At 62.7% G+C, this 56,673-nt stretch carries 53 protein-coding genes and 1 pseudogene (1 of these 54 only partly in view); 23 read left to right on the forward strand and 31 right to left on the reverse strand.

The genetic code is table 11. The features are described from left to right. The 3 genes from PMI07_RS25235 to PMI07_RS25245 all read right to left on the reverse strand — a co-directional run. On the reverse strand, window positions 1-516 hold a 516-nt coding region (locus PMI07_RS25235; RefSeq protein WP_024164138.1), incomplete at its 3' end, for a metallophosphoesterase. 95 nt (window positions 517-611) lie between these two features. Continuing rightward, window positions 612-1,247, reverse strand: coding sequence for a TetR family transcriptional regulator (locus tag PMI07_RS25240; protein ID WP_007771384.1), 636 nt, complete (start codon window positions 1,245-1,247; stop codon window positions 612-614). 67 nt (window positions 1,248-1,314) lie between these two features. After that, window positions 1,315-1,632, reverse strand: coding sequence for a hypothetical protein (locus tag PMI07_RS25245; RefSeq protein WP_007771386.1), 318 nt, complete (start codon window positions 1,630-1,632; stop codon window positions 1,315-1,317). A gap of 232 nt (window positions 1,633-1,864) precedes the next feature. On the opposite strand from PMI07_RS25245, the gene PMI07_RS25250 reads away from it, so the two are divergent. Continuing rightward, window positions 1,865-2,434, forward strand: a complete 570-nt coding sequence (locus PMI07_RS25250; RefSeq protein WP_051484260.1) for a DUF922 domain-containing protein — start codon at window positions 1,865-1,867, stop codon at window positions 2,432-2,434. A gap of 68 nt (window positions 2,435-2,502) precedes the next feature. Here the strand turns inward: PMI07_RS25250 and PMI07_RS25255 are convergent, their stop codons facing one another. Continuing rightward, a complete protein-coding gene (locus PMI07_RS25255; RefSeq protein WP_024164139.1) occupies window positions 2,503-3,408 on the reverse strand; it encodes a DMT family transporter in 906 nt (301 codons plus the stop codon). Between the two features lie 87 nt (window positions 3,409-3,495). On the opposite strand from PMI07_RS25255, the gene PMI07_RS25260 reads away from it, so the two are divergent. Further along, entirely contained in the window at window positions 3,496-4,425 is a 930-nt protein-coding gene (locus PMI07_RS25260) for a LysR family transcriptional regulator (protein WP_007752202.1), read from the forward strand. 69 nt (window positions 4,426-4,494) lie between these two features. On the opposite strand, the gene PMI07_RS25265 is transcribed toward PMI07_RS25260, so the two are convergent. The 5 genes from PMI07_RS25265 to PMI07_RS25285 form a co-directional block, all read right to left on the reverse strand. Further along, window positions 4,495-5,379, reverse strand: coding sequence for a polysaccharide deacetylase (locus PMI07_RS25265; protein ID WP_007752204.1), 885 nt, complete (start codon window positions 5,377-5,379; stop codon window positions 4,495-4,497). A gap of 18 nt (window positions 5,380-5,397) precedes the next feature. Beyond that, entirely contained in the window at window positions 5,398-7,113 is a 1,716-nt protein-coding gene (locus tag PMI07_RS25270; protein WP_007752207.1) for an ABC transporter ATP-binding protein, read from the reverse strand. Next, on the reverse strand, window positions 7,110-7,985 hold the full coding sequence (locus PMI07_RS25275; RefSeq protein ID WP_007752209.1) for an ABC transporter permease: 876 nt from the start codon (window positions 7,983-7,985) through the stop codon (window positions 7,110-7,112). Before PMI07_RS25275 ends, PMI07_RS25270 begins: the two co-directional genes overlap by 4 nt. Then, window positions 7,985-8,956, reverse strand: coding sequence for an ABC transporter permease (locus tag PMI07_RS25280; RefSeq protein WP_024164140.1), 972 nt, complete (start codon window positions 8,954-8,956; stop codon window positions 7,985-7,987). Before PMI07_RS25280 ends, PMI07_RS25275 begins: the two co-directional genes overlap by 1 nt. Window positions 8,957-9,031: 75 nt before the next feature. Then, window positions 9,032-9,733, reverse strand: coding sequence for a creatininase family protein (locus PMI07_RS25285; protein WP_007771279.1), 702 nt, complete (start codon window positions 9,731-9,733; stop codon window positions 9,032-9,034). A 205-nt stretch (window positions 9,734-9,938) separates the two neighbouring features. Here PMI07_RS25285 and PMI07_RS25290 point away from each other — a divergent pair, with 205 nt between their 5' ends. The 3 genes from PMI07_RS25290 (at window position 9,939) to PMI07_RS25300 (ending at window position 13,126) form a co-directional block, all read left to right on the forward strand. Beyond that, the gene (locus PMI07_RS25290; protein WP_007771280.1) at window positions 9,939-10,499 is read left to right on the forward strand and encodes a MarR family transcriptional regulator; all 561 of its coding nucleotides are present in this window, start codon (window positions 9,939-9,941) and stop codon (window positions 10,497-10,499) included. Continuing rightward, window positions 10,496-12,088, forward strand: a complete 1,593-nt coding sequence (locus tag PMI07_RS25295; RefSeq protein ID WP_007771281.1) for an ABC transporter substrate-binding protein — start codon at window positions 10,496-10,498, stop codon at window positions 12,086-12,088. Before PMI07_RS25290 ends, PMI07_RS25295 begins: the two co-directional genes overlap by 4 nt. A gap of 87 nt (window positions 12,089-12,175) precedes the next feature. Next, a complete protein-coding gene (locus PMI07_RS25300; RefSeq protein ID WP_007771282.1) occupies window positions 12,176-13,126 on the forward strand; it encodes an isoaspartyl peptidase/L-asparaginase in 951 nt (316 codons plus the stop codon). A gap of 73 nt (window positions 13,127-13,199) precedes the next feature. Here PMI07_RS25300 and hppD read toward each other — a convergent pair whose 3' ends face one another. Further along, on the reverse strand, window positions 13,200-14,315 hold the full coding sequence (gene hppD, locus PMI07_RS25305) for a 4-hydroxyphenylpyruvate dioxygenase (protein WP_007771283.1): 1,116 nt from the start codon (window positions 14,313-14,315) through the stop codon (window positions 13,200-13,202). 124 nt (window positions 14,316-14,439) lie between these two features. Here hppD and PMI07_RS25310 point away from each other — a divergent pair, with 124 nt between their 5' ends. The 4 genes and pseudogenes from PMI07_RS25310 (at window position 14,440) to maiA (ending at window position 16,834) form a co-directional block, all read left to right on the forward strand. After that, entirely contained in the window at window positions 14,440-14,919 is a 480-nt protein-coding gene (locus PMI07_RS25310; RefSeq protein ID WP_007771284.1) for an Lrp/AsnC family transcriptional regulator, read from the forward strand. Window positions 14,920-14,952: 33 nt separating this feature from the next. After that, window positions 14,953-15,078, forward strand: a pseudogene (locus PMI07_RS35105) (homogentisate 1,2-dioxygenase domain-containing protein); the annotation flags it as partial. Window positions 15,079-15,167: 89 nt separating this feature from the next. After that, window positions 15,168-16,184, forward strand: a complete 1,017-nt coding sequence (locus tag PMI07_RS25320; protein ID WP_007771285.1) for a fumarylacetoacetate hydrolase family protein — start codon at window positions 15,168-15,170, stop codon at window positions 16,182-16,184. Further along, window positions 16,181-16,834: a maleylacetoacetate isomerase gene (gene maiA / locus PMI07_RS25325; RefSeq protein ID WP_037088352.1), complete on the forward strand. Its 654-nt coding sequence runs from the start codon at window positions 16,181-16,183 to the stop codon at window positions 16,832-16,834. Before PMI07_RS25320 ends, maiA begins: the two co-directional genes overlap by 4 nt. Here maiA and PMI07_RS25330 read toward each other — a convergent pair. Further along, window positions 16,831-17,469, reverse strand: coding sequence for a TetR family transcriptional regulator (locus tag PMI07_RS25330; RefSeq protein ID WP_037088354.1), 639 nt, complete (start codon window positions 17,467-17,469; stop codon window positions 16,831-16,833). The genes maiA and PMI07_RS25330 overlap by 4 nt on opposite strands. 297 nt (window positions 17,470-17,766) lie before the next feature. Here PMI07_RS25330 and PMI07_RS25335 point away from each other — a divergent pair, with 297 nt between their 5' ends. The 4 genes from PMI07_RS25335 to PMI07_RS25350 all read left to right on the forward strand — a co-directional run bounded on the left by PMI07_RS25335 (window position 17,767) and on the right by PMI07_RS25350 (window position 21,631). Further along, window positions 17,767-18,330: a TRAP transporter small permease gene (locus PMI07_RS25335; protein ID WP_007771288.1), complete on the forward strand. Its 564-nt coding sequence runs from the start codon at window positions 17,767-17,769 to the stop codon at window positions 18,328-18,330. Window positions 18,331-18,340: 10 nt separating this feature from the next. Continuing rightward, window positions 18,341-19,621, forward strand: a complete 1,281-nt coding sequence (locus PMI07_RS25340) for a TRAP transporter large permease subunit (RefSeq protein WP_007771290.1) — start codon at window positions 18,341-18,343, stop codon at window positions 19,619-19,621. Between the two features lie 73 nt (window positions 19,622-19,694). After that, window positions 19,695-20,708 carry a TRAP transporter substrate-binding protein gene (locus tag PMI07_RS25345; protein WP_007771293.1) on the forward strand — a complete coding sequence of 338 codons (1,014 nt, stop codon included), beginning with the start codon at window positions 19,695-19,697 and terminating at the stop codon, window positions 20,706-20,708. A gap of 62 nt (window positions 20,709-20,770) precedes the next feature. Further along, a complete protein-coding gene (locus tag PMI07_RS25350) occupies window positions 20,771-21,631 on the forward strand; it encodes a shikimate dehydrogenase (protein ID WP_007771294.1) in 861 nt (286 codons plus the stop codon). Window positions 21,632-21,640: 9 nt separating this feature from the next. Here PMI07_RS25350 and PMI07_RS25355 read toward each other — a convergent pair whose 3' ends face one another. The 8 genes from PMI07_RS25355 to PMI07_RS25390 are packed head-to-tail and all read right to left on the reverse strand — an operon-like array spanning window position 21,641 to window position 30,620. Further along, window positions 21,641-22,513 carry an N-formylglutamate amidohydrolase gene (locus PMI07_RS25355; protein WP_007771296.1) on the reverse strand — a complete coding sequence of 291 codons (873 nt, stop codon included), beginning with the start codon at window positions 22,511-22,513 and terminating at the stop codon, window positions 21,641-21,643. 11 nt (window positions 22,514-22,524) lie between these two features. Beyond that, window positions 22,525-24,072, reverse strand: coding sequence for a gamma-glutamyltransferase (locus PMI07_RS25360; RefSeq protein WP_037088356.1), 1,548 nt, complete (start codon window positions 24,070-24,072; stop codon window positions 22,525-22,527). After that, window positions 24,072-24,749, reverse strand: coding sequence for an RraA family protein (locus PMI07_RS25365; protein WP_024164142.1), 678 nt, complete (start codon window positions 24,747-24,749; stop codon window positions 24,072-24,074). The genes PMI07_RS25360 and PMI07_RS25365 overlap by 1 nt, the downstream gene beginning before the upstream one ends. Then, window positions 24,746-26,398 carry an ABC transporter ATP-binding protein gene (locus tag PMI07_RS25370; protein WP_007773918.1) on the reverse strand — a complete coding sequence of 551 codons (1,653 nt, stop codon included), beginning with the start codon at window positions 26,396-26,398 and terminating at the stop codon, window positions 24,746-24,748. Before PMI07_RS25370 ends, PMI07_RS25365 begins: the two co-directional genes overlap by 4 nt. Beyond that, window positions 26,395-27,231, reverse strand: coding sequence for a creatininase family protein (locus tag PMI07_RS25375; RefSeq protein WP_245277234.1), 837 nt, complete (start codon window positions 27,229-27,231; stop codon window positions 26,395-26,397). The genes PMI07_RS25370 and PMI07_RS25375 overlap by 4 nt, the downstream gene beginning before the upstream one ends. Next, window positions 27,231-28,808, reverse strand: a complete 1,578-nt coding sequence (locus tag PMI07_RS25380) for an ABC transporter substrate-binding protein (protein WP_007773914.1) — start codon at window positions 28,806-28,808, stop codon at window positions 27,231-27,233. Before PMI07_RS25380 ends, PMI07_RS25375 begins: the two co-directional genes overlap by 1 nt. Window positions 28,809-28,849: 41 nt before the next feature. Next, the gene (locus PMI07_RS25385) at window positions 28,850-29,689 is read right to left on the reverse strand and encodes an ABC transporter permease (RefSeq protein ID WP_007773912.1); all 840 of its coding nucleotides are present in this window, start codon (window positions 29,687-29,689) and stop codon (window positions 28,850-28,852) included. Window positions 29,690-29,699: 10 nt separating this feature from the next. Further along, a complete protein-coding gene (locus tag PMI07_RS25390) occupies window positions 29,700-30,620 on the reverse strand; it encodes an ABC transporter permease (RefSeq protein ID WP_007773910.1) in 921 nt (306 codons plus the stop codon). A 124-nt stretch (window positions 30,621-30,744) separates the two neighbouring features. Here PMI07_RS25390 and PMI07_RS25395 point away from each other — a divergent pair, with 124 nt between their 5' ends. The 3 genes from PMI07_RS25395 to PMI07_RS25405 all read left to right on the forward strand — a co-directional run bounded on the left by PMI07_RS25395 (window position 30,745) and on the right by PMI07_RS25405 (window position 33,556). After that, on the forward strand, window positions 30,745-31,683 hold the full coding sequence (locus PMI07_RS25395; protein ID WP_007773908.1) for a LysR substrate-binding domain-containing protein: 939 nt from the start codon (window positions 30,745-30,747) through the stop codon (window positions 31,681-31,683). A 125-nt stretch (window positions 31,684-31,808) separates the two neighbouring features. Next, entirely contained in the window at window positions 31,809-32,237 is a 429-nt protein-coding gene (locus PMI07_RS25400) for a heme-binding protein (RefSeq protein ID WP_024164143.1), read from the forward strand. Between the two features lie 170 nt (window positions 32,238-32,407). After that, the gene (locus tag PMI07_RS25405; protein ID WP_007766579.1) at window positions 32,408-33,556 is read left to right on the forward strand and encodes a M20 family metallopeptidase; all 1,149 of its coding nucleotides are present in this window, start codon (window positions 32,408-32,410) and stop codon (window positions 33,554-33,556) included. A gap of 5 nt (window positions 33,557-33,561) precedes the next feature. On the opposite strand, the gene PMI07_RS25410 is transcribed toward PMI07_RS25405, so the two are convergent. The 5 genes from PMI07_RS25410 to ytfQ form a co-directional block, all read right to left on the reverse strand. Continuing rightward, window positions 33,562-34,305, reverse strand: a complete 744-nt coding sequence (locus PMI07_RS25410; protein ID WP_024164144.1) for a FadR/GntR family transcriptional regulator — start codon at window positions 34,303-34,305, stop codon at window positions 33,562-33,564. Window position 34,306: 1 nt separating this feature from the next. After that, the gene (yjfF, locus tag PMI07_RS25415) at window positions 34,307-35,293 is read right to left on the reverse strand and encodes a galactofuranose ABC transporter, permease protein YjfF (protein ID WP_024164145.1); all 987 of its coding nucleotides are present in this window, start codon (window positions 35,291-35,293) and stop codon (window positions 34,307-34,309) included. Continuing rightward, the gene (locus tag PMI07_RS25420; RefSeq protein ID WP_024164146.1) at window positions 35,290-36,339 is read right to left on the reverse strand and encodes an ABC transporter permease; all 1,050 of its coding nucleotides are present in this window, start codon (window positions 36,337-36,339) and stop codon (window positions 35,290-35,292) included. Before PMI07_RS25420 ends, yjfF begins: the two co-directional genes overlap by 4 nt. Continuing rightward, a complete protein-coding gene (locus tag PMI07_RS25425) occupies window positions 36,336-37,862 on the reverse strand; it encodes a sugar ABC transporter ATP-binding protein (protein ID WP_024164147.1) in 1,527 nt (508 codons plus the stop codon). The genes PMI07_RS25420 and PMI07_RS25425 overlap by 4 nt, the downstream gene beginning before the upstream one ends. A 109-nt stretch (window positions 37,863-37,971) precedes the next feature. After that, entirely contained in the window at window positions 37,972-38,931 is a 960-nt protein-coding gene (ytfQ, locus tag PMI07_RS25430) for a galactofuranose ABC transporter, galactofuranose-binding protein YtfQ (RefSeq protein WP_007774987.1), read from the reverse strand. Window positions 38,932-39,261: 330 nt separating this feature from the next. Here ytfQ and araD1 point away from each other — a divergent pair, with 330 nt between their 5' ends. The 6 genes from araD1 to mmsB all read left to right on the forward strand — a co-directional run bounded on the left by araD1 (window position 39,262) and on the right by mmsB (window position 47,003). After that, window positions 39,262-40,254 carry an AraD1 family protein gene (gene araD1, locus PMI07_RS35110; protein ID WP_007774991.1) on the forward strand — a complete coding sequence of 331 codons (993 nt, stop codon included), beginning with the start codon at window positions 39,262-39,264 and terminating at the stop codon, window positions 40,252-40,254. A 9-nt stretch (window positions 40,255-40,263) separates the two neighbouring features. After that, window positions 40,264-41,190, forward strand: coding sequence for a Gfo/Idh/MocA family oxidoreductase (locus PMI07_RS35115; protein WP_007774993.1), 927 nt, complete (start codon window positions 40,264-40,266; stop codon window positions 41,188-41,190). Window positions 41,191-41,192: 2 nt separating this feature from the next. Further along, on the forward strand, window positions 41,193-43,037 hold the full coding sequence (locus tag PMI07_RS25445) for an IlvD/Edd family dehydratase (protein WP_007774996.1): 1,845 nt from the start codon (window positions 41,193-41,195) through the stop codon (window positions 43,035-43,037). 121 nt (window positions 43,038-43,158) lie between these two features. Beyond that, a complete protein-coding gene (chvE, locus tag PMI07_RS25450) occupies window positions 43,159-44,190 on the forward strand; it encodes a multiple monosaccharide ABC transporter substrate-binding protein (protein ID WP_245277235.1) in 1,032 nt (343 codons plus the stop codon). A 63-nt stretch (window positions 44,191-44,253) separates the two neighbouring features. Beyond that, window positions 44,254-45,816: a multiple monosaccharide ABC transporter ATP-binding protein gene (gene mmsA, locus PMI07_RS25455; protein ID WP_007765243.1), complete on the forward strand. Its 1,563-nt coding sequence runs from the start codon at window positions 44,254-44,256 to the stop codon at window positions 45,814-45,816. Beyond that, the gene (gene mmsB, locus PMI07_RS25460; RefSeq protein WP_007765241.1) at window positions 45,813-47,003 is read left to right on the forward strand and encodes a multiple monosaccharide ABC transporter permease; all 1,191 of its coding nucleotides are present in this window, start codon (window positions 45,813-45,815) and stop codon (window positions 47,001-47,003) included. The genes mmsA and mmsB overlap by 4 nt, the downstream gene beginning before the upstream one ends. A gap of 138 nt (window positions 47,004-47,141) precedes the next feature. Here the strand turns inward: mmsB and PMI07_RS25465 are convergent, their stop codons facing one another. Then, on the reverse strand, window positions 47,142-49,040 hold the full coding sequence (locus PMI07_RS25465; protein ID WP_007765239.1) for an ABC transporter ATP-binding protein: 1,899 nt from the start codon (window positions 49,038-49,040) through the stop codon (window positions 47,142-47,144). Between the two features lie 10 nt (window positions 49,041-49,050). Then, window positions 49,051-50,904 (reverse strand): ABC transporter ATP-binding protein, encoded by a 1,854-nt coding sequence (locus PMI07_RS25470; RefSeq protein WP_007765238.1) that lies wholly within the window; start codon window positions 50,902-50,904, stop codon window positions 49,051-49,053. Between the two features lie 347 nt (window positions 50,905-51,251). Between PMI07_RS25470 and PMI07_RS25480 the strand changes: the two genes are divergently transcribed. Beyond that, on the forward strand, window positions 51,252-52,808 hold the full coding sequence (locus PMI07_RS25480; protein ID WP_007765236.1) for a VOC family protein: 1,557 nt from the start codon (window positions 51,252-51,254) through the stop codon (window positions 52,806-52,808). Here the strand turns inward: PMI07_RS25480 and PMI07_RS25485 are convergent, their stop codons facing one another. The 5 genes in view from PMI07_RS25485 to PMI07_RS25505 are tightly spaced (at most 10 nt apart) and all read right to left on the reverse strand, a layout consistent with a single transcriptional unit that may run on beyond the window. Then, the gene (locus PMI07_RS25485) at window positions 52,809-53,900 is read right to left on the reverse strand and encodes an aminotransferase class V-fold PLP-dependent enzyme (protein WP_007765234.1); all 1,092 of its coding nucleotides are present in this window, start codon (window positions 53,898-53,900) and stop codon (window positions 52,809-52,811) included. Further along, entirely contained in the window at window positions 53,890-54,687 is a 798-nt protein-coding gene (locus PMI07_RS25490) for an ATP-binding cassette domain-containing protein (RefSeq protein ID WP_007765229.1), read from the reverse strand. The genes PMI07_RS25485 and PMI07_RS25490 overlap by 11 nt, the downstream gene beginning before the upstream one ends. Beyond that, on the reverse strand, window positions 54,684-55,466 hold the full coding sequence (locus PMI07_RS25495; RefSeq protein ID WP_007765228.1) for an ABC transporter ATP-binding protein: 783 nt from the start codon (window positions 55,464-55,466) through the stop codon (window positions 54,684-54,686). The genes PMI07_RS25490 and PMI07_RS25495 overlap by 4 nt, the downstream gene beginning before the upstream one ends. Beyond that, entirely contained in the window at window positions 55,463-56,293 is an 831-nt protein-coding gene (locus tag PMI07_RS25500) for an ABC transporter permease (RefSeq protein ID WP_007765226.1), read from the reverse strand. The genes PMI07_RS25495 and PMI07_RS25500 overlap by 4 nt, the downstream gene beginning before the upstream one ends. A 10-nt stretch (window positions 56,294-56,303) precedes the next feature. Next, on the reverse strand, window positions 56,304-56,673 hold the 3' end of the coding sequence (locus tag PMI07_RS25505) for an ABC transporter permease (protein WP_037088365.1). 620 nt of this gene lie beyond the right edge of the window; the window shows 370 of its 990 coding nt (coding positions 621-990); its start codon lies beyond the right edge, outside the window; its stop codon occupies window positions 56,304-56,306.

Genomic DNA, 56,673 nt, shown 5'->3' on the forward strand with positions numbered 1-56,673 from the left:
CCGCCAGTGGGCGGCATCGGCTTCCTCGCCGAGTGCCGGCGGGTGGTGGACGACGATCAGCTTCGGCAGGTCGGGATGGCTGTCGAGCGTCGAGGCGAGCCAGTCGAACTGTTCGGGATCGATCGTGCCGCCGATCAGGCCCGGCGTCGTCGAGTCGATGGTGATGATGTGGATGCCGTCGATGATCGTGTCGTGGTCGTAGGGTGCATCCGGATCGTGCGCCTCGATGCCCATGCCCTCGTAGAAACCGGGGCGGGTGTCGTGATTGCCGAGTGCGTAGATGACCGGCACGTCGATCCTGGCGTCGATGATCTCCTTCAGCCGGCGGAAACTTTCTGCATCGCCGCGATTGGTGAGGTCGCCGCTGGCGATGACGAATTGCGGCTTCGGCGTGACGGTCGCGACGAGATCGAGCACCTGGTGCAGCGTCTCGGTCGTGTCGCTGTGCAGATGGCTGTCGTCGGCGGTGCCGATGTGCAGGTCGGTCAGATGGATGAATGTGGTTTCGCGTCGCACCGGATGCCTCCATAGATGACGGTTTCGTCAGGAGGACCGTTAGAAGGGGTTTGTTTCGGGGTGGTGACGGTTTTCGAATGCCGTTCGAAATCGGTTCAGCGACGGAACATCGGCGCGATCACCTCGACCATGCGGGCGATGACGATGTCCGGATCGTCGAGGTCGATGCCGTAATTGGTCAGCACTTCCGTACGTGACCGCGAGCGGGTGACCTGGGAGCGGATGCCGAGTGCGCAATTGAGCCGCCAGCCGATATCGATCTCGTCGAGCCAGGGCGCTATCCGCTTCAGATGCGGGACGAAAGCCCGATGATGTTCGACGTTATCGATGATGCGGCGGTAATGAGGCGCGCGTTCCCGATGGGTTTTTGCCATCGAGGTGAAATGCGACAGGACTGGATAGCTGGAGGTCGGGTCGAGGCTCCAGCGGATCGACGGGCCAACCAGGGCTGCGATGACTTCATCGAGATCGGGCGGATCGGGCGCCCGGCGGTCGACGGCCTTGCGCAGCAGGCTCAGCCGCTCGGCGTTAAGGCGCCGGTAGACGCGCTCCGCGACCGCTGCGACCAGTTCTTCCTGGGAGCCGAAATGGTAGCTGATGGCCGACGGCGTGGCATGCGCCTCGATGGCGATCCGCCGCGCGGTCAGATCCTCCAGAGCATCTGCTTCGCAAAGCAGATGCTCGCAGGCATCCATGAGCCTCATGGCTGTGAGATTGGTTCGGCCGTGCATGAACTCACCCTCGATGAGGCAGCCTAGACCGCTTCTGTGTAGGGTGGATGACAGTGCGGGAAAACGCCTAGGCCAAATCCGGGCGAGCCGTTTCCGTGTCGAGCGGGCGGGCGAAAGGCGCGGGCCAGGTGTCCCTTTTGTCGTCGCTGTCCTGGCCATCGCGAAACTCGTCCATGCGATGCTTGATGGCCAGCGCATAGATCGTATCGAGGATGTTCCGGTCACGCAGGTGGGGATCGGTGAGGCCAAGCAGCGCTGCCCGGACGATCTTCTTGCTCGACGTCTTCGGGCAGCGTTTGTTGACGAATTTGAACAAGGCGTCGTCCGTGAGGCCATCCATCGCGCCGTCGACCAGAGCCTCGTAAACCTTTCGCTTTTCTCCCACTACACTGCCCCGCACTCAATCAAGATGATTATGTCACATAACTGTCATCATCCATTTTGAAGGAAATATGGCAAGAGGCCTGGAACAAAACTTGTGAGGGATAGCGTTCACCGGACACGCTTGATGAATTGAAACGGCGTTGCGGCATCTCTAGTTTCGCCGCAGCAACGGGTTCGGGAGGAAAATAGTGAAGATAGGTGCAGGAATTCTCGGGGCGGCGCTCTTCTCTGGGATGGTGCCGCTGGAGGCGTCGGCGCAGAGCCAGTGGCAGCCGGTCGAGCAGATCCAGACCTATTCTATCACGGGTGATTCCGGCGTCGATCTCTACGCTTCCATCGGCGAGCGTGGCCCGAAGATCGGCAAGGAGGTGCGTGCCATCGCCCATACCAATTTCAAGCTGACCTGGACCCGTGACTACCGGCCGCAGCCGGACGGCGCCTGTACGCTGGTTTCGGCGCGGCCGAAGCTGATCATCACCTATACGCTGCCCAAGCCCGCATCGCCGCTTTCCCCCGAGCTCAAGAGAAAATGGGATGTCTTCTTTACCGGCGTCCACAAGCACGAATTGGTCCACGGCGTCATCATCACCGACATGGTGAAGGAGATCGAGCGGGTGAGCGTGGGGCTCAGCGTCGCCGACGATCCGAAATGCGCAAAGATCAGGACCGAACTGACCGCCAAGCTCGGCGAGATTTCGAAGGCGCAGCAGAAACGCAGCAGCGACTACGATCGGATGGAGATGGGCGAGGGCGGCAATGTCCACCAGCTCATCCTGCAATTCGTGAATGGCGCCGGCAGATAGCCGCCGCACAGATTGATTCATCCGTTGGCTGGAAGCTATTGCTTTTCCTGATGAACTCTACGGCTGCACTATCTCTTGCGCATCACGTTGACGACGAGCACGCCGACGATCGCCATGACGCCGCCGATCGCGCCGATCAGGGTCGGCACTTCGCCGAGCCAGAGGAAGCCGATCAAGGTCGCGGTCGGGGGTACGCCGTAGAGGAAATTGGCGGCCCGGGCGGCAGACAGCCGTTTCAAGGCGATCGCCCAGGTGACGTAACCGATCGCGGTCGGGAAGAGCACCAGATAGGCGATGCCCCAGTTGACGTTCGCCGGAGCGGCGGCAAGCGCCTGGAGGGTGGACGGGACCGCCGGCAGCAGCGGAATGGAGCCGATCAGCATCAGCCAGGCGGTGACGGCCAGGGCGGGCATGCGGCCGAGGATCGGCTTCTGCAGCACGCTTGCGATCGCCGAGCACAGAGCGGCGCCGAGGATGAGGATCGCGTTCGGATCGAGATCGAAGCCATCCTCGCCGGAGGCAGCGATCAGCGCCACGCCGGCAAAGGAGATCGCCGTTCCGACCCAGCCCCAGCGGCCGAACCGCTCACTGAGCGCGAACGTGGCGATGAGGGCGGTGAAGACCGGCATTGTGTTGATGATGAAGCTCGCCGGCCCCGCCGCCACCGTTCGCTCACCCATGTTGAGGAGAACGGCGTAGGCTGCGATGAAGAGCACGGCCGCGACGACGAGGCGAAGGACATCGCCCCTGGCCGGAAGGGCTGGCCGGGCAGCGGCAAGATAGAAGACCGCGATCAAGGCGGCCGGAACATAACGTGCCGTGGCGAGCTCGATCGGCGTCAGCGGCCCGAGCGCGATGCGGATCACGGCGAAGGACGAGGCCCAGAAAACGATGGTCACGAGGATCGCCAGGAAGGCGATCACGTCAAATCCGTGTCTCTCGACTGTTCCAGAATTCATGGTGACCGTGCTCATCTCTTTCTCCCTCGAAGCGTGGAAGCCAGGATTTAGCTCCACGCATCCGTGCTTGAAAAGCACCGCGATCGATGATCATATGTGCCTATGGTTCACAGCTCGCAGACCTTGCCGCCACTCGACACGCTAGAAACCTTTGCCCGCGCCGCCCGTCTCGGATCGTTTTCCGCTGCGGCGGAAGAGGGCGGCGTCACCCATGGTGCCGTCTCCCGGCAGATATCCAGGCTGGAGCGCTGGATGGGGGTGCGGCTCTTCGCCCGCGAGGCCCGCGGCGTGACGCTGACGCCGGAAGGCATGCGGTTTTTCTCCCGCGCCGAGGAGGCCCTGGCACTGCTCGGCGATACGGACGAGCGGTGGGTGCCACGCCGCAACAAGACGGTCGTCCGGCTTTCGGTGACGCCATCGGTCGCCTCGCTCTGGCTGTTTTCGCGGCTGTCGAAGCTCGAGGCCGCCGACATCCATCTGGAACTGATCCTCGAACATCGGCTGGCGGATTTCAGCGAGGGCATCGATCTGGCGATCCGCTGCGGCAAGGGGCCTTGGGCTGGCGTTCGCAGCCTGCCGCTCTGGCAGGAGAAACTGGTGCCGATTGCTGCGCCTGCCATCGCCGAACGCCTGGCTGGGCGGTCGGATGCTAAATCTCTGCTGGAGCTCCCTATTCTGCACGATTCCAATGTCGAGGCCTGGCGGCGCTGGCTGGCTGTCGAGGGTGTCGACTATGTGCCGCGCGGGCAGGACCGGCGGTTCGAGGACTATAACCTGGTGATCGATGCCTGCGCGCACGGGCTCGGTATCGCGCTCGCCCGGCCGCCGCTTGCGGACGCGGCGCTTGCCTCCGGTCGGGTCATTGCCGTATCGGAGAGGACGATCGAGCATCACGTCGCCTTCCACCTGATCCGCCCGAACGATGCGATGAAGGCGTCAGGCGCCGAGTTCGCGCGGCGTTTCCTGCAGGAGGCGGGGCTCGACGAAACGGCAATCGCCGCCTTCATCGCGCCGGGACGGGGGAAGGGATAAAACTAGGAGCCTACCGCACCCCGCTGAATACCGCCGATATCGGTAACCAGCGCAACGCTGCGGGAGGACTCACACACCGCCATTGTCCCTGGCGAAGCGGGCGATATCCGCATGGGTCCCGAACCAGACGCCTTCGTGGTCCTGGATATGCCTGATCAGCTCTTCCAGCACAAAGATGCGCGAGCGGTAACCCGAGACATGCGGATGCATGGTGAGCAGGAACAGCCCGCCTTCGATATAGGCGCGATCGAATTCCCGCTTGAAGATATCGAGCACGGAAGTTGGCGGCGTATAGGGGCGGAGCGCGGTGAACCGGTTCATGTTGAAATAGACCGCATCGTCGCGGATCCATTCGACCGGCAGTTCGACCATGCCGGTCGGTTCGCCGTCCTCGACCAGTTCATAGGGGTCGTCGTCGGCCATCAGCGAGGAATCGTAGATCAACCCGAGTTCGCGCTCGATCTTCAGCGTTTCGTAAGAAAAGTCCCAGGAGGGCGTGCGCATGCCGACGGGGCGGATGCCGGTGATCTTTTCGAGCGTGTCGGCGGCGCGGAAATGCAGCTCGCGTTCCTTGTCGGCCGGAACCTTGGTGTTCACCTCGTGAATCCAGCCGTGCAGGCCGATCTCGTGGCCTTCGGCGATGACCCGCCGCTGTTCGTCGGGATAGAGAAGGGCTGCGACTGCTGGCACGAAGAAGGTTGCCGGAACGTCGGCGTTCTTCAGCGTCTCGAGGATGCGGGGCACGCCCATGCGGTTGCCGTATTGCCCCTGAGACATGCGGCCGATCGATTCGCCGCCGTCGCGAAGCTCGTTGGTCTCATGGTCGCTGTCGAACGAAAGAGCGACCGCGCAGCGCGCGCCGTCCTTCCAGGCCTTCGGCTTCAGCGAGCGGCCGGCGCGCACCTTGTTGACCTTGCCGCGCCAGGTGGCCTCGTCCCATTCCCAGGGTTCCATGTTCCGTTCTCCCTTCTGTTATTCCGCTGCCTCAGGCAGGACCGGCACGGCCGCGAGCAGCCGCCTGGTGTAATCGTGCTGGGGATCGGCGTAGATCGTCGATGCCACGCCTTCCTCGACGATTTTGCCGCGATACATGATGGCGACTCGGTCACAGAGATGCCGGACGACGGACAGGTCGTGGCTGATGAAGACCAGCGAAAGATCGAGCTCGGCGCGCAGCCGGATCAACAGGTTGATAATCTGCGCCTGGATCGACACGTCGAGCGAGGCGACCGGCTCGTCGCAGACGACCACATCCGGCTGCATGGCGAGCGCGCGGGCGATTGCGATGCGCTGCCGCTGGCCACCGGAGAACTGGTGCGGGAAACGGTTGGCGAAGGCCGGGTCAAGCCCGACCGCCGCCAGCCATTCCTTGACATAGGCAGGTGCTTCGGCGCGGGTGACGAGCTTGTGGGCGAGCGGACCCTCGGCAATGATGTCGCCGATGCGCATGCGGCCGTTGAGCGAGGCGAACGGATCCTGGAAGATCGTCTGGATGCGCGTGGTGATTTTTCGCGCATTGCGGCCGTTGCTCATCACCGGTTTGCCGTTGAGGCGGATCGTGCCTGCGGTGGGAACCGCGATGCCAGCCGCCATGCGGCCGAGCGTCGATTTCCCGGAGCCGGATTCGCCGACAAGGCCGAGTACCTCGCCGCGCTTCAGCGTGATCGAGACGCCGTCGACCGCCTGCACCACCGGCAGCGGCTGGGAAATGCCGGACTTGATTGCCAGGTTCCTGAACAGGCCAGCCGGTTTTTCGAAGCGCTTCATCGCATTGTCGATGACCAGATAGGGGCTCCCGAGCGGCGGCAGGTTCAATGTCGCCGACTTGCGCGGCGGCGGGGCCGCGTCGGCAATGCCGATGCCGCGCAGCAGGAGTTCACCGGGCTTGGCGCGCGAGGGCAGTGCGTCGAGCAGCGCCTTGGTATAGTCGTGCTGCGGTCGGGTCAGCACGCCGAGCGCCGGGCCGATCTCGACGATCTTGCCGGACCGCATCACCGCGACGCGGTCGGCGAGGGACGATACGACTGCGAGGTCATGGCTGATCCAGATCAGCGCAGTGCCGAGTTCGGCCACCAGTTCCTTCATCTCGGTAAGGATTTCCGCCTGGATTGACACGTCTAGCGCCGTTGTCGGCTCGTCGCAGATGATCAGTTTCGGCCGATGAAGAAGTGCGATGGCGATCGCCACGCGCTGGCGCATGCCCCCGGAAAACTGATGCGGAAAGAAATCCACCTTGCGTTCCGGCTCGCTGATGCGGACCTGGGCCAGCGCCTTGATCGCTCTTTCGCGGGCGTCGGCCGCGCTGATGTTTTCATGCGCTTCGAGGGCCAGCTTGATCTGGGTGCCGATGCTAAGCACCGGGTTCAGTGTCATCATCGGGTCCTGGAAGACCATGGAAATGGTCTTGCCGCGGATGGCGCGCAATTCGTGAGGCGACAGGCCGATCAGCTCGCGGCCTTCAAGCTTGATCGATCCCTCGACGATGCGGCCGGGTTCATCGATCAGGCCGATGATCGAGAAGCCGGTGATCGACTTGCCGGAACCGGATTCGCCGACGAGGCCGAGCACTTCGCCCGGTGCCAGTGAAAACGAGACGCCGTCGACCGCCTTTATTTCGCCTCGGCCGCTCGGAAACCAGGTCTTGAGGTTGGTGACTTCGAGAAGCGGAGCGCTGGTCGTTTCGGTCATCGGCGGAGCCTCGGATTGAGCTGGTCGCGGATCTGGTCGCCGACGAGATTGAGCGAGACGATGAACAGGATCAACGCGATTCCCGGATAGATCGAGATCCAGTAGCGACCGGAGAGCAGGTATTGAAAACCGTTGGCGATCAGCATGCCGAGCGACGGCTCGGTCGGCGGCAGGCCGACGCCGAGGAAGGAGAGGGTGGCTTCGAGCGAGATGGCGCTCGCTACCTGCACGGTCGCGACGACGATCAGCGGCGGCAGGGAATTCGGCAGGATGTGTTTCAACACGACGCGCCAGGGCGACAGCGGTATGGAAAGCGCCGCCTCGACGTAATCCTTCTGCCGCTCGGCCGATGCCGCGCCATGCGCGGTTCGGGCGAAATAGGCGTATTGGGCGAAGATCAGCGCCATGATCAGCTGGTAGCGGCCCTGCCCGAGAAGGGCAGCGATCACGAAGGCGAGCAGGATCGCCGGGAAGGAAAGCTGCAGGTCGACGATGCGCATGGCGAGGCTTTCGAAACGGCCGCCGATATAGGCCGCCGAGCAGCCGACCACCGCGCCGATGACGAAGGCGATGCCGCCGGCAATCACGCCCATCTGCAGCGAGATGCGCAGGCCATAGATGATCGCCGACAGCAGGTCGCGGCCTTGCGAGTCCGTGCCGAGCCAATGGGTGTAGCCGCCGGTGCCGACATAACCCGGCGCGCGCCGCGCATCGCGCAGCACCAGGCTGGTCAGGTCATAGGGGTCCTGTGGGGTGACCAGCGGCGCGATGATCGCGGTCAGGACGATCAGGAAAACGACGATCGCCGCACCGGTTGCGACCTTGTTGCGGAAGAATTCCTCTAGGAAACGGCCAAGCAGAGTATCGCGCATCAGGCACGTCCCTTTCGCAGGCGCGGATCGAGCAGCGCATAGGTGAGATCGACGATCAGGTTGATGACGATGAACAGGAAGGCGACGAGCATCAGGTAGGCGACCATGACCGGCCGGTCGAGCGAGGTGATGCTGTCGATGATCAGCTTGCCGAGACCGGGCCAAGAAAAGATGGTTTCGGTGACGACCGCAAAGGCGAGCGTCGAGCCCAGTTCCAGGCCGAAGACGGTGACGAGCGGAATGGAGATCAACCGCAGCACATGCCGGCTCAGCACCGTGAATTCCGACAGGCCGGCGGCGCGGGCGAATTTCACCGTGTCGCTCAGCATCAGTTCGCGGGTGCCGGCGCGGGCGAGCCGGATCATCAGCGAGAATTTGAAGAGTGCGAGGTTCAGCGCCGGCAGCACGAGATGTGCGAACCCGTCGCCGGTGAGGAAACTGAAATCGACGCCGAACACGTTCACCGTCTCGCCGCGCCCGCCGGCCGGCATGCAGCCGCACTGCACGGCAAATACCATGATCAGCATCAGGCCGAACCAGAAGGTCGGCACCGAAAACCCGAGGATCGAAATCGCCATGATCGCGCGGGAAACCAGGCTGTGCGGCCGGTAGCCGGCATACATGCCGATCGGGATGCCGACGAGGCTGGCAAATAGAACGGCCGCCAGCGTCAGCTCCAGCGTCGCCGGTAGGCGGGTGAGGATCAGCTGGCTGACCGGGATGCTATAGACGAGGGAGCGGCCGAAATCGCCTTCGATGATCCGGCCGAGGAAGGCAAAATATTGCCGCCAGAGCGGCTGGTCGAGCCCGTATTGGGCAATCACCGCGGCACGGATATCCTGCGTCGCATCCGGAGAGATCAGCACGTCGATGGGATTGCCGACGGCATAGACGCCGCAGAAGACAAGCGCCGACATCGCCATGACCACGATCGCCGCCTGCCACAGGCGTTGCAAGATGAAGCCTAACATATGTTCCCCGTCTTATCCCTAGACCCGTCTTCCGCGGGTTTCGTGGTGCCAGATGCCCCGAAGGACGCCCGGCCGTCAGTGCCAGTCGTTTTCGAGAAGATCGCGGGTTTCCGCGACAGCCACGTCCCAGATCGCCAGCATGTCCTCGTCCGGGCGCTGGTAGAGGCCCTGATAGTTGCCGTCGCCCAGCAGTGCGCGCTTGCGGGCCGCATCGACGCGGGCGAGGCCGGCGAAATCCACCTTCGGCTTCTGGGTTGTCGGCTGGCGCTGGTCGCTGGTGCGCGTCCAGGGGAAGTTTTCCATCCAGGAGGCGTGCGAGGCGGCTGGATCGGTGTCCTGTACCTTTGCCCAGGTTTTGGGCGCCCGCCACCAGTCGTGGAATTTCACCGAGGCGTCCGGATGGGCATTCAGCCATTCCGAGATGACCGCGGTTGCCGGCGTGTTGCCGCCATGGCCGTTGACGATCAGGATGCGGCGGAAGCCGGAACGGTGGATGCTGTCCATCAGGTCGCGGATGACCCCGATATAGGTCGCGAGCGTCAGCGTCAGCGTGCCGGGAAAGGTCGCAAACGACGAAGCAAGGCCGTAGGGCACGACGGGGAAAACCGGAATGCCAAGCGGCTCCGCCGCATCCAGCGAGACCTTCTCGGCAAGGATCATGTCGGTCGCGAGGCTGAGATAGGCGTGCTGCTCGACGCTGCCGATCGGAAGCACGCAGCGGTCGTCTTCCGCCACCCGTTCCTCAACCTGCATCCAGTTCATATCCGCGATCTTCATGAAATCTCCATGGGATGCGCGTCTCGCGCAAAAAGTAATCAGAATCTCGCACAAAAGCACAAAAAATGTGCCTTGACAGGCGCTGCGCCAATCAAGTGCAAGGTTCCATACGGAACTAAAAAAAGAGATTGACAGCCAAATAAGCTACCGTCAAGTTCCATACGGAACAAAATCCGGTGCGGGATTTCTGCGGGAGCTGACGGCGTTGCAATTGGAAATCTCATCCTTCGATGCGCTCCTCAGGCAGGGCGGCAAGGCTGCCGCCGGCAGTCACGGCGTCGATGATCTGGTCTCCGTCAAGCTGTGGCAGAACCCCTGCTGGCTTTCCTTCCGCATCAACTTCCTGGCGTTGCAGTTCAACGAGCCGATCTATCGCTGGATCGAAAAGGAGCACGGGCTCGCCCGGCCGGAATTCGTGGTTCTCTATTCGCTCGGCCTGTCCGACGGGCTGACGGCGAGCACGATCAGCAGTTCTTCAGGCTTTCCCAAGAACACGATGAGCCGGGCGATCCAGAAGCTGATCGACAAGAACATCATCCGCCGCGAGATCGACGCGGCGGATCTTCGAAGCTTCGTCCTTTATATCACGGACGAAGGAAAGCGCATCGTCGACCAGACCATGCAGCCGATGGTGGAGCGCGAAAAGGTCATGCTGTCGGGACTGACCGCTGCCGAAAAGCTGATGCTCTCCGAATTGCTGGCGAAAGTCGTCGTGGACTCACCCAACTGGCCCCCAATGATAAATATAGAGGAGAACGAAGAATGACTATTCTCAAGACATTCCGCACAGCGGCTCTCGCCGCCGTACTGCTCGGCAGCGTTTCGGGCGCTGCACTTGCCGCCGACCTGACGATCGGCGTGCGCGCCGGCCCGTTATCGGTCGATCCGCATTTCACAGCCGCCGGCACCCATGCCGAAGCGGTCAAGCATATCTACGACTCGCTGGTGAAATCCGGCAACAACCTCGAACTCGAGCCGGGCCTTGCGACGAGCTGGAAGGCCATCGACAACACGACCTGGGAGTTCAAGCTCCGCCCGGGCGTCAAATTCCATGACGGCTCCGACTTCACCGCCGAGGACGTGAAGTTCTCGATCGAGCGCATCCCGGCAGTGACCGGCCCGAACCCGACCACGATCTATGTCCGTCGCGTGCGGGGCATCGAGATCGTCGACCCGCTGACGATCCGGATCAAGACCGATGGCGCGGCGCCGAACCTGCCGAACGATTTCATTCGTCTCTTCGTCGTGTCGCACACGGCGGCCAAGGATTTTTCCGCGAATGCCGACAAGGCGTCGGAAGGTTTCAATTCCGGCAAGGCGGCAATCGGCACCGGCCCCTACAAGTTCGTCTCCTGGACGCCGAAGGAACAGCTCGTGCTGCAGAAGTTCGACGGCTACTGGGGCGAGAAGGAACCCTGGGACAAGGTCACCCGCAAGGAAATCCCGAACGATGCGGCCCGCGTCGCACAGTTGAAAGCCGGCCAGGTCGACCTGATCTCCCGCATTCCGGCCTCCGACGTGCCCACGCTCGAAAAGGATACCAAGCTCACCGTTGTGCGCCAGGACAGCGTTTACCTCTTCAACATCGCCTTCGATTTCCGCGATAAGCCGCCGCAGGTCAGCGCCAAGGATGGTTCGCCGCTGCCGAAGAACCCCTTCCAGGATCCCAAGGTGCGGGAAGCCTTCGATCTGGCGATCGACCGCGAAACGCTGACCGAGATTTCCATGGAGGGCATGGGCGCGGTCCAGTCGCAACTCGTGACGCCGAACATCTTCGGCTGGAACCCGGCCGTCAAGCCGACCAAGGCCGATCCGGCCAAGGCCAAGAAGCTGCTTGCCGAAGCGGGTTATCCGAACGGCTTCAAGGTGACCTTCTCCTTCACCAACGACCGCCTGCCGGGCGACAAGGATGTGGGCACGACGATCGCCCAGATGCTGACCGCGGTCGGCATCCAGGTGGAAGCGAACTCCCAGCCGGGCGCCGTCTTCTTCCCGGCCAACACGCGCGGCGACTACTCGATGACCATGTCGGGCTGGGGCACGCTGACGGGTGAATCGAACTACACGCTGTCTTCGCTTGCCCACAGCAACGACCCGGCGACCAAGCTCGGCGCCTTCAACCTTCGCGGCTATGTCAACAAGACCATGGACAAGCTGATCGAGGACGCTGCCGTCGAGATGGATACCAAGAAGCGCGAAAAGTTCCTGATGGACGCCAATGCCCTGGTCGCGACCGACCGGCCGCTGCTGGCGATCGCCTCGACGGTCTCGGCCTGGGGCATGAAGAAGGGCATTACCATCGTTCCCCGTTCCGACGAGGACACGCTGGCGATGAACATCCGACCTGCAAAGTAAGGCTTGCTGACGGGTGAGCTATCGGCCGGGCACCTTGCCCGGCCTTTTTTCTGAAATGATCTCAAAATCAGACAGGGAGAACAACCGATGGGAAAGATTGCGCTGGCGATCCATGGCGGCTGTGGCGTCATGGCAAAGCTCGACCTGACCGACGAAGAGTGGGCGGCCGCTCGTGTCGATCTCGGCCGCGCGCTGAAAGCCGGCTGGGACGTGCTGACGGCAGGCGGTGCGGCGCTCGACGCGGTGCAGGCCGCCGTGGTTGTCATGGAGGACTCTGCGCATTTCAACGCCGGTTACGGCGCGGCGCTCAATACCAACGGCAAGCATGAACTCGACGCGTCGATCATGGACGGCCGGACGCTCGAAGGCGGCGCCGTGACGCTGGTGCGGCGTATCCGCAATCCGATCAAGGCGGCCCGCAAGATCATGGAAAAAGGCGATGCGATCCTGCTCGGCGGCGACGCGGCCGACGATTTTGCCCGCGAGGCCGGGCTCGATATGGTCGAGCCGGACTATTTCACCACCGAGCGGCGTATCAAGGCGCTGGCCGCGATGAAGGCGCATGCGGCGGCCGGCACGGCTGCGAAAGCGAGCGAGGCGGAAAAACACGGCACGGTTGGTGCAGTGGCGCTCGACGGTGCCGGGCATCTGGCGGCTGCGACCTCGACAGGCGGCTATAACAATAAGCCGGAAGGCCGCATCGGTGACACCCCGATTATCGGCGCTGGAACCTACGCCCGCGATGGCGCCTGCGCCGTTTCGGGCACCGGCAAGGGCGAATATTTCATGCGTTATGCGGTCGGCCATGAAGTGGCAGCCCGCGTTTCCTATCTCGGCGAGAGCCTCGAAAAGGCAGCCGCCAAGGTCATCCAGGAGGACCTGAAGCAGCACAATATCGGGGCGGGCCTCGTGGCGGTCGGCGCCGACGGTTCGATTACCGCGCCTTACAACACGGACGGCATGTTCCGTGGCTGGGTGACGCCGGAGGGCGAGTTCTACGTCGCCACCCATGGCGAGGTTTTCCCGATCAAGCCCTGAGCCGGCAGAGCTTCGACACGAAAAGCCCGGCGGGATGACCGCCGGGCTTTCGCACCCTGTGGAGCTGCTTTTGTTATTCGGCGGCTTGCTGCGGCTTCAATACGCCGCGGCGGATCTGGTCTTCCTCGATGGATTCGAACAGGGCGCGGAAATTGCCCTCGCCAAAGCCTTCGTCGCCCTTGCGCTGGATGAATTCGAAGAAGATCGGGCCGATCACCGTCTTCGAGAAGATCTGCAGCAGGATCTTGGTCATGCCGCCATCGATCACACCTTCGCCGTCGATCAGGATGCCGTGTTTCTTCATCCGCTCGATCGGCTCGTCATGGCCGTGCACGCGGGTGCCGGACATTTCGTAGTAGGTATCGGGCGGGCCGGGCATGAATTTCAGCCCATTGTCGGCGAGCTTGTCGGTCGCTTCGTAAATGCCGTCTGTGCCGACCGCGATGTGCTGGATGCCTTCGCCCTTGTACTTCTTCAGGAATTCCTCGATCTGGCTGGTCTCGTCCTTGGACTCGTTCAGCGGGATGCGGATCTTGCCGCAGGGGGAGGTGATCGCGCGGCTCACCAGGCCGGTGATGCGGCCGTCGATGTTGAAGAAGTGAATCTGCTTGAAATTGAAGAGTTCGCGGTAGAAGTCCCACCACTTGTCCATGTTACCGCGATAGACGTTGTGGGTCAGGTGGTCGAGATAATAGAAACCGACGCCTTCGGGTCTGGGGTTGCGCTCGCCCAGCCATTCGAATTCGGCCTCATAGGCAGAACCCTTCTCGCCATAGGTCTCGACGAAATAGAGAAGCGAACCGCCGATGCCGACGATGGCCGGCACGTCGAGCGTCTTGTCCTTGCCTTCATAGGGCGTCGCGCCCTTGGCGACTGCGTGATCGAAAGCGTGTTTCGCATCGACGACGCGCCAGGCCATGGCTGGCGCGCAGGGGCCGTGTTCGTCGACGAAGCGCATCGCATGGCTGCCCGGCTCGGCATTGAGGATGTAGTTGATGTCGCCCTGGCGCCAGACGGTGACGTTCTTCGTCCTGTGCTTCGCCACCGGCTTGTAGCCCATGCGGGTGAACAGCTCTTCCAGCTTCTGCGGTTCCGGATGCGCGAATTCGACGAATTCGAAACCGTCTGTCCCTGCCGGATTGTCGGCGGTGATCTGCGAAACCGGTGCATCGTGCGGGAAAGGACCCATGGCAAATTCCTCCTGTCATTCGCCGATCATGATGATGCAGGAGAGGCGCATTGTGCTTGCAATCTTGGCGGTGTTCTGCTCGATTTGTGCATGAAGTGTGCGGATTGCAGGAGTTGCATGCACGATGGACGCGCTGGACGGATATGACCTGAAGATCTTGAGCCACCTGCAGACCGACGGGCGGCTGACCAACAACGAACTGTCGGAACTGATCGCGCTGTCGCCGTCGCAATGCTCACGCCGCCGGGCGCGGCTTGAAGGCGAGGGGTTCATCCAGACCTACCGGGCGCATCTGAGCCGCCAGAAACTCGGCCTCGACCTGCTGGTGGTGATTGCCGTGACGCTCGCAACCCATAACCGCGACAATGCCAAGCGGTTCCAGCGCCTGGTGGAGGACTTGCCTGAAGTGCTGGAATGTTTCTCACTGACCGGTGAGATGGACTATCACCTCAAGGTGGTGACGCGGGATCTGGCGGGCCTCTCCCACTTCGTCAACGATGTACTCCTGCCGCACGAGAGCGTGCAGCATGTCAAAACATCGATCGTTCTCAGCGTGTTGAAGGATTTTGGTGGGATTCCGATTCAAAAGCCCGTCAGGAGCTGAGATCGTCCGGCTCCGGCACAACACCATGGCCTCATGTTCGAGACGCGCTTCCCGCAGCAGCTCACCAAATTCGCGGCCCGACTGGAGACCTTGCAGGACAATTACGTGGATTGCTGGTCCGGGCTTGAGCGAAAGTTCGACGGTACACCGGGGAACAAGCGAGACGGCGCTACATTCCGGTTGCCTTCTGGCGCGATCTCCACACATTCTGGGGGCAATGCCAACGATAAAACGGGAAACACTCATTCATGAAGCTCGCGACACTGAAGGATTCCACCCGCGACGGCCGCCTGGTCGTTGTCTCGAAAGATCTGACCCAATGCTCGGAGGTCGGCCATATCGCCCGCACCCTCCAGGCGGCGCTGGATGATTGGGCATATGTCGGTCCGCGGCTCGAGCGGGTCGCGGAGGGTATCGAGACCGGTGCGCAGCCGACCATTCGTTTCCATGAACATGACGCCGCGTCGCCGCTGCCGCGCGCCTACCAATGGGCGGACGGGTCGGCCTACGTCAATCACGTCGAACTGGTGCGCCGGGCGCGCAATGCGGAGATGCCGGAAAGCTTCTGGACCGATCCGCTGATGTACCAGGGCGGCTCCGACAGTTTTCTGGGGCCGCGCGATCCGATCCCGCTCGGCGACGAAGCGTGGGGCGCCGATATGGAAGGCGAGATCGCGGTCATCCTCGGAGACGTGCCGATGGGGGCTTCGGTGGATGAGGCGCGCGACGCGATCCGCCTCGTGCTTCTCGTCAACGACGTGTCCCTGCGCGGGCTGATCCCTTCCGAACTCGCCAAGGGCTTCGGTTTCTTCCAGTCGAAACCGTCCTCCGCTTTCTCGCCGGTCGCGGTTTCTCCGGATGAGCTGGGGTCGGCCTGGGATGGCGGCAAGCTTTCGCTGCCGCTCAAGGTCGATTTGAACGGCAAGCCCTTCGGCCGTGCCAATGCCGGCGTCGATATGACCTTCAATTTCCCGCAGTTGATCGCCCATGCGGCGAAGACGCGGCCGCTGGTGGCGGGCACGATCATCGGTTCGGGCACCGTTTCCAACAAGCTCGACGGCGGCCCGGGCAAGCCGGTTGCCGATGGCGGCGCCGGTTATTCCTGCATCGCCGAAATCCGCACCATCGAGACGATCAATCTCGGGGTTCCAAAGACGCCGTTCCTGCATTTCGGGGATACGGTGCGGATCGAGATGAAGGACGACATGGGGCATTCGATATTCGGAGCGATCGAGCAGACCGTGACGAAATACGAGAAGGCATGATGAGCGATACGGTGCTCTACGATTACTGGCGGTCCTCGGCGAGCTATCGCCTGAGGATCGCCCTCAACATGGTTGCGGAGACGTTCCGCTCGGTGCCGGTCGATCTGCTCGCCAAGGCGCACAAGTCGCCGGAGCATCTGCAGCGCAATCCGCAGGGGCTTGTTCCGGTGCTGGAAATCGACGGGCACAGCTTCACTCAGTCGCTCGCCGTGATCGAATATCTCGACGAGACGCGCGGCGGCGCCTTTCTGCCGGGCGATTCCGTCGGCCGGCAGCGGGTGAGGGCGCTCTCCTACGTCATCGCCATGGAAATCCACCCGGTCTGCAATTCGCATGTCGGCGCCCATGTCATGGCGATCACCGGCGGCGGAGAGGAGGCGCGCGTGGCCTGGATGCAGAAGTTCATCGGCGAGGGGCTGGCGGCCTTCGAGGCGCTGTTGGATTCACCTGCGACCGGCCAATTCTGCCATGGCGACAGACCGAGCATGGCGGATGTCTGCCTTGTGCCGCAAGTCTACAATGCGCGGCGCTGGGGCGTCGATCTGTCCGGCTGTCCGACGCTCGTCGTCATCACCGACCGCTGCGCGGGCCTGAAACCCTTCGCCAACGCCCATCCCGACAATGTCAATCCAAACAAGGCGGTTGGTTAGCTCTTCAGGTAGCTGATCACCGCATCGGCGATCATGCCCTTGTGGCGCTCCATGGTTGCCGGCTCCGAAAGGTCACGGCGGAAGATGGTGCCGAACGTATAACGGTTGGAGACGCGGAAGAAGCAGAAGGCGCTGATCAGCATGTGAATGTCGATCGGATCGGCTGTGCGGACAAATACGCCGGCCGCGACGCCGCGCGCCAGGATCGCGGCGATGGTTTCGATGACCGAGACGTTCAGGTCGCGGATCGCCTCCGACCGCAGCATGTGGGCGGCGTGGTGGATGTTCTCGATGCTGACGAGCCGGACGAAATCCGGGTTGGTCTCGTCATGGTCGAACGTCGTCGAGATCAGCACCCGCAGCGCCTGTTCGGGTGGCAGGTTGGAAAGCTGCAGGTCCTCTTCAAGAGTACGGATCTTGCGGTAGGCACGTTCGAGGACGGCGAGGTAGAGCCCCTCTTTGCTGCCGAAATAATAATAAATCATCCGTTTCGAAGTGCGCGTCTTCTCCGCGATCGCATCGACGCGGCCGCCGGCTAGGCCATGAGTCGTGAACTCCTCCGTCGCCACGTCCAGGATGTTTTCCTGGGTGCGCTGCGGGTCGTTTTTCCTGCCGTTTTCGCGTTTTGCCGCCATCCTCAAAGCCGCCCTTACCGTTGCGTCCCGCTCATTCTCAGAGAAGCGGGCATCGTGGACGCCTGAATTGTCCACATCGAATTTCCGCATTTTTTCCAAAGTCATAATGGGCTTGTGCGCCGCTTTCAATAGATGGCGCTTGACATACTCACTAGTTCGTACATTTTATTTGGATTGCCAGTCGATCCCTGAGGAGGCGGTCCTGGCGGAGGCATCTTGTCAAACGAGTTGGGCGGCTAGCTGTATTTGCAGTTGGTACCGTCGGCATCCGATGACGGAGCCTTGGGAGGACTGGAAGTGACACGGATCATCGATTTCTATTTCTTTGCGCTGAAGGTCATCATCGCCCTGCTTCTGGCGGGCATGGTGGTGCTGGTCTTCGGAAATGTCGTGCTGCGTTATGCCTTCAACCAGGGCATCACCGTTTCCGAAGAACTGTCGCGCGTCTTCTTCATCTGGCTGACGTTCCTGGGTGGCGTCGTTGCGATGCGCGAGCACGGGCATCTCGGCGTCGATTCCCTTCTGAAGCGGTTGCCGCCGGCTGGCGCAAAGATTGCGGTGCTGATGGGGCAGGGGCTGATGCTCGTCGCCACCTGGCTGATGATCAGCGGAAGCTGGACGCAGACGCTGATCAACCTGCCCGCCACCATGCCGGCAACCGGGATTTCGATGGGCTGGTTCTACGGCGCCGGCCTCGCCTTCGGGGTTCCGACCTTCCTCATCATTCTCTGGGACGCCTTCCAGGTGGCGACCGGCCGCATCGATCTCGCCACCACCCAGCTGGTGCGCGACAGCGAGGACGAGATCGCGCTCGATGATCATCCTGTGCCGGCCGTTTCGGCTGGCGCCACCAAGGCCTGAGGAGAGACCGATGACGCTCACGATTTTTCTCGGCGCCCTTCTCGGCCCCATGGCGCTCGGCGTTCCGATCGCCTTCGCACTGATCCTCAGCGGTGTGGCGCTGATGATGTACATGGACATTTTCGACGCCCAGATCGTCGCGCAGAACGTGCTGAACGGCGCCGACAGCTTTCCGCTGATGGCCGTGCCCTTCTTCCTGCTCGCCGGCGAGGTGATGAATACCGGCGGGTTGTCGAAGCGGATCGTCAATCTCGCGATGGCGCTCGTCGGTCATGTGCGCGGCGGTCTCGGCTTCGTGGCGATCTTTGCGGCCTGCGTGCTGTCGAGCCTGTCCGGTTCGGCGGTGGCGGATGCGGCCGCACTCGGCGCGCTTCTTTATCCGATGATGATCAAATCGGGCCATGATCCGGCGCGGACCGGCGGACTGCTGGCATCGGCTTCGGTCATCGGGCCGATCATCCCGCCGTCGATCGGCTTCATCCTTTACGGCGTCATCGGCGGCGTTTCGATCACCAAGCTCTTCCTCGCCGGCATCGTTCCCGGCCTGCTGATCGCGCTGGCACTCTGCATTACCTGGCTGATCGTCGCCCGCAAGGAGCAGTTCGAACTGCCTCCGAGACAGAGCCGCGAGGTGCGCATCAAGGCACTCGTCGACAGCATCTGGGCGCTGATGCTGCCTGTCATAATCATCGTCGGCCTGAAGTTCGGCGTGTTCACGCCGACTGAAGCCGGCGTCGTCGCTGCCGTCTATTCGCTTTTTGTCTCCATGGTCGTCTATCGCGAACTGGCGCCGTCCGAGCTCTTCAACGTCTTCGTGGCGGCGGCGAAGATCACGGCGGTGGTGATGTTCCTTGTCGCCTGTGCCGCGGTCTCCGCCTGGTTGATCACCGTTGCCGACGTTCCCGGCGATCTCGTCGCGCTGCTGGAGCCGCTGATGGACAATCAGACGCTGCTACTGCTCGCGATCATGGTGCTGATCGTCCTGGTCGGCACCGCCATGGACATGACGCCGACCATTCTGGTGATGACGCCGGTGCTGATGCCGATCATCAAACAGGCGGGCATCGATCCGGTCTATTTCGGCGTGCTTTTTATTATCAACAATTCGATCGGCCTGATCACGCCACCGGTGGGCACGGTGCTCAACGTCATCTGCGGGGTCTCCAAGCTGTCGATGGAAGACCTGATGAAGGGCGTGATGCCCTTCCTGATCGCCGAACTGATCGTTCTTTTCCTTCTCGTCCTCTTTCCGCAACTGGTGACCGTGCCGGTCGCCTGGTTCGGGCGTTGAGGCCGGGAAGCTTCTGCCAACCAAGTGCATATCAACCGGCCGTGGGGAGCCCGGCCATCAATGGGAGGAAAGCATGTTCAACACGATGATGAAACTGGCGCTCGGGATCGCCTTGCCGGTGATGCTGTTTACCGGCACGGCATCCGCCGAAGTCCGCGCGCATACGCTGAAATTCGCGGCCGCCAACAACAAGGGCCATCCGCAGGTCACCGGCATGGAAAAATTCGCCGAGATCGTCAAGGCGAAGAGCGGCGGCAAGATCGAGGTCAAGCTGTTTCCGGGCGGCGTGCTCGGCGGCGACGTGCAGACCGTTTCCGCGCTGCAGGGCGGCGTGGTCGAGATGCTGGTGCTCAACGCCGGCATCCTCTCCAGTAACGTCAAGGCTTTCGGCGCGGTCGACCTGCCGTTCCTGTTCAACAGCGGCGAGGAAGCCGACAAGGTCATGGACGGCGCCTTCGGTAAGAGCCTTTCCGACAAGCTGCCGGCGACCGGCCTCGTCGGTCTCGCCTATTGGGAACTCGGCTTCCGCAATCTCACCAACAACCGCCGCGCGGTCACCAAGCTCGAAGACATCAAGGGCCTGAAGATTCGCACCTTGCAGTCGCCGATCCCGATCGAGCTGTTCAACAGCCTCGGCGCCAATGCGGTGCCGCTGCCCTACACGGAACTCTATACCGCGCTCGAGACCGGTACGGTCGACGGCCAGGAAAATCCGTTCGCCAACATCATCAACGCCAAGTTCTACGAGGTGCAGAAGTACCTGACGGTCACCCGTCACCAGTACAATCCGCAGATCGTGCTGGTCAGCAAGAAGTTCTGGGATGGTCTCAACGACGAGGAGAAGGGCGTTCTGCAGTCTGCAGCGACCGAAGCCCGCGACTTCCAGCGCAAGGTTTCCCGAGAAGCGGACGCCAAGGCGCTCGACGAGATCAAGAAGACCGGCATGCAGGTCACCGAACTCAGCCCGGCGGAGACCCAGAAGATCCGTGATGCCGTCAAGCCACTGATCGACAAGTTCAGCACCGATGTGGGTGCCGACACCGTCTCGCTGCTCTTCAAGGAACTGGACGCTGTCCGCAAGAAGTAACGTCCACGCCGGCCCGTCTTTGTGGCGGGCCGGCCCATCCTTCCAAACGAGGCGCGGTACCCATGGCCGAGACATTGCTGAAACCCTTGAAGGCCGGGCTGATCGGCGCCGGCATACAGGCCTCGCTGACGCCTGCCATGCACATGACGGAGGGCGCGGCCCAGGGCTTTCAATACGAATACGAGCTGATCGATCTCAACCAGCTCGGCCTGACGCCCAGCAGCCTGCCAAAGCTTCTGGATGATGCGGAAGCGCGCGGGCTGATTGGTCTCAACATCACACACCCTTGCAAGCAGGTGGTCATCCCCTATCTCGACGAACTCTCCGACGAGGCGCGGGCGCTCGGCGCCGTCAATACGGTGGTGCTGAAGGACGGAAAGCGTTTCGGTCACAACACCGACTGGTGGGGTTTTGCCGAAAGTTTTCGTCGCGGCCTGTCGGGCGCCGACTTGACCGCGGCGGTTCAGATCGGCGCAGGCGGTGCGGGTGTCGCGACGGCTTATGCCATCCTGTCGCTCGGTCTGAAGTCGCTGACGGTGTTCGATCGCGAGCCGGAGCGGGCCCAGCAGCTCGCGGAAACGATGGCGACGCTCTTTCCGAGGGCGTCGATAGAAGCGTCATCGGATATCGTTTCGGCGATGCGAAATGTCCCGGGCGTCATCCATGCAACGCCGACCGGCATGGCCAAATATCCAGGCCTGCCGTTGCCACCAGAGCTTCTGCAGCCCCATCAATGGGTGGCGGAGATCGTCTATTTCCCGCTCGAAACCGAGCTTTTGAAGGTCGCCAGACAGCGTGGCTGCCGGGTGCTCAACGGCGGCGGCATGGCGGTTTTCCAGGCGGTGGGCGCCTTTCAGCTGTTCACCGGCCGGGAGCCGGATGCCGCCCGCATGCTCCAGCATTTCGAGGCGCTGACGGCCTGAGGAGCCTCCTCAGGCCTTGCTCGTCACATAGTCGCGCATGACCGTGCCGAGCTTGGCGAGATTGGCCTTCAACTCGTCATAACCCTCGATCTTCTCGCGGGTCTCCTCGTCCATATAGAGCTTGCGGTTGAGCTCGATCTGGATGCTGTGGCGGTTCTTCGCCGGGTCGGAATAGGCCGAGATCAGTTCGGCACCCTTGAAGGGCACGTTGAGCGACACCGAATATCCAAAACCTTCCAGCGTCTCGACGACGAGCTTCACGAAATCCGGCTCGCTCGCCACGCCTTCGTAATCCCCGACCACGACATCCTTGCGGACCGTGCCGGCCGGATCGGGCGAGAGTATGTGACCGATCGCCGGCATCGAGTGGCAATTGATGTGATAGACCTTGCCGAAGGCGGCATAGGTCTCGTCGAGCAAGCGCACCATTTCGCGGTGGTACGGGCGCCAATAAGTGTCGATGCGGTCTTCCAGTTCCTTCACCGTGAACTTGCGGCCGTACATCGGGATGTCGCCCCAGGCGTAACGCCAGGTGATGCCCATGCCGCGGCGTGCCGATGCGCTGTCGCGGACCGGATGCGGCCATTCGCCTTCGACCATTTCCAGATCGACATCCTTCAGCGACCGGTTGAGGTCGAGAAAACTGCGCGGAAAATGGGCGATCAGCAGCGGAGCCCCGATCGAGGGGGCAAAACCGAAGAGGTCGTCCACGTAGGTGTCGGCGGCAACGCGCACCAGTTCGTCGGAAGCGGTCCGTTCGAAATCCGGCAGTATCAGTCCGCTATGCGGCGAGTCGAACACCAGCGGGACGGCCGGCGCCGTCGGCGGAATGATCTTGAGAACGCCGTCGATCTCGACGGGGGCGAAAGTCAGCTCTGTCATCTTGGTCTCGTTCAGGCTGTTGCCGCGTAGGCGGCCGGATAGGTGATGTCGGGCATGCCGATGAAGGCATTGCCGCGCCTCCCCACCATGCCGGGAGCGGCGAAGGGCCGGGGATAGACGACGGCTGCCGCGGGCTTCACCTTGGCAATCTTTTCGAGTGCCTCGATCTGCTCGGCAGGCATGTCGACATTGACGATGATGTCGCTGTGCGGGCCGGTCGTCATGCGCGGCATGTTCATCGCCTCCTCGATGTCGAGGCCGGCATGCAGGATCATGCCTGTCAATTGCGCGAGCGACGGCACGATCTGGTTGCCGCCGGCCGCGCCGAAGGCTGCGAATGCACCGTTCTCGTCGGTGATCGCCACCGGGCACATATTGCTCGGCGCATAGGCATTCGGCGTCAGCGAGTTGGCGCGGCCGGGCGTCGGGTCGAACCAGGACATGCCGTTGTTGAGCAGGATGCCCGTCGAGGGCGACAGCGCGCGGGCGCCAAACCGGTTCAGCAGCGTGAAGGTGATCGCCACCATACGACCTTCGGAATCCACTGCATTGACCTGCGTGGTGCTGGTCTTGTTGGTCGTCTCGGCCGGATTGAGGCGTTTGCGATGGGCGCCGAAACTTTCCCAGAGGGCTTCGGCCATGGCCGTAAAGAAACCAGCGTCGACCGGGCCTTTGCCGCGCTTCCTGTCGAAGTGATCGAGCGCGTCGAAGAGCCGCTGGCCGGCGCTGGTTTCTCCAGCCACATGCACGGTCTTCCCCTGCAGCGACATGGTCCGGGACGGATAGAGGAGGGGGGCGTAATTGGCCAAGTCCTCCAGGGTGATGGAACTGCCGCCGGCGTTGAGATCGGCGACCAGCTTCTCGCCGATCGCGCCGCCATAGAGCGAATCCGGGCCTTCGTTGGCGAGCTGCTCCAGTGTCTTCGCAAGCTGGTCGAGCGGCAGGATGGCGCCGGGCTCCGGCGCATGGCCGTTCGGCAGGAAGATCGAACGGGCGCCGGGATCCAAACCGAGCTCGCCCTCGGCGATCGCGATGGCCAGCGTCGTGTGCCAGTCGACATACATGCCCTTGCGGGCACGATCGATCGCCGGTGCCAGCGCCCGATCGAAGCCGATCGTGCCGTAACGTTTCAGCGCTTCCGCGAAGCCGCGCACGCAGCCGGGCACGACAGCCGCCGTGAAGCCGCGGACGTTGCGATTGTCGATCGAAGCGGGATGGCCGATGAAGGTCTTGATGCTTGGATCGGGCCTGTAGAATTCCTCGTCGAAACTGGACGGCACGCGACCGGTGAATTCGACCACTTCGACCTTGCCGTCCGGTTGGGCGACCAGCATGTAGCCGCAGGCGGCGAGGCTGGTCATCCAGGGTTCGACGGTCTGCAAGGTAAAGGCGGCAGTCACCGCAGCGTCAACGGCATTGCCGCCCGCTGACAGGACCGCGGCGCCTGCCTCTGCCGCCGCGTAGTGCTGGGAGGTGACGACGCCGCGTTCGCTGACGCCGGCGATCTTGCGGTAGACGCCGCGCTCGACGCGCAGATGATTATATTGCGAGTTTTCCATCATTTGCTTTCCAGCGCGGCAGCAACCAGGCGGCTTGCGCCCGACAAGTCGCCAAGCTTTTCGCCCGCAGCGACCTTGTCCTTGTTGCGGCCCGCGCGCGCCTGTCGTGCAATCGCTTCCTCGACGACTTCCTCGGCCTCATCGAGCGGGATCACCACGATGCCACTCGCGTCAGCGACGACGACATCGCCCGGAAGCACCGGAACGTTGCCGCAGGAGATCGGCAGGTTGAGCGAGCCGCCGAGATCGTTGAGCCTGGTGGTGATGCCGGAGACGCCGCGTGACCAGAACGGCAAATCGAGTTCGAGGATCTCCTCGACATCGGTGCAGGGCCCGTCGAGCACAACGCCGATGGCGCCCGCCGTCTTGATCGCGAAGGCGACGCCGCCGCCGATGCAGGCGTGCCGGTCGTCGCCGAGCCGGTCGACGAACAGGAAATCGCCTGGACGGATGAAGCCGATCGCGTGATGGAGGAGGGTGGAGTCGGTTGCCGGGATTGCTACCGTCACCGCCGTGCCGACCAGCGTCCTGCCAGGCTCGACCACCGGCGTGATCGAATGATGCACGAAGCCGCGATGGCGGAAATGGCCGATGGTCGCCACTTCGACGCTCTCGAACTTGGCGATGAGTTCCGGATCGACCTGTTTCGGCACGCTGCCGATGTGATATTTCTTCATGGGGTTTCCTCCCGGGATCTTTCCGTCCCGGCCTCGTTTTTACCAGCGTGGTGCTGCCAGCCCTTGCCGGGCACGGCGGCGAGCAGTTCCTTCGTGTAGGTTTCCTTCGGCGAACCGAACAGCGAGGCCGGATCGCCCCGCTCGACGATGCGGCCGTTGCGCATCACCGCGATATTGTCGCAGATCTGGCTCGCGACCCTGAGGTCATGGGTGATGAACAGGATGCCGAAGCCTAGCCGTTCCTGCATGTCGGCAAGAAGCTTCAGCACTTGCGCCTGCACCGAGACGTCGAGCGCCGAGACGCTTTCGTCGGCGATCAGCAGTTCGGGTTCGACCGCGAGCGCCCGGGCGATGCAGATGCGCTGCCTCTGGCCGCCGGAGAACTCGTGCGGGAAACGGGTCGCCGAGGCACGGTCGAGGCCGCAGGCTTCGAGCAGGTCGAGGGCGCGGGCCATCGCCGCCTTGCGGTCGAGGCCGTGGATGACCGGGCCTTCGGCGATGGAGTCGCCGACCTTCTGGCGCGGATCGAGCGCGGTATATGGATCCTGGAAGACGATCTGTACCTTGCGGCGTGCCTCGCGCAGCGCCTTGCCGTTGAGGCCGGCGAAATCGCCGCCGGAGATCAGGATATCGCCGCTTTCCGGCTGCACGAGGCGGATGACGCATTGCGCCAGCGTCGACTTGCCGGAACCGGATTCGCCGACCAGGCCCAGCGTCTCGCCGCGGCGGATGGTGATATCGACATCGTCCACCGCCTTCACTATGCGGCCACCGCCGAAGAGGCCGGAGCGGGCGAAGGTCTTGACGATGTTTCTGGCAATCAGCACCGGATTGCCGAGGCCTTCGCGCTCCTTTCGCGGCGTCAGTGTCGGCACGGCTGCGAGCAGGCGGCGGGTATAGTCTTGCCTGGGATGGTTGAGGATTTCGTCGCGGGTGCCGATTTCGACCAGCTTGCCGGTCTGCATGACGGCGACGCGGTCGGCGATCTCGGCGACCACACCGAAATCATGGGTGATGAAGATGATGCCGGTATCGTGCTTCGCCCGCAGGTCGAGCATCAGCTTGAGAATCTGCGCCTGGGTGGTGACGTCGAGTGCCGTGGTCGGTTCGTCGGCGATCAGCACGGACGGATCGAGCGCAAGGGCGGTCGCGATCATCACCCGCTGGCACTGGCCGCCGGAAAGCTGGTGCGGATAGGAATGGTAGATCTGCTCGGGATTGGGAAGCTGCACTTCGCGAAAGAGGTCTATGACCTTCTTGCGGATCTCCGCCTGGCTCAACGAGGTGTGGATGCGGAATGTCTCGGATACCTGCTCGCCGACCCGGAAGATCGGGTTGAGCGCGGCGGTCGGCTCCTGGAAGATCATGGCGATCCGCCGGCCCGTAATGTCCCGGCGGGTCGCCTCGTCGAGGGTCAGCAGGTCCTTGCCCTCGAACATCACCTTGCCTGCAGGCTTGCCGAGGTTGCGAGGCAGGAGCCCCATGGTGGCGAGTGCCGTCAGCGACTTGCCGGAGCCGGATTCGCCGACGATGCAGAGGATTTCGCCCTTGCTGACCGACAGTGACAGGTCCTCGACCGCGAAGGGGCGATCGGCTCCCCGCGGCAGCGGCACGCTCAGATGTTCGATCGAAAGCCGCTCGTTGCTCATGATGCCGCCTTTTCCTCTTGCGGTGAAAAGGCCGTCACCGAGCGCATGTCGCAGCGGCGCAGGTGCTCCACGAAACGGGCGCAGAAGCCGACGAGATGTTCGACCATCTTCTCGCCCTTTTCGGCGCTCGCCAGCAACGGATCGCCGCCGAGCATGCCGTCGGCATTCACCTCGTCGCAATTGAGCGGCACATGCACCGGCATGCCTTCGAACTGGACGTTGTTGACACCACCGGTCGGCAGGCCGAAGGCCTTTTCACGCACCGAGGGGCGGGCGAGGTCCATGCGCATCAGTTCGGGGAAGAGATGCAGGTAGATCGAGGTCAGCGGATCGCCGCCATGGCCGCGGGCCGCGGCGACCGAAGAGCCGTGCAGTTCCTTCCAGAGTGTATCCGGGATCGCCTGCCAGAGATTGATGAAGGCGACGGAAACCCCGCGCTCTGCACGGATGCGGCGGAGCGTCTGGTCGAAAAGCGGGGCATTACTGGTATGGCCGTTCAGGATCAGGATATGCTCGATGCCGTGATCCAGAAAGGCGGTCACGGCGTCCTCGACCACGGCCGAGAAGGTCGAGGGCCGGAACTGGATGCCGCCCGGAATGGTCTTGAAGAAATCGGCATAGCCGAAGGGGATGATCGGCGCGACGATCGCGTCGGAGGCTTCCGCCACCTTTTCCGCCACCGCTTCGGTCAGCATGAAATCGCCCATCGGGGCGTGCGGTCCCTGTTCTTCCTGGCTGCCGAAGGGCAGCAGGATGACGGGCTTTTCGGAAAGACGTTCGCGGAACTCCGCGAACGTCATGTCCTTCAGCGCATGCTTGCGTTTGATGCTCATCATACGAACTTGAAGTAATCGCCGTAGATGCGCATCTCGCCGTTCGGCTTGAACTTGAACTGGATACCGGCGCGGTGGGCGCAGTTATAGACGCTCTTCCACATGTAGTAGCCGGGCGTAACCTTCTGCCAAGCATCCGAAAGTTCCAGATAGGCTTTCTTGCGGTCCTCGAACTCGATCGCCTCGTCAAACTTCTTGCCGGCGGCCAGATATTCCGGCGTCGGATCCCAGGTCTTCCAGGTGGCGGTGGAGCGCGATGCGGTCGGACCCCAATCGAGCCACAGTGGCTGGTAGGGATCGCCAGGGATGAAGTCCGAGCTCATCGACATGTTCATCAGGTGGTAGGGACGGCGATAGACGAGTTCGAAATTGTCGAGGATCTGCGCCTCGACGTTGATGCCGACCTCGCGCCATTGCTCGACCATGATTTCGGCCGCCGCTTCGTAGTTCGGATAATACTGGCGGGTGATGTGCCAGATCAGCTTCTCGCCCTTGTATTTGGTCTTGGCGACCAGGGCCTTGGCGGCCGCGACGTCGTAGGGAAGCTTCACCGGCGCCTTCGGATCGTAGAACTTGCCGTATTCCGTAAAGTTGAACGGGACTGCCGGATGTTCCGTGGTGCCGTTGAACAGGGCCTGGACGATCGCGTTCATGTCGATCGCCTGGACCATGGCATAACGCAGGTTCGGATCGACCAGCGGATTGTCAACCGGGTCCGGACGCGTGTTGAAGGCGAGGGCCGGATAGTTGTCGGCGAGAACGCGCTTCAGCGTGACGCCCTGGTATTTTTCGAGCGCGGCTTCCTGGTCGGTCGGAATGTTAACGATGAAGTCGAATTCCTTGGAGACGAGACCGGCCATGCGGGCGGCGAATTCCGGGACGATCTTCCAGGAGATCTGCTTGACCGGCGGCGGGCCGTCCCAATAGTCGTCGAAGGCTTCGAGAACCATGATTTCGCCGGAACGGAAGGTTGTCACCTTGTAGGGGCCGGTGCCGATCGGCTTCTGGCCGAATGCATCGACGCCGACTTCCATGTAGTATTTCTTCGGCACCACGAAGCCGATATAGCCGGTGAGCTTGCTCGGGATGTTCGGGTCCGGCCGCTCGGTCTCGATCTCGAACGTATATTTGCCGGTCGCCTCGACCCGCTTAAAGCCCGCGGTAAAGGTCTTGCCGCGCGGCTCGAACGGCTTTGCGCCCCAGAGACGTTCCGGCGACAGCGTGAAGACCGCGTCTTCCGCCGTCATCTCGGTGCCGTCGTGGAATTTGACGCCTTCACGCAGGGTGAACTTCCAGACGGTGCCGTTCTGCTCCCATTTGGTGGCGAGTTTCGGCGCGAAGATCAGGCCGTTCTCGTCCTTGATGTAGTCGCGATCGACGAGGTTGTCGTAGAAATTCGGGAAGATACGGCGCGACGTGGTCGAGATGCCGTTGATCGTCGCCATATTGGCCCAGAGATTATCGACCGCGATATTGAGCGACGGCCGTTCCGCGGCATTTGCCTTCGGGAGGTTGCCCACCATCGACAGGGCCCCCGCTCCGAGAATGAGACTTCCCACTTCACGTCTTGTAAACATCGTTCCACCTTCCCTTGTTCATTTATGTTCAAGCGGCATTTTCAAGTTGTTCGGGCACGCAGCATCGGGTCGAGGCGGTCACGCAGCCAGTCGCCGACGATGCTCATCGAAAGAGTGACGAGAAAGATGACCAGACCGGGCCAGACCGAGATCCACCAGGCGGTCGAGAGATAGTCGCGGCCGTCGCCGAGGATCTGGCCGAGGCTGGTTTGCGGGGCCTGGATGCCTAGCCCTAAGAAGCTGAGCGAGGTTTCCAGAAGGATGATCTGCGGGAAGGTCAGCGTCACCTGGACGATCAGGGCGCTCGCGACGTTCGGCAGCACATGTTTGAGATAGAGCCGGCCATTGCCGGCGCCGAGCGCGACGATCGCCTTGGCATAGGGCTGGTTGATTGCCGACAGAACCACGCCGCGCGAAAGACGAGCGTATTTCTCCCATCCGAACAGGCCCATCAGGATGATGAACAGCGTCATGCTGTTGCCGAAGAAGGCAAGCAGCGTCAACGTGATCAGGATGAAGGGCAGCGACGCCTGGAAATCGACCAGCATCATCAGCACTTCCTCGATCCAGCCGCGGAAATGCGCCGCGATGAAGCCGATCGCCGAACCGAAGACGGCGCCGATGATCGTGCCGGCTATCGCCACCGAAAGCGACATCTGCAGGCCGGCGATCACCCTTGCCACCATGTCGCGGCCGATGCGGTCGGTGCCGAGCGGGAAGCTCGGATTGCTGCCGGTCATGAAGGCCGGGGGCTTCAGGCGGGCGAGCAGGTTCTGCTGCGACATGCCGTGCGACGTGAAGATATTGCCGACGATCGCGACGGACACGGCGATCGCCAGGATGACGATGGCGAAAACGAGAATGGGGGAAACGCGTTTCATCTGCCGGCCCTCAATTCTGCACGCGGATGCGTGGGTCGAGGAGGCCGTAGAGCAGGTCGACGACGAGGTTGGCAAGCACCATCGTCACCGCCATGACCAGCACCAGCCCCTGCACGACCGCAAGGTCCCGCGAGGAAACGGCGGTCACCAACAGGCGCCCGACGCCCGGCCAGGCGAACACGGTTTCCACGACGATGGCGCCGCCGATCAGTTCGCCGAGATTGAGGCCGATGATGGTGACGAGCGGTATGCTGGCATTCGGCAGCGCGTGAAAAACGATGCGCTTCCAGTACCCGACGCCTTTGGCGGCTGCGGCGCGGATATAGAGCTTGTCCAGCACTTCCAGCATGGCCGAGCGGGTGAAGCGCGCCAGCGTGCCGGCCGTGAAGGTCGCAAGCGTGATGGCGGGCATGATCAGGTGCCAGACGGTGCCGGTGCCGGAACTCGGCAGCCATTGCAGGCTCAAGGAAAACAGCAGGATCATCAGGATGCCGAGGAAGAAGTTCGGCAGCGCGAAGCCGAAAACGGCAGTGGCCATGATCAGGTTGTCGAAGGTCGAGCCGCGCTTAATAGCGGCGAAAATGCCGGCCGGCACGCCGATCAGGATGGCGCCGATATAGGAGAAAAGGCCGAGGATCAGCGTCCACGGAACGCGCTCGGTGATGATGTCGATGACCTCTCGGCCGTCGCGGTAGGAGATGCCGAACTGCCCGGTCGCCATCTGGATGACGTAGCGGAAATACTGGATCCAGAGCGGATCGTCGAGACGCCAGAGCTGGCGGAACTGCTCGACTTCCTCAGGCGTGGCATCGCCGCCGACAAGCGCCACGACAGGGTCACCCGAAGTTCTGAGCACCACGAATGCGAAAGTCACCACGAACCAAAGCGTCAGCACTGTCCGCAGGATTTTTAACAACCAGAAACGCGTCATTACGCTCCGTTTCGGGAGCCGAAGCTCCAGCTGTTCCAATTTTATTGTCGTTTTTTTGAAAACTAATCACGGGAATAAATTATTATCTATTACAAAATCGCGGGGGCATTGATATCTTCCAGATATGAAATACGGCATCGAATTTCGTCACCTCCACTATTTCGCCTGTGTCGCCGAAGAGCTGCATTTCAGCCGCGCCGCCGACAAGCTCGGCATGGCGCAGGCGCCGCTCAGCCAGCAGATCCGGCAGCTTGAAGATCGCCTCGGCACCAAGCTGTTCCGCCGCACGACGCGCCGCGTGAAACTGACGCCGGCCGGAGAAATCTTCCTGCGCCACGCTCAGGAAATCCTAGGGGGCATCGACAGGGCGGTCACGCATACCCGTTCCATTTCCGGTGACGATAGCGGAACGATTTCCGTCAGCGGCGTGCATGTGGCGCTGTCGCATGTGCTGCCGTTGGTCATTTCGGACTTTCGAAAACGTTATCCGGCGATGACCGTCGACGTGCAGGTGCTCGGCACCGCGCAGCAGCTCGAACTGCTCCAGAACAGCAAGGTGCAGGTGGCCTTCATCCGGCCGACCAACCCGGCGGGCTTCCTGAAGACCGAACATATTCTGGAGGAGGGATTTGTCGCGGTCCTGCCGAAGGATCACCGGCTAGCGAGCAAGAACGACCTGACGGTCAAGGATTTCGCCGGCGAGCCGATCATCACCTACGCGCCGACGGTGGGGGCCAGCTATTACCACGCGATCATGGATGCGCTGCGCCGAGCCGGTGTCTATCCGGTCATCGTGCAGGAGGTTTCCCATACGCTGGCGATCGCGACACTGGTCGCGGCGGGCGTCGGGATCGCGATTGCCCCCTCCTGGCTGGCACACAATCCGAGCCCTTATCTGGTCTACCGGCCGCTCGACGATATCCCGGCCGAAGTAGAACTGCTGGTCGCCTGGCAGGCGGAGGAGAAATCACGGATCGTGCTCGATTTCGTCGAAACGACGCGAAGGGTGATGGCTGAGGCCGGCAACAGTCTCGTGCGACGCGAGCTGTTCGAACCTGCCTGATCCTGCCTCGCCGCAATTCGCCGGCGCGAAGTTTTCCCGGATTTCACGTCATGCGATGTGTATGGCGGCCGGATTTTCTGGCATAGCGCTGTCCTGACCTGTTTTGAAACTGGAGAGGAGATTCCATGCTGACGATCAAGCGGTTGAGCCTTGAGGATGCGCGTGTGTTGATATCAGGCGCCCGCGCCAAGGCGGAGGAGATCAAGGTGCCGATGTGCATCGCCGTCACCGACGAATCCGGCCAACTGATTGCGTTCGAACGCATGGACGGCGGCAAGATCACCAGCACGATAATCGCCCAGGACAAGGCCTATACCGCGGCCGGTGCCAAGCGCACGACCGAAAGCTACGGCACCGCCAGCCAGCCCGGCAGCCCGGCCTATGGCATCAACTCGGCAATCGGCGGCCGCATTCTTGTGGTTGCCGGCGGCCTGCCGGTCGTGGTCGACGGAGATGTCGTCGGCGGCATCGGCCTCAGCTCGGGCACGCCGGCGCAGGATACGGAATGCGCCCAGGCCGGCGTCGATTTCTTCCTGAAATCACTGTCTGCCTGATATTTCCGATCATCGGCCGGTCGCACTGCTTCCTTTGGGGCGCTGGTGATTTTCCGCCGGTTATTCGGGTAATGGGTCTGGCGATCCTGGCTCGGCCAATTATAGTGGCCGGGCCGCGCCTTCTGCGGCATCACCCTCCAACCGCCCGAAGAACGCCCAAGGTTATTGCCATGACGCTTGCCATTTCCGCCAAAGACATCGACGACAAGGCCCTCATCGAAGAGCTGAAGCAGTGGGTCGAGATCGAGACCCCGACGCTCGATGTGGCTGCGGTCAATGTTCTGGCGGATCGGGTCGAGGCGATCGGCAAGGCGGCCGGTCTCGAGACGGAGCGGCTGCCGGGCACGCTCGGTTTTGGCGACATCCTGGCGATCCGCTCGCCGCGTCCGGCCGGCAGCAACGAGAAGACGGTTTTGATTCTCGCGCATCTCGACACGGTGCATGCGGTCGGCGTGATCGACCACCAACTGCCGCTGCGTCAGGAGGGGGACAAACTTTATGGCCCCGGCATCTACGACATGAAGTCCGGCGCGCTGATGGCGCTCGAGGCGATGAAACTCGCGGTCAGGCACGGGAGCAGGATGCCGATCGATCTGATCTTCGTTCCGGACGAGGAGATGGGCAGTCTCTCGTCGCGCGCCTTCATGGAAGAGGCGGCGAAGAATGCGGGTTATGCGCTGGTGGTCGAACCCGCCCGCGATGGCGGCAAGGTCGTGGTCGCCCGCAAAGGGGTCGCCATGTACGACGTCACCGTGCGGGGACGTGCGGCACACGCCGGTGCAAGGCCTCAGGATGGCCGCAGTGCCATTCGTGCCGCAGCGCGGCTGGTTCTGGAGCTTGAGGCACTCAACGACACCGAGCGCGGTGTCACCGTGACGGTCGGCACGATCCAGGGCGGCACAGGCCGCAATACTGTGCCGGCGGAATGCCGCCTGCAGGTCGACGTTCGCGTGCCGGACGACGCAATCGCTAAAGAAGTCACCGGCAAGATCGAGGCGATGAAGCCTGTCGATTCGGATATCACCTTCGAAATCGACGGCCGGATGAACCGACCTCCCTTTGCGCAGTCGGAAGAGGGCAAGCGCCTCTTCGACGTGGCGGCAGAGATCGCAGACGGGCTCGGAATCAAGCTGGAAGGAATGGCGACCGGTGGCGGTTCGGACGGCAATTTCACCGCGGCCCTCGGCGTGCCGACACTGGACGGTCTGGGTGCCGACGGCGCCGGCCCGCATACGTTCAACGAGCATATCTTCGTCAGCAGCGTAGCGCCGCGCACCGCGCTGCTCGCCAACCTGATGATCTCGCTGGACGCGAAATAGGGGTCTCAGGCCGGCAATGTCACTTCGAACGAATTGGCAATGCGGCTCTTGCCAACCTCGATGACGTGACGCATGGCGGCGATCGCCCTGTCAGGATCGCGTGAGGCGATCGCATGGGCGATCCTCAGGTGGTTGGCGGCGACCTCGTCGATCTTTTCCGGCGAGGCGGCGGGCGAGGAGAGCTGGAAGGAGATGGCCAGTGCCGCCTCGATCAGTGCGCTGGCCGAGCGCATGAACGGATTGCCGGACATGCGGGCGATGGCAAGGTGAAATTCGAGGTCCACCTTGGCGATGGTTTCCGGCGTATGGGAGAGGTTGTCGAATTTTGCGGCAATCGCGTAGAGCGCGACGATGTCGTCACTGGTGGCGCGCAGCGAGGCTGCGGCAGCCGCTGCCGGTTCCAGCGCCATGCGCATCTCGGCGAGGTGTTCTATGAATTCGAAATCCAGGCCGGATTCGAATCGCCAGCCGAGGACGTCCGAATCGAAGAAGTTCCAGCTCGCCTTGTCGAGCACGCGGGTGCCGACCTTGGCCTTGGCTTCGACGAGGCGTTTGGCGGCGAGCGTCTTCATGGATTCGCGCAACACCGTGCGGGAAACGCCGAAACGGGCGGAAAGCTCCGCATCGCCGGGCAACAGCGAACCTTCCGGAATCTTGCCGGAAACGATCCCCCGGCCGAGTTCCGCCACCACATGCGCGTGGTTGCTGCGGCGCTTTCGCCCACTGATCGTTGTTTCCAGAAGTCCCAACTCAGATCTCCTTCAGCCGTCCTTCGGCCAGTCGCCTGTTTGAATACCAGATGATTCCGCGCTGCAATACAATGAAGACAAAGAGCAGGATGCCGATGACGATTTTCGTCCACCAGGACGACAATGTGCCGTCGAAGACGATGTAGGTCTGGATCAGCCCCTGGATCAGGATGCCGATGAACGTTCCCGCGACCAGCCCCACGCCGCCGGTCAGAAGCGTGCCGCCGATGACGACGGCGGCGATCGCATCGAGTTCGACGCCGACCGTCGCCAGCGAGTAACCCGACGAGGTGTAGAGCGTGTAGGCGATGCCGGCGAGGCCGGAAAGGAAGCCGGACAGAGCATAGATGCCGACCGTGGTGGAGCCGACCGGAACGCCCATCAGCTCGGCCGACTGCTGGCTGCCGCCGATCGCATAGACATTGGCGCCGAAGCGGGTGCGGCCGGCGATGAAGGCGCCGACGATGAAGACCAGCAGCATCAGCATGGCGAGCGCCGTCAACCGGCCGCCGCCCGGAAAGCGGAAATAGAAGCCCTGGATCGCGTCGATCATCTCGTGGCTGATCGGCACGGATTCGGTCGAGATCAGGTAGGCCGCGCCTCGGGCCAGGAACATGCCGGCAAGCGTCACCACGAAGGGCGGAATGCCGAGATAACGGATCATCGCCCCCATCAGACTGCCGAACAGGGTCGAAATGACCAGCACGGCGGCGAAGGCGACCAGCGGGTGAACGCCAAGCGAGCCGACCAGGACGGCGACGAAGACGCTGGTAAAGGCGATCACCGAGCCGATCGACAGATCGATGCCGCCCGACAGGATGACGAAGGTCATGCCGACCGCTGCAATCCCGAGAAAGGCGTTGTCGGTCAGGAGATTGCCGATGACCCGGGTCGACAGCATGTTCGGGAACTGCAGCACGCAGAGGGCATAGGCGATGACGAAGATGCCGAGCGTGGTGACGAAGGGCAGGTTGCGGGTGTGGATCATCGAACCGTGCCCTCCGCCTTGTGGGATGTCTCGCGGGATGTTGTTTCGGCCTTGCGCCGCGGGGCCTTGACGAAGCCGAGCAGCGCCATGATCGCCGGCGACTGCAGTGTCAGAACGATCATGATGATGCCGGCCTTGATGATCAGGTTGAATTCCGGAGGGAAGCCGGACACCAGAATGCCGGTATTGATCGACTGGATGATCAGCGCGCCGATCAGCGATGCGGTGATGGAAAACCGCCCACCGTTCAGCGAGGTGCCGCCGATGACGACGGCGAGGATGGCGTCGAGCTCCAGCCAGAGGCCGGCATTGTTGGCATCGGCCCCGCGGATGTCGGCGGTGACGATCAGGCCGGCGATGGCGGCGCAGAGGCCGGAGATCGCGTAGACGAAGAACAGCAGGAAGCGGGCGCGCACGCCGGCAAGTGTTGCCGCGCGGCGGTTGATGCCGGTCGCCTCGATCAGGAAACCGAGCGCCGAACGGCGCACCAGCAGCCCGATGATCAGGGCGGCGCAGACCCAGATGAGGATCGGGATCGGGATGCCGGCGAGGGACCCGGATCCCACCGCCGCGAAGCTGTCGTTGTTGAAGGTGAGAATGACGCCCTCGGTGATCAGCTGGGCGATGCCGCGGCCGGCCACCATCAGGATCAGGGTCGCGATGATCGGCTGGATATCGAGGAGGGCCACCAGCACACCGTTCCAGAGGCCGCAGAGTAGGCCGACGCCGAGCGAGATCAGGATCACGACTGGCAACGGATAGCCGTGTGTGATCAGCGTTGCAGCGACCGCGCCGCAGATTGCGATCACCGCGCCGATGGAGAGGTCGATGCCGCGGGTGGCGATGACCAGCGTCATACCGATCGTCAGCAGCGCGACGGGGGCGGCACGCACCAGGATGTCGATCAGGCTGCCGTAGAGGCGGCCGTTCTGGAACGAGACGTTGAGGAAGCCGGGAGCGACCGCCGTGATCAAGGCGAGAATGACGGCCAGTGCGATGATCTGGGGTGCCAGCCGTTTCAGCCGGCGGGTGAGGCGGTTCGTCATGCAGCCTCCGTCCGGGCAGGGGCCGCGATCGCCTGCATGATGTTGTCGGCGGTCACCTGTTCGCCCTTGAGTTCGGCGATATGCTTGCGGTCGGACAGCACGATGACGCGGTGGGCGATGGCGGTCAGCTCCTCCAGCTCGGAGGAGATGACGACCAGCGACATGCCGTCGGCGCAGAGTTTTTCGACCATCTTGAGGATTTCTGCGTGCGCGCCGATATCGATGCCGCGCGTGGGTTCGTCTAATATCAGCAGGCGGGGTTCTGTCGCCAGCCAGCGGGCGAGGATCGCCTTCTGCTGGTTGCCGCCGGAGAGGAATTTCATCTGTCTGTTGGGGTCAGCCGGCCGGATATCCAGCGACTTGAGGAAGCTTTCGGCAAGCGCTGCCTTTTCGCGCGACGAGATCGGCTTTGCCCAGCCCTGGCGGGCCTGGACTGCGAGCGCGATATTGTCGGCGACGGAAAAATCGCCGATGATGCCGTCCGCCTTGCGCTCCTCCGGGCAGAAGCCGAAGCCGTTGGCAATCGCCGCTTCCGGGGAGGAGATGGCGACTTGCCGGTTGTCGACGGTCGCCGTGCCGCTGTCGGCGCGGTCTATGCCGAAGAGCAGGAAGGCGGTCTCGGTGCGGCCGGAGCCGAGCAATCCCGCAACTCCGACCACTTCGCCGGGTCGGATATCGAGGTCGAAGGGCGCGACGCTGCCGCGCTTGCCGTAACCCGAGAAGCGGATCGGCGCTTCGGTGGTGGAGGCGACGGTCTCTTCCTGGGCCTGATGCTCGCGGGTGATATGCTGCAGCTCGCGGCCGAGCATCATCGAGATCAGCTCCAGTCGCGGCAGTTCCGCAAGCTTGCGGGTGCCGACAAGCCGGCCGTTGCGTAAGACCGTGACGCGGTCGGCGACGGCGTAAACCTGGTTCAAAAAATGGGTGATGATGATGATGCCGAGGCCTTGCTCGCGCAGGCGCCGCAGCACCGAGAACAGCATCTCCACCTCGTGGGCGTCCAGGCTGGCGGTCGGTTCGTCGAGCACCAGAACCTTGCCGGAGAGATCGACGGCGCGGGCGATGGCGACAATCTGGCGGACGGCGACGGAATAGGACGAGAGCAGCGCGTCGACATCGATATCGAGGCCGTAACGTTGAAGCAGTGCCTTCGAGCGGCGGCGCATTTCGCCGCGGTCGATCAGGCCGAATCGACGCGGCTGGCGGCCGAGGAAGAGGTTTTCGGCGACCGTCAGGTTTTCGAGAAGATTGACCTCCTGGTAGACGGTGCCGATGCCGAGGCTTTGCGCTTCCGCGACGCTTGCCGGGGTCACCTCCGCACCTTCGAGGCGCATCGTGCCGTGATCGCGGCTGTAGACGCCGGTGAGGATCTTGATCAGCGTCGACTTGCCGGCGCCGTTTTCGCCGAGCAGCGCATGGATCTCGCCGCGCTCGAGCGTGAAATCGACGGCGTCGAGCGCCGTGATGCCGAGGAAGGCCTTGCCGATGCCCCGGGCTTCCAGAAGTGAACTCTTGTCCGACATGCCTTACGTCCCGCGTCTATCGAAGAACCGGAGCGGCGAGGGTGCACCGCTCCGGTTGCTGGAGGCGCCCGGCTCAAAGGGTAGGAGGCGGAGCCGGGTGGCGGGGGGGTCAGTAACCGAGACCCTTCTTGGCTTCGTAGACCTTCATCGGGTCATCCTTGGCGGTGTAGAGTTTCGATTCCGTCTGGATCCACTTCGGCGGAGCCTTCTTGTCCTTCAGATACGCATTGAGGGCTTCGAAGGCGGGGCCGGCCATGTTCGGGGTCAGCTCGACCGTCGCATTGGCTTCGCCCTTGGCCATGGCCTGGAAAATATCCGGCACGGCGTCGATCGAGACGACCTTGATGTCGGTGCCGGGCTTCAGGCCGGCTTCCTTGATCGCCTGGATGGCGCCGACCGCCATGTCGTCGTTATGGGCATAGACCGCGCAGATGTCCTTGCCGCCGCCTTCCGCCTTGATGAAGCTTTCCATGACTTCCTTGCCCTTGGTGCGGGTGAAGTCACCGGTCTGCGAGCGGGCGATCTTGATGTTCGAATGGGCGGCGATCGCCTGTTCGAAACCCTTTTTGCGGTTGATGGCAGGCGAGGAACCGGTGGTGCCTTGAAGTTCCATCACCTTGCAGTTCTTGGAGCCGATTTCCTTGACCAGCCAATCGCCGGCAACCTTGCCTTCGAACACCTGATCGGAGGTGACGGCGGTCAGGTAGAGGTCCTTCGGTGCGTCGATCTCGCGGTCGAGCAGGATGACCGGGATCTTTTCTTCCTTGGCTTCCTTGAGGACCGCATCCCAGCCGGTGGCGACGACCGGGGCGATGAAGATCGCATCGACGCCCTGCGCGATGAAGCCACGGATCGCCTTGATCTGGTTTTCCTGCTTCTGCTGGGCGTCGGCGAATTTCAGGGTGACGCCGCGCTTTTCGGCTTCCTGCTTGGTGACCGTGGTTTCGGCCGCACGCCAGCCGGATTCCGAACCGATCTGCGAGAAACCGACGGTAAGCGAGGCGGCAGAAACGCCGGATGCCAGGGATAGGGTGAGAGCGGCTGCAGCTGCCGCGAGTGCTCGTTTCATCTTAAATCCTCCCAGAGATGAGAAAGCGAACTGACGGCTGAAAGGATTGGCATATAATAATACTTTTTCAAGCGCTAATTTTTGAGAAGTTGTGAGAAATGCGGGCGTCGCCTCCGTTTGAAATAAACAATCGATTGAATCCCCAGGATAAATACAGTTTTTGAAAAATATCCAGATCGCCGAAAGCGTGTTTTCTTATCCTTGACAAGCCCGATGCCAATCCAATAGTCGTATTAATGACTGCATCGGGCCGAATGGTTCTGATGGGAGGAGTGGCATGGCGACAGGAGACGTCATGTTAGAATTGGAAGCATTTGGGTGACGAAATCGATGTTGCGGGTTCTTCAGGTCGTGGATGGCGCTGGTGCGTCTATTGTCGTTGCGTGGGATGGCGAAGGTGCTGCCCGTGCGGTCAAGGGCGTGTCGTCCACCTATGACCTCGCCTGCCAGGCGATTGCCGCCGGCCAGACCCTGGCAGAGCGGATCGATGCCGCCGGCCTCGGCGATCGCGTCGACCTTGAAAAGGCCGCGGACGAGGGGCGTCTTGGCTTGCCGATCACCCATCCGGACCCGGCGCATTTCGTCGTCGCGGGTACCGGATTGACCCATCTCGGTTCGGCCGATGGCCGCGACAAGATGCACAAGGCGGCGCAAGCGGCCGAAAAGCCCACCGATTCGATGCGCATGTTCCTGATGGGCGTCGAGGGCGGCAAGCCGAAGCCCGGCGAGGTCGGCGTGCAGCCGGAATGGTTCTACAAGGGCAACGGCTCGCAGCTTCGCGCCACCGGCAGCGATCTCGTGTCCCCGGCCTTCGCGCTCGATGGCGGCGAGGAGCCGGAACTTGCGGCGATCTACCTGATCGGCCCGGATGGTACGCCCTTCCGCCTGGGCTTCTGTCTCGCCAACGAATTTTCCGACCACGTGACGGAGAAGGGCAATTATCTCTGGCTCGCCCATTCCAAGCTGCGTCAGGCGGCACTCGGCCCGGAACTGCTCGTCGGCGATCTGCCGGAGCATGTAGAAGGCACTTCGCGCGTGTTGCGCGGTGACAAGGTGATCTTCGAAAAGCCTTTCCTGTCCGGCGAGGCGAACATGTCGCACACGATCGCCAATCTCGAACACCATAATTTCAAATATGATATCTTCCGCCAGCCGGGCGATCTGCATGTACATTTCTTCGGCACGGCGACGCTGTCGTTCTCCGAAGGGATCCAGACGGAAGCGGGTGACATGTTCGAGATTTCGGCCGCACCCTTCAAGCTGCCGCTCGTCAACCGGCTGACTGTTGCGGCGCACACGCCCGTGACGATCAAGAAGCTCTGAGAGGCGGTCATGGCTCCCATCCGCGTCGCCATCGTCGGGCTTGGAAAGATCGCGAGGGATCAGCATCTCGGCGCGATCGAAGCGACCGATGGCATCGAGCTCGTGGCCGTCGCCAGCCGCCACGCCAAGCTTGATCGCATCGCCTGTTTCCACGAGATCAGCGATCTGCTGGCCTCGGACGTCGAGTTCGATGCCGTCTCTCTCTGCACGCCGCCCGTGGGGCGTTTCGAGCAGGCCAAGGCAGCGCTCGACGCCGGCAAGCATGTGATGCTCGAAAAACCGCCGGGCGCGACGCTTTCGGAAGTCTATGCTCTGGAGAAGCTCGCTAGGGAAAAAGGCGTCACGCTGTTCTCGACCTGGCATTCGCGGGCTGCCGCCGCCGTCGAGCCGGCGCGGGCGCTACTCGCAAAGCGGACCATCCGCAGCGTCACGGTCGAGTGGAAGGAAGATGTACGTCACTGGCATCCGGGCCAGGCCTGGATCTGGGAGCCCGGCGGTCTCGGTGTCTTCGATCCCGGCATCAATGCGCTGTCGATCGTGACCCGCATCCTGCCGGAAAGCTTTCACCTCACCCGTTCGGACTTGACCTTCCCGGCCAACCGGGCGGCGCCGATCGCGGCTAGTCTCTCTTTCGAAACGGATGGCGGCATACCGGTCTCGGCCGAATTCGACTGGCGCCAGACCGGACCGCAGACCTGGGATATCCGCATCGAGACCGACGAAGGCCCGGTCGTCCTGACCCATGGCGGCAGCCGTCTTTTCGTCGATGGCCAAAGCGCGATCGTCGAGGAAGACAGGGAATACCGCAATCTCTATCGTGATTTCGTGGCGCTGGTGGCCGAGGGCCGCAGCGATGCCGATTTCTCGCCGCTGGTGCATGTCGCCGACGCCTTCATGCTGGGCCGGCGCATTCAAACAGATGCCTTTGAGGACTGATGATGACCAATTCCGAAAACGTAACCTCGAACGAGATTGCCGAAACCGACCACCGTCGCCAGGAGGTCCGGAAGCTCCGTTCCCGCGCCTGGTTCGACAATCCGTCGAATGTCGACATGACGGCGCTCTATCTCGAGCGTTACATGAATTTCGGTCTCAGCCAGGCCGAACTGCAATCCGACCGGCCGATCATCGGCATCGCACAGACGGGTTCGGATCTGTCGCCGTGCAATCGGCACCATCTGGAACTGGCGCATCGTCTGCGTGAGGGCATCCGCGAGGCGGGCGGCATCGCGATCGAATTCCCGGTCCACCCGATCCAGGAAACCGGCAAGCGGCCGACTGCCGGTCTCGACCGCAACCTTGCCTATCTCGGCCTGGTGGAAGTCCTCTACGGTTATCCGCTCGACGGTGTCGTGCTGACGATCGGCTGCGACAAGACCACGCCGGCCTGTCTGATGGCGGCGGCGACCGTCAACATCCCGGCGATCGCGCTCTCCGTTGGCCCGATGCTGAACGGCTGGTTCCGCGGCGAGCGCACCGGCTCCGGCACCATCGTCTGGAAGGCCCGCGAGCTGCTGGCCAAGGGCGAGATCGACTATGCGGGCTTCGTCAAGCTCGTCGCCTCCTCGGCACCGTCCACCGGATATTGCAACACGATGGGCACGGCGACGACGATGAATTCGCTTGCCGAAGCGCTCGGCATGCAGCTTCCGGGCTCGGCGGCGATCCCGGCGCCCTATCGCGATCGGCAGGAAGTCTCCTATCTGACCGGCCTTCGCATCGTCGAGATGGTCAAGGAGGATCTGAAGCCCTCCGATATCCTAACCAAGGAAGCCTTTATCAACGCCATCCGCGTCAATTCGGCGATCGGCGGCTCGACCAATGCGCCGATCCATCTGAATGCGCTCGCCCGGCATATCGGCGTCGAACTGACGGTCGATGACTGGCAGGCTTACGGCGAGGAAGTGCCGCTGCTCGTCAACCTGCAGCCGGCCGGCGAATATCTCGGCGAGGACTATTACCATGCCGGCGGCGTGCCGGCCGTCGTCAACCAGTTGATGACCCAGGGCCTCATCCATGAGGACGCGATGACGGTCAACGGCAAGACGATCGGCGATAACTGTCGCGGCGCGATCATCGAAGACGAGAAGGTCATCCGCCGGTATGACGAACCCCTGAAGGCCCATGCGGGCTTCCGGGTGCTGCGTGGCAATCTGTTCTCTTCGGCGATCATGAAGACCAGCGTCATCTCGCCGGAATTCCGCCAGCGTTATCTCTCCAACCCGAACGATCCGGAAGCCTTTGAGGGCAGGGCTGTGGTGTTCGACGGGCCGGAAGACTACCATCACCGGATCGACGATCCGTCGCTCGAAATCGATGCGCATACGGTCCTGTTCATGCGCGGCGCCGGACCGATCGGTTATCCGGGTGCCGCCGAGGTCGTCAACATGCGCGCCCCGGACTATCTCCTGAAACAGGGAATCTCGTCGCTTGCCTGCATCGGCGACGGCCGCCAGTCCGGAACGTCCGGCAGCCCGTCGATCCTCAATGCCTCGCCGGAAGCGGCCGCTGGCGGTGGCCTTGCCATCCTGCGGACCGGCGATCGCGTGCGCATCGACGTCGGTCGCGGTACGGCGGATATCCTGATCTCCGACGAGGAAATGGCGGAGCGCCGCAAGACTCTTGAGGCAGAGGGCGGCTACCAGTACCCGAAGCATCAGACGCCCTGGCAGGAAATCCAGCGCCACTATGTCGGCCAGCTCGAAACCGGCGCCGTGCTGGAGCCGGCCGTCAAATACCAGCGGATTGCTCAGACCAACGGCATTCCGCGCGACAATCACTGACCGGTTTGCGGTCCCCAGGGCGGCGGGAGGCCGCCCTTAGACAAGATTTGGCGGCTCGAAGGGAGCCGCTCCAAAGGAGGAGTAATCCATGCGAATGTTCCAATATCTCGCGACCGCAGCCATGCTGGCTGGTCTGGTCATTGCGGCTCCTGCCGGCGCCCAGGACAAGGGCCTCGTCGGCGTCGCCATGCCGACGAAGTCTTCGGCGCGCTGGATCGCCGACGGCGACAACATGGTCAAGGTCCTGAAGGAACGCGGCTACAAGACCGATCTTCAGTACGCCGAAGACGACATTCCGAACCAGCTCGCCCAGATCGAGAACATGATCACCAAGGGCGCCAAGGTTCTCGTCATCGCCTCGATCGACGGCACGACGCTTTCCGACGTGCTGCAGCAGGCCGCCGACCAGAAGATCAAGGTCATCGCTTATGACCGCCTGATCCGCGATACCCCGAATGTCAGCTACTACGCCACCTTCGACAACTTCCAGGTCGGCGTTCAGCAGGCGACGTCGCTGGTGAAGGGCCTCAAGGCCGACACCGAAAAGGGCCCGTTCAACATCGAACTCTTCGGCGGCTCTCCGGACGACAATAACGCCTTCTTCTTCTACAACGGTGCGATGAGCGTGCTGCAGCCGCTGATCGACAAGGGCGTCCTGAAGGTCGGTAGCGGCCAGGTCGGCATGGACAAGGTCGCGACGCTGCGCTGGGATCCGGCAACCGCCCAGGCCCGCATGGATGCGATCCTCTCCTCCACCTATTCCGACAAGAAGCTCAACGGCGTGCTGTCCCCCTATGACGGCCTTTCGATCGGCATTCTCTCGTCGGTAAAGGGCGTCGGCTACGGCAGCGGCAATATGCCGATGCCGATCGTCACTGGTCAGGATGCGGAAGTTCCCTCCGTCAAGTCGATTATTGCCGGCGAGCAGTATTCGACGATCTTCAAGGACACCCGCGACCTCGCAAAGGTCACGGTCGACATGGTCGATGCGGCGATGAGCGGCAAGGAACCTGTGGTCAACGACACCAAGACCTACGACAACGGCAAGAAGGTCGTTCCGTCATACCTCCTGAAGCCGGTCGTGGTCGACAAGTCCAACTGGAAACAGGTCCTGATCGACGGCGGTTACTACAAGGAATCGCAGGTTAAGTAAGCTTTTTGACCCGCGCGGCAGATGATATGCTGCCGCGCGGACCTCTTTAGTTTCGGAGTGATCATGCTCGATCCCGTTTCGCTTGCCGACAAGCCGCCCATTCTGGAGATGCGCGGCATTTCGAAGAGCTTTGGCGCCGTAAAGGCGCTTTCCGATGTCAGCTTCACCGTCAAGGAAGGCGAGATCCACGCGCTCGTCGGCGAAAACGGCGCCGGCAAGTCGACGCTGATGAAGGTTCTCTCTGGCGTCTATCCCCACGGTTCCTACGAAGGCTCGATCCTGTTCGCAGGCGAGGAACGCCATTTTCGCGATATCAACGATTCCGAAAAGCTCGGCGTCATCATCATCCATCAGGAACTGGCGCTCATTCCGCTGATGTCGATCGCGGAGAACATTTTTCTCAACAATCCGCCGTCCCGCTACGGCGTCATCGACCGCAGCGAGCGGCATGAGCGAACCAAGGCCCTGCTTGCCAAGGTCGGTCTCTCCGAGCGTCCGGACACGCTGATCACCAATATCGGCGTCGGCAAGCAGCAGCTGGTCGAAATCGCCAAGGCACTGTCGAAGGACGTGCGCCTGCTGATCCTCGACGAACCGACCGCCTCGCTCAACGAGACGGACAGCGCTGCCCTTCTCGACCTGCTCAAGGAGTTCCGCTCGCACGGGATCACCTCGATCATGATCTCCCACAAGCTCAACGAGATTTCCGAGATCGCCGACCGGATTACGGTGCTGCGCGACGGCCGCACCGTCGGCACGCTCGATTGTCACGCCGGTCCGGTCGATGAGGACGAGATCGTGCGGCGCATGGTCGACCGCGATCTCGAAAGCCGCTATCCGAAGCGCGAGCCGAAGATCGGCGAGGTGATTTTCGAGGTCGAGAACTGGTCGGCCTACCATCCGCTGCATTCCGGCCGACAGGTGGTCAAGAACGTTTCGCTGAAGGCGCGTGCCGGCGAGATCGTCGGCATATCCGGCCTGATGGGCTCGGGCCGCACCGAATTTGCCATGAGCGTTTTCGGCCGCTCCTGGGGCCGCGACATCACCGGCACGGTGAAACTGCACGGCAAGGAAGTCCACCTTACCGATGTCCACAAGGCCATCAAGGCAGGCCTTGCCTATGTTACCGAGGACCGCAAACAGCTCGGACTGGTTCTCTCGGAGGACATCCGCAAGAATGTCTCGCTCGCCCATCTCGGCGGCGTTTCCTCGCGCGGCGTCATCGACGACATTGCCGAGATGAAGGTGGCGCAGGAATTCCGTGGGCGGATGCGCATCCGCAGCCACAACGTCTACCAGGAAACCGGCAAGCTTTCGGGCGGCAACCAGCAGAAGGTGGTATTGTCGAAATGGCTGTTTACCGGTCCCGACGTGCTCATTCTCGATGAGCCGACGCGCGGCATCGATGTCGGCGCGAAATATGAAATCTACACGATCATCAACGAGCTAGCCGATGCCGGCAAGGCGGTGATCGTCATCTCGTCGGAAATGCCCGAGCTGATCGGCATCTGCGACCGTATCGTGGTCATGCACGAAGGTGCTTTTGTCGGCGAAGTGTCCGGCGAGGAAGCCACGCAGGAAAATATCATGCGCGCCATCATGCGGCGCAAAGGGAGAGAAGTATGAGCACCCCCCAGGAAACAATTACGGCGCCGCAGAGCGCCACCGGTTTTCTGAAGGATAATCTCCGCGACTTCGGCATGCTGATCTCGCTCGTCGTCATCGTGGTGTTCTTTCAGATCGCCACGGACGGGGTTCTCCTGAAGCCGCTCAACGTCACCAATATCGTGCTGCAGAATTCCTATATCGTCATCATGGCGCTCGGCATGCTGATGGTGATCGTCACCGGCCATATCGACCTGTCGGTCGGCTCGGTCGCGGGCTTCATCGGCGGTTTTGCCGGGCTATTGATGGTTCAGTGGGGTATCAATTTCGCCGTCGTCATCGTTATCAGCCTTGCGGTCGGCGGCCTGATCGGCGCGATCCAGGGCTATTTCGTCGCCTATTTCAAGATACCGTCCTTCATCGTGACGCTGGCGGGCATGCTGGTCTTCCGCGGCCTGATGATCGCCATCCTCGGCAGCCAGGCGATCGGGCCTTTCCCGCCGATCTTCCAGAAGCTTTCGTCCGGTTATGTCGTCGAGCTGATCTCGTCGGCCGGCGGCCTCTACATCACCTCGTTCCTGCTCGGGCTGGTGCTTGCGGTAATCCTGATCGTGCAGAATTTCGCAAGCCGTAAGCGGCGTATTTCGCATGGCGTCGAGTCGGAGCCGTTCGGCTTCTTCGTCGCCAAGAACCTGCTGATCCTCGCCGGTGTCGGTTACATCGCCTTCCTGATCTCCTCGCATCGCGGCATGCCGAACGTGCTGATCATCATGGCGATCCTGATCGCCGCCTATAGTTTCCTCACCACCCGCACGGTGATCGGCCGGCAGATCTATGCGGTCGGCGGCAATGCCCGAGCTGCCGAGCTTTCCGGCATCAAGACGACGCGGCTGGTGTTCTTCACCTTCGTCAACATGGGCGTGCTTGCGGCGCTCGGCGGTCTCGTCGTCGCGGCGCGCCTCAACAGCGCCACGCCGAAGGCCGGCACCGGGTTCGAGCTGGACGTCATCGCAGCCTGCTTCATCGGCGGCGCGTCCGCCTATGGCGGCGTCGGCAAGGTGACGGGCGCGGTCATCGGCGCCTTCCTGATGGGCGTGATGAACAACGGCATGTCGATCCTCGGCATCGGCATCGACTATCAGCAGGTGATCAAGGGCCTGGTTCTCCTCGGCGCCGTCTGCGTCGACGTCTACAACCAGCGGCGCTGAGGCGCTGCTTTCCTTTCAAACGTTGCCCCATGAAACTTGAAAGCCCGGATGCGTCAGACGCTTCCGGGCTTTTTTATGCGCTGGACTGTTCCCGGCCGTCGGTTTCCGGGCGAAGGGGGAAAACGGTCGAAACTGGCTTCAGGTGGCAGACTCGGTCACGGCCTCTTCGATGACATCTTCCGGAATGTCGTCGAAGGACGAGTAGTTGAGGTTATAGAGCTTCGAATAGAGCTTTTCGTTCTTCATCAGCTGGCGGTGATTGCCGCTTTCGATCAGCTCGCCGTTCTGCAGCACGATGATGCGGTCGGCCTCGCGGATGGTGGCAAGCCGATGGGCGATGACGAGGCCGGTGCGGCCTTCGAGCAGTTTTACCAGCGCCTTCTGGATCAGCATTTCCGTATAGCTGTCGATATTGGCGGTCGCCTCGTCGAGCACCAGGATTTTGGCGTCGGCCACCAGCGCGCGGGCAAAGCTCAAAAGCTGGCGCTGGCCGAGCGAGAGATTGCCGCCGCGCTGGCCGAGAATGCTCTCGTAGCCGTCGGGCATGCGCATGATGAAGTCGTGGGCGCCGACCGCCTTGGCCGCCTCGATCACCTGTTCGCGGGTCGCGTCCGTCTTGTGGTAGCGGATGTTTTCGAACACCGTGCCGGTGAACAGGAACGGCTCCTGCAGCACCATGGCGATCTGCCGGCCGAGCGATTCCTGCGTCAGGTCCCGCACGTCGTGACCGCCGACCAGGACCTGGCCCTGCTGCACGTCGTAGAAACGGTGGATCAGCGACATGCAGCTCGACTTGCCCGAGCCCGTCGGGCCGACCAGCGCGACCGTCTCGCCCGGGTTCACCTTGAAGCTCACATGTTTCAAGACCGGGTGCTTGGGATTGTAGCCGAAGACCACATCCTTGAACTCGACCGAGCCGTCCATGTCAGCCGACAGGACCTTGGCATTTGGCGCATCCTGGATGTCGACCGGCACGTCCAGCACTTCGGTCAAGCGCTGGCCGGAGGCCATGGCACGCTGCATCACCGAATATTGCAGCGTCAGTGAGCGGATCGGGTCGAAGAAGCGCTGGATGTAGAAGAGGAAGGCGACCATGACGCCGACATCGAGCGCCTGGTTGAGCACGCGGGCGCCGCCGACCACGACGACGAGCGCCATCGCCAGGCCGGTCAGAGAGTCGACGATCGGCACCATGACCTGGGCGTATTTCGCCGCATTCAGGTGAGTGTTGAGGTTGGCGCGGGCCTTGTCGTCATAGAGCACGAAGTTGACGCTCTGGCGGTCCATGCTCTGGACGGCGCGCACGCCGTGGATCGCTTCGGCCAGCGCACCGTTGGCGATCGAGTTGGTCTCATGCGCGGCCATGAAGGATTTTCGCGCGCGCGGCAGCCAGAACAGGCGCACGACGAAGAGCACGGGCAAGGCACAGAGGGTCAGCAGGCCGAGCTTGAAATCGAGCGTCAGCATGACGAAGACGATGCCGAACAGCAGCGTGATGTCGCCGACCGAAAGAACCGAGGTTTCCAGGAATTCCTGCATGGAATTGACATCGCCCTGCAGGCGCGACATCAGCCGGCCGACTTCCGTCTTGTCCATCCAGGAGAGCGAGACGCGCTGCAGATGCGTGAACATCGCCTTGCGGATATCGAAGAGCACGTCTTCGGCGACGCCGCCGACCAGCGTTTCCTGGGCATAACTTGCGCCGAAATTGATAATGATCGCCACCAGGAAGGCGACCATCGCCCAGATCAGCACCGATTGGCTGTCTGCGCCCGCCTGCATGCCATGGTCGATCGCGTAACGGATGATCAGCGGAATGAGGAGCTGCATCGCGGTGAAACAGAGCACCGCCAGCACGGCCCAGTAGATCTTGGTGCGGTAGGGCCGTACGAAGGCCCAGATGCGCTTGACGATATTGCTGTCGAAGACCTTGCCGAAGATTTCCTCTTCGATGCGGTGCGAGCCGACCACCGCGCGGGGCGGGCGCCTGCCGTCTTCGCGAACGTCGGAGCGTTCGGTTTCCAGTTCCTCGGCCATAAATCCTCCCTCAGGCGCTGAGCGCGTCGTCGCCCGGACGTACCTGCAGATCGTAAAGCGCCTTGTAGCGGCCGCCGAGCGCCAGCAGCTCGTCATGTGTTCCGCTTTCGACGATGCGGCCTTCTTCCATGAACAGGATTCGGTCGGCATGCATCAGCGAGCTCAGGCGATGGGCGACGATGATCGTCACCCGGTCGGCTGCATATTTGCGCATGGCGCTACGGATGCGCTGCTCGGTACCGGCGTCGATCGCCGCCGTCGAGTCGTCGAACACCATCACCGTCGGGCGCAGCATCAGCGCCCGGGCGATCGACAGGCGCTGGCGCTGGCCGCCGGAGAGCGATACGCCGCGTTCGCCGACGACCGTGCCGTAACCGGTCGGCAGGCCGAGCACGTAGTTGTGGAGCTGGGCGCTTTCGCTGGCACGCTCGATGCGGCCTTCCTTCGCCCAGGGGTCGCCATAGGCGATGTTGTTTTCGATCGTCGTCGTGAACAGGAAACTGTCCTGCTGGACCACGGCAACCGACCGGCGCAGCGATTGCAGCGTGGCGCGGCGGATGTCCTGGCCGTCGATGGTGATCCTGCCGCCCGTCACATCGTAGAAACGCGGGATCAGGTGCGCCATGGTCGATTTGCCGCTGCCGGGCGGGCCGACGATGCCGATCGTCTCGCCGCGCTTCGCCTCGAAGGAAACGCCGGTGAGGACCTGATGTTTCTCGGCGCCCGGATAGGCGAAATCGACATTCTCGAACCGCAGCGTGCCGTCGGTGACCTTCAGTTCCCTGGCGTCCTTCTCGTCCTTGATGGCGATATCGAGGTCGAGCAATTCGAACAGGCGCGCGCCGCAGGTGGAGGCGCGGGCAAAGGCGTTGACCATCAGGCCGAGCTGGCGCACCGGCATCTGCAGGATGGTCATGAAGGTGAGGAAGGAGGTGAGCGTGCCGACCGTCATCTGGCCGGCCATCACCTTGTTTCCGCCGACCCAAAGAACCAGGCCCATGGCGGCGAAGAAGGACAGCGTCATGGCACTGGTATTGGCGACCCGGATGCCGACGCGCTGATGCGCAAGCGATACCGCGCTTTTCGATGCGGTCTCGAACTTGTCGAGTTCGTGGTCCTGGGCGGCGAAGGCGCGCACGACGCGGATGCCGCCGAGGTTTTCCTCCATGACGCGGGTCAGCACAGAGAGCCGTTCCTGGAGGTCGAGCCAGGTGGCGCGCAGCCGTAGTTGGGTCACCGACGACCGCCAGCCGACGAAAGGCACGAAGCTCAAGGCCAGCAGGCCGAGCACCACGTCGGTGGACAATAGAAGATAGGCGCCGAAGCCGATCAGCACGGTCAAAAGAACCATGCGCACCAGCGCCGTCGAGAAATACATGCGCACGCCTTCGAGATCGAGAAGCCCGACGGTGATCAGGTCGCCCGAATGCATGCTGTCATGGAAGCTGAAGGAAAGCCGCTGGATCTTCTCGTAACAGGCGAGCCTCAGGCGATAGCCCATATGATGGCCGACCGCTTCGCTATAGTAGTTCTGGAACAGGGTGAAAACACCGCGCAACACGCTGGCGCCGAGCAGCAGCAGGGCGGTGGTCAACAGCGCGTCCTGGGCCGCCTGGCCGGCATCGCCGCCGGTCAGCGCCACCTGCGTGTGGTCCACCGCTTGCCCAAGCAGCCGCGGGATCATCAGCTGGAAGGCGGAGGCGATCAGGGTCGCGCCGATCGCGAAGCTGGATTGCCACGGATGACGGAAGGCCATGACGGTAATGCGGGTCAGTATCGAGAAGCCCTTGCCCCAACCTGCCGCATTTACCAGCGCCAACGAAGCCGACGGCTTCGCGACGCGAACTGTTGCATCGCTGCTCACGGTTTTATTCCAAAAATGAATCACAGAGTCGGATAAAATTATCCGGGAAGACGGCCATTATGAGATGAAGATTCGGACCGTGATCTAACCTGCATAATGGGGCTGATCAGTCAACCGATTCGGGCCGAAAACCGAATCGCCTTTGGTGATTTTTTGAGCTGTGTGGCGCCTGAATTTTTTGCATGTAGCCTCTCGGTATTCCTGTGCCTCAGCAACGCGGATGCGGGAGCGAAAATGCGCATCCAGGCGTTCGGCCACGGCTTCTTTTTGTCGCCGCGCATATCGCTAGGTCAGTTCCGGGCTGATATCGTCGCGCCATAACTCACAAGAAAAGGTTCGGCTATCGCATGACCAGCGGCCTGCATCACATCACCGCCATCACCCGCAAGATCCAGGCGAATGTCGACTTCTACGCCGGTTTTCTCGGCCTGCGGCTCGTCAAGCGGACTGCCGGTTTCGAGGATGCCCGCCAGCTTCATCTGTTCTACGGGGACGGTGCTGCGACACCCGGCTCCCTGGTGACCTTTCTTGCCTGGGAGGATGGTTCGCTCGGGCGTGTGGGGCATGGGACGCCGAGCGAGATCAGCTTTGCGATTGCGCCCGAGGCAATCGGTTTCTGGCTGACGCGGGCGCTGCAATTCCACGTCAAGCTTTCCGGCCCGGCCCAGGAATTCGGCGAAACGGTGCTGCGGCTGACCGATCCTGACGGGATCATCGTCAAGCTGGTCGGCATCGAGGACACAACGCCCTGGGTCTGGTGGAGCGGCGGCGGCATAGCCGAGGCGGATGCCATCCGAAAACTCCACGGCGCGACGATCCTTTCCGAAAAGCCGGAGCAGACCGCTGCGTTTCTGACGCGGCATATGGGGCTTCGGCTCGGGCCGAAGGACGGCAATATCCAGCGGCTGGTGTCGGATGCGCAGGATATCGTCGATGTCCGCGACGCGGGCGGTTTCTGGACGGCAGCGCCCGGCACCGGCACGATCGACCATGTCGCTTTCCGCGCCGTGGATCGGCGCCAGGTCGAGGCGGTGCATGAAGGATTGCTGGCGGAGGAGGCCGGCGAGATGAACATGCATGACCGGCATTATTTCTATTCGCTTTATGTCCGCGAGCCGTCCGGCACGCTGATCGAACTTGCGACGGACGGGCCGGGTTTCACGGCCGACGAGCCGCTGGAGATGCTCGGGTCAGAACTGTTCATCCCGGCGCATTTCAAGGAAGACCATGACGTCCTGCGGGTCATGCTGCCGCAGTTCGGCCTGCCGGGAGAGGAGCGCATCACCTATCGCGACCTGCCTTTCGTGCACCGCATCCATATGCCGGAGAGATGGGATGGTTCTACGCTGGTGCTGCTGCACGGTACCGGCGGCAATGAAACGACCATGCTGCCCTTCGGACGCAAGGCCGCTCCGAACGCCATGCTGATCGGGCTGCGCGGGCGTTCGACCGACGAGGGGCATCCGCGATACTTCCGCCGCTTCACGCAGATGACGTTCGATCAGAAGGAGATCGCCTCGGAAGCGGAGGCCTTCGTCGCCTTCGTGGAGGAACTCGGTCCGGCCTATGGTGTCGATCCGGCGCGGACGGCGTTTGCCGGCTGGTCCAACGGCGGCAACATGATCGGCGCGGTGATGCAGCTTCATCCGGGACTGATCCGCAAGGCGGTGCTGCTGCGGTCGATGAACTGTTTGGAGGATCGGCCAGCCGTCGATCTTTCCGGCACCCACGTCCTATCGCTCAGCGCGACCGACGATTTTTATGGGTCCATGGCCCAGGAACTCGAAGAGCGGCTTCGCGCTGCAGGAGCGGAACTCACGGCCAGAACGCTCGACGCCAATCATGGCATCGGCAGCGAAGACGAGATGATCACCCACGACTGGCTGATCGAAAAAGGCCTCTGATCAGTCGCCGTAGTGCAGCGCAATCGCATCGACGGCGGCGGATATGTCCGCCTTGAACCCCCGCCGTCGAAGCGCCATGCCATAGGCCGTCAGGTTGCCGAGAACGATATCGAAACGGGCACGCTGGCCGGTATGGTTGAGCCGTATCAGCCGCTCCGCGCCGGGGCCGACACCGGCCGAAAGCTCGATGCCGCGCGGAGCGACCGAGAGCACGGCGGTTGGATCGGCTGCGGCCGGAAGCCTGGCCGTCGTCACCAGGTTCGAGCCGTGCAGGGCGTCCACCCAGAGTTCTCCGCCCATGGCGGCGAGCGCGGCACGGGTCGCGCGGGCGGCACGCACATGCCGGGCGACGATCGCGTCGATACCTTCCGCCTCGACGCGTTCGAGGGCAGCTTCGAGCGCGAAAAATTCCAGCGGCGCGGTGGTGCCGGATAGCGCGCCGCGGCCGGTGTCGAGCCAGGCTTTCTGGTCGAGAAGCGAGAGAATCGAATCCCTTGGCGCCCCTTGTTCAGAAATCAGTTTCCACGCGCCAGGGCTGACCGAGAGTGCCGAAAGTCCTGCCGGTCCCGCCAGCGCCTTCTGTGGTCCGATGACGGCGATGTCGATGCCGAGCGCGTCGATGCTAAGCGCGTGACCGCCGATCGAGGCGACTGCATCCACCACCGTGACGATGCCGCGTGAGCGGGCGAGCGCTATGATCTCCTCCAGCGGGTTGCGGATGCCGCTGGCCGATTCCGCATGGACGAGGGCCAGGACCTTGATGTCAGGATGCGCGTTCAGCGTCGCCTCGACCGCTTCCAGCGTGATCGGGCGGGCGGGTTCGGCCGCGAGATCGACAACCTCGGTGCCGCCGCGCCTGAGCCAGGTGCCGAACCATCCGCCATACATGCTGGTGACGATGTTGATCGCCTTCAGGCCGGGGCGGGCGAGGCTGAGCGCCGCCGCCTCCAGCGCGACGACGGCCTCCGCCTGGATCAGCAGCACGTCGTTGCGGGTCTTCAGGATTTTGGCGATCCGATCGGCGATCGTGGCGTAACGCGCGGCGGGGAAGGACGGTGCGTCGTTCAGCGGGTTCCAGCGGTCAAACGTCATGGGATGGTCCTTCCGTTGGTTCTGTCACGAGGCGCGGTACGGCGCCGATCAGGGCCCTGGCCGCAGGCGATTGCGGGTTTTCGATCACCTGCCGCGTCGGCCCGGTCTCGGTGAGCCGCCCGGTTTCCATGACGGCGATCCGGTGCGAGACGGCGCGCAGGACGGCGAGATCGTGCGAGACGAAAAGATAGCTAATGCTGCGCTCTTCTTGTAGCTCGACCAGCAGCTCAAGGATCTTGCCGCGGATCGAGACATCCAGCGCCGACACCGCCTCGTCGAGCACGATCAGCGACGGTTTCGTGGCGATCGCGCGGGCAATGGCGATGCGCTGCCGCTGACCGCCGGAAACATCGCGGATCGATCGCTCCGCATAGCTTGCCAGCAGGCCGACGCGATCGAGAAGCGCTGCGATTTCCCGCGGGCGCTCGGCTTTCGGCACGATATTATGGATGCGCAGCGGATCGTCGAGCACCGAGGCAACGGTGGCACGCGGATTGAAGGCGCCGAGCACGTCCTGAAACACCATCTGCATCCTGGCGCGGCGATGGCGCAGTTCGGCGCCGGAGAGTGTCAGCCAGTCCTCGCCCTCGAACCGGATCGCGCCAGCATCGGCTGGCAATAGTCGCATAAGAATGCGGGCGAGGGTGGTTTTCCCGCTGCCCGAGGCGCCGACGAGGCCGAGCGTCTCGCCGGGTTCAAGCGTCAGCGAAACATCGCTGACCGCTGCTACCTCGCGACCACCGGAGGAGAAACGCTTCGAGAGGTTTTCGATCGTCAGCAGGGTCACGACGCGGCCTCCCGGATGAGCGGCGTTGTCGTAAGGTCGCGGTGACTGGCGATCAGCATCCTCGTGTATGTCTCTCTGGGTGACGAGAGGACATGTCCCGTCGGCCCGATTTCAACCAGCCTGCCATCCTTGAAAATCGCCACGCGGTCGGCAAAGCCCGAGGCCAGCGCGATGTCGTGGGTGATGAAGATCAGTGTCATGCCCGCCTCACGGACGAGTTCATCGAGCAGCGAGACGATCTCCGCCTGCACGGCCATGTCGAGCGCGCTGGTCGCCTCGTCGGCGATCAGGATGCCGGGCCTGGTGGCAAGGGCTGCGGCGATCGCGACGCGCTGCCGTTGTCCGCCGGAAAGCTGGTGCGGAAAGGCCTTCATCGCCTTGTCCGGCTCCGGAATGCGGACTCGCTCCAGCATTTTTAGTGCGTGGGCATAAGCCTCTCTCCAAGACAGCCCGAGATGCCGGCGAGCGCCTTCAGCCACCTGTTCGCCGATATCAAGCACCGGGTTGAGGCTGGAGGAGGGGTCCTGGAAAACGAAACCGAGATCGCGGCCGGGCAGTGGCGGATGGCCTGAAGACCATCGCATCTCGCCTGCCACCTTTGCACCCAGCGGCAAGAGCCCTGCCACGGCGCGGGCCAGCGTGCTTTTGCCCGACCCGCTTTCGCCGATGATCGCCAGCCGCTCACCGGCGGCGATATCGAGGTCTATCTGGTTCAGCGCCGGCATCGTCTGGCCACGATAGGTGACCGACAGGTTTCGGATTTCGCAAAGCGTACTCATGGCTCCAGCCTCCGTCCCGCGAGCGCCTTGGTCAGGCCCTCGCTGAACAGGTAGACGCCGACGACCGTGACCACCAGCGCGACGCCCGGAAAGATCGAAAGCGATGGCGAGGAACGCAGGATGTTGCGGCCCTCGGCGATCATCGAGCCCCAAGTGACGACGTTCGGATCGCCGAGCCCGAGAAAAGAAAGCGCGGCTTCGGTGAGGATCGCCGCCGCGACGATGATCGCCGACAGCGCCAGAACCGGCGGCAGGGCGTTGGGGAGGATTTCCCGGAAGGCGATTTCGGCCGGATGCATGCCGATCACCCGGGCGGAAGCGACATAGTCCCGTTCGCGGATCGAAAGCACCTGCGCCCGCGTCAGCCGCGCCGGATCCGCCCAGGCGCCGAGTGCAATCGCCATCACCACGACCGGCACCGAGGCGCCGATGACGCTGACGAAGGCCAGCGCCAGCAGGAAGCTCGGGACGATCTGGAAGGCATCGACGACGCGCATCAGCCCCTCGTCGATTAGCCCGCCGGCAAAACCGGCCGTCAGCCCGAGGCAGAGGCCGATGGCTATCGCCGCCAACGCTGCCGCAAGACCGACCGCCAGCGAGGTACGGGTTCCGTGGATTATACCGGCCAGCACATCGCGGCCAAGCCGGTCGGTGCCGAGCGGGAAGGCGGGATCGATGAACGGCGGCAGCAACGCCCGGCCGGCGATGCGCAGCGGATCGCCCGGGGAAAGAGCGGGGGCGAGGAGTGCGATCAGCACCAGAGCCGCAAGGATGCCGAAGCCGATCGCGCCTTCCGGCGTGCGGACCAGATCTCGAAGCAGCCTCATACGCGCCCTCTCATGTATTGGGCTCCGAGGCGCCGACACGCGGGTCGAGCGCGGCATAGACGATGTCGATAATGAGGTTGACGCAGATCACCAGCACGGCGCTGACGACGATGATGCCCATCAGCAGCGGCGCATCGCGGCCGCTGACGGCCTCCTGCGCCAGCCGGCCGAAACCGGGAATGGCAAAGATGCTCTCGATGACGACGCTGCCGCCGAGCATGGCCGCCGATTGCAGGCCGAGCATGGTGACGAGCGGCAGAAGCGCGTTGCGGGCCACATGGCGCAGCACGATGCGGCTGCGGGACAGGCCTTTCGAGCGGGCAAAGAGCACGAAATCCAGTGTCCAGGCTTCGGCCATGCCGGAGCGCATCACCCGCAGG

This window comes from Rhizobium sp. CF080, assembly GCF_000282095.2.
In the GTDB taxonomy this organism is placed as follows: domain Bacteria; phylum Pseudomonadota; class Alphaproteobacteria; order Rhizobiales; family Rhizobiaceae; genus Neorhizobium.

Coding starts and splice junctions, on each gene's coding strand:
- PMI07_RS25480 (WP_007765236.1), top strand. CDS start 51,252: ATGACCAGCGGCCTGCATCACATCACCGCCATCACCCGCAAGATCCAG.
- PMI07_RS25360 (WP_037088356.1), bottom strand. CDS start 24,072: ATGGAAAACTCGCAATATAATCATCTGCGCGTCGAGCGCGGCGTCTAC.
- maiA (WP_037088352.1), top strand. CDS start 16,181: ATGATGAGCGATACGGTGCTCTACGATTACTGGCGGTCCTCGGCGAGC.
- PMI07_RS25375 (WP_245277234.1), bottom strand. CDS start 27,231: ATGAGCATCAAACGCAAGCATGCGCTGAAGGACATGACGTTCGCGGAG.
- PMI07_RS25285 (WP_007771279.1), bottom strand. CDS start 9,733: ATGAAGATCGCGGATATGAACTGGATGCAGGTTGAGGAACGGGTGGCG.
- PMI07_RS25355 (WP_007771296.1), bottom strand. CDS start 22,513: ATGACAGAGCTGACTTTCGCCCCCGTCGAGATCGACGGCGTTCTCAAG.
- araD1 (WP_007774991.1), top strand. CDS start 39,262: ATGTTGCGGGTTCTTCAGGTCGTGGATGGCGCTGGTGCGTCTATTGTC.
- PMI07_RS25345 (WP_007771293.1), top strand. CDS start 19,695: ATGTTCAACACGATGATGAAACTGGCGCTCGGGATCGCCTTGCCGGTG.
- mmsB (WP_007765241.1), top strand. CDS start 45,813: ATGAGCACCCCCCAGGAAACAATTACGGCGCCGCAGAGCGCCACCGGT.
- mmsA (WP_007765243.1), top strand. CDS start 44,254: ATGCTCGATCCCGTTTCGCTTGCCGACAAGCCGCCCATTCTGGAGATG.
- PMI07_RS35115 (WP_007774993.1), top strand. CDS start 40,264: ATGGCTCCCATCCGCGTCGCCATCGTCGGGCTTGGAAAGATCGCGAGG.
- PMI07_RS25395 (WP_007773908.1), top strand. CDS start 30,745: ATGAAATACGGCATCGAATTTCGTCACCTCCACTATTTCGCCTGTGTC.
- PMI07_RS25425 (WP_024164147.1), bottom strand. CDS start 37,862: ATGTCGGACAAGAGTTCACTTCTGGAAGCCCGGGGCATCGGCAAGGCC.
- PMI07_RS25270 (WP_007752207.1), bottom strand. CDS start 7,113: ATGACCGAAACGACCAGCGCTCCGCTTCTCGAAGTCACCAACCTCAAG.
- PMI07_RS25400 (WP_024164143.1), top strand. CDS start 31,809: ATGCTGACGATCAAGCGGTTGAGCCTTGAGGATGCGCGTGTGTTGATA.
- PMI07_RS25390 (WP_007773910.1), bottom strand. CDS start 30,620: ATGACGCGTTTCTGGTTGTTAAAAATCCTGCGGACAGTGCTGACGCTT.
- PMI07_RS25385 (WP_007773912.1), bottom strand. CDS start 29,689: ATGAAACGCGTTTCCCCCATTCTCGTTTTCGCCATCGTCATCCTGGCG.
- PMI07_RS25265 (WP_007752204.1), bottom strand. CDS start 5,379: ATGGAACCCTGGGAATGGGACGAGGCCACCTGGCGCGGCAAGGTCAAC.
- PMI07_RS25260 (WP_007752202.1), top strand. CDS start 3,496: ATGGTTCACAGCTCGCAGACCTTGCCGCCACTCGACACGCTAGAAACC.
- chvE (WP_245277235.1), top strand. CDS start 43,159: ATGCTGGCTGGTCTGGTCATTGCGGCTCCTGCCGGCGCCCAGGACAAG.
- PMI07_RS25330 (WP_037088354.1), bottom strand. CDS start 17,469: ATGGCGGCAAAACGCGAAAACGGCAGGAAAAACGACCCGCAGCGCACC.
- PMI07_RS25295 (WP_007771281.1), top strand. CDS start 10,496: ATGACTATTCTCAAGACATTCCGCACAGCGGCTCTCGCCGCCGTACTG.
- hppD (WP_007771283.1), bottom strand. CDS start 14,315: ATGGGTCCTTTCCCGCACGATGCACCGGTTTCGCAGATCACCGCCGAC.
- PMI07_RS25445 (WP_007774996.1), top strand. CDS start 41,193: ATGACCAATTCCGAAAACGTAACCTCGAACGAGATTGCCGAAACCGAC.
- ytfQ (WP_007774987.1), bottom strand. CDS start 38,931: ATGAAACGAGCACTCGCGGCAGCTGCAGCCGCTCTCACCCTATCCCTG.
- PMI07_RS25370 (WP_007773918.1), bottom strand. CDS start 26,398: ATGAGCAACGAGCGGCTTTCGATCGAACATCTGAGCGTGCCGCTGCCG.
- PMI07_RS25500 (WP_007765226.1), bottom strand. CDS start 56,293: ATGAGGCTGCTTCGAGATCTGGTCCGCACGCCGGAAGGCGCGATCGGC.
- PMI07_RS25300 (WP_007771282.1), top strand. CDS start 12,176: ATGGGAAAGATTGCGCTGGCGATCCATGGCGGCTGTGGCGTCATGGCA.
- PMI07_RS25310 (WP_007771284.1), top strand. CDS start 14,440: ATGGACGCGCTGGACGGATATGACCTGAAGATCTTGAGCCACCTGCAG.
- PMI07_RS25275 (WP_007752209.1), bottom strand. CDS start 7,985: ATGCGCGATACTCTGCTTGGCCGTTTCCTAGAGGAATTCTTCCGCAAC.
- PMI07_RS25250 (WP_051484260.1), top strand. CDS start 1,865: ATGGTGCCGCTGGAGGCGTCGGCGCAGAGCCAGTGGCAGCCGGTCGAG.
- PMI07_RS25465 (WP_007765239.1), bottom strand. CDS start 49,040: ATGGCCGAGGAACTGGAAACCGAACGCTCCGACGTTCGCGAAGACGGC.
- PMI07_RS25320 (WP_007771285.1), top strand. CDS start 15,168: ATGAAGCTCGCGACACTGAAGGATTCCACCCGCGACGGCCGCCTGGTC.
- PMI07_RS25240 (WP_007771384.1), bottom strand. CDS start 1,247: ATGCACGGCCGAACCAATCTCACAGCCATGAGGCTCATGGATGCCTGC.
- PMI07_RS25255 (WP_024164139.1), bottom strand. CDS start 3,408: ATGAGCACGGTCACCATGAATTCTGGAACAGTCGAGAGACACGGATTT.
- PMI07_RS25495 (WP_007765228.1), bottom strand. CDS start 55,466: ATGAGTACGCTTTGCGAAATCCGAAACCTGTCGGTCACCTATCGTGGC.
- PMI07_RS25405 (WP_007766579.1), top strand. CDS start 32,408: ATGACGCTTGCCATTTCCGCCAAAGACATCGACGACAAGGCCCTCATC.
- PMI07_RS25350 (WP_007771294.1), top strand. CDS start 20,771: ATGGCCGAGACATTGCTGAAACCCTTGAAGGCCGGGCTGATCGGCGCC.
- PMI07_RS25340 (WP_007771290.1), top strand. CDS start 18,341: ATGACGCTCACGATTTTTCTCGGCGCCCTTCTCGGCCCCATGGCGCTC.
- yjfF (WP_024164145.1), bottom strand. CDS start 35,293: ATGATCCACACCCGCAACCTGCCCTTCGTCACCACGCTCGGCATCTTC.
- PMI07_RS25280 (WP_024164140.1), bottom strand. CDS start 8,956: ATGTTAGGCTTCATCTTGCAACGCCTGTGGCAGGCGGCGATCGTGGTC.
- PMI07_RS25365 (WP_024164142.1), bottom strand. CDS start 24,749: ATGAAGAAATATCACATCGGCAGCGTGCCGAAACAGGTCGATCCGGAA.
- PMI07_RS25420 (WP_024164146.1), bottom strand. CDS start 36,339: ATGACGAACCGCCTCACCCGCCGGCTGAAACGGCTGGCACCCCAGATC.
- PMI07_RS25380 (WP_007773914.1), bottom strand. CDS start 28,808: ATGTTTACAAGACGTGAAGTGGGAAGTCTCATTCTCGGAGCGGGGGCC.
- PMI07_RS25485 (WP_007765234.1), bottom strand. CDS start 53,900: ATGACGTTTGACCGCTGGAACCCGCTGAACGACGCACCGTCCTTCCCC.